This is a genomic window from Gracilibacillus oryzae, assembly GCF_009498735.1.
GTDB lineage: Bacteria > Bacillota > Bacilli > Bacillales > Amphibacillaceae > Gracilibacillus > Gracilibacillus oryzae.
In genome coordinates this window covers 25,599-83,251 of record NZ_ML762438.1, presented here as the reverse complement: position 1 = coordinate 83,251, position 57,653 = coordinate 25,599, and the positions used below count along the sequence as shown (strand labels likewise).

Here is a 57,653-nt window from a genome sequence, read left to right as displayed (position 1 = left end):
TTTGGACACTCCTAAGAAATTATTAGTTTCAGTATAAAAATCTCCATTCTCTGTGTCCAATTATTAGACTAGCATCAGGCTTCGGCTACCCATCTCAATAACATCATCCTCTTTTAGTTTTTTACTCATTTGTTTATATTCTTTAATGGCTACACTTAACTCAGGAGTTTGCCAATACACTTTAAATTTCCCATTAGTTTTGGGGTGCAAGCCTTCAATTAATGGCTCGATTCCGATTGATTCGATATGACACCTTAGATACGGACTGTAACAGATAAATAGATTACCTTTTGCTTCTAGCGTGTTCATTTTTGATACTCTCCTTTTTGAATTATTTCCATTCTTTCATTTCAATTGCTACTTTAATTTTGGGAGTTTCTAAAACCATGCCTTTAACATGCTGAGTGAATAAATAAAAATTCCCATTAATAATATTCTCTAGTAAATCATCTAATGTTATTTCTGCCATTTGAGAAAAATATCCTCCCATAATACCTTGAGAACATGCTTCCATGGATTGCATAAATTCATCCAAATCATTAGTCTTATTAATAATCGTTAAGAGATTACTCTGATTTAGTTTGATTAGTGCTTCAATATGTTTTTCAAATTGCTTTATATCCTCATTCTGCCATTTGCTAAAATCAATTACATTATCCACTTTTCATTTCTCCTTTATTTTTATTGGCTCTGAGCCTTCTTGTGAGACGTTTACAGGCATTCATGATAATTCCTGTAAACAATATCAAAGAAACCCTAGATTCTTTTAATTTTCACTCACATAATGTGTTTATCAGCTTCATTTCTAAGTTTGAGATATTCTCACACTTAACTGAGTTTTTCTTGCAACCCCGTTTATTCCTTGACACCTCCTTAATTGTTTTTGATCGTGACATTTTGTCACTACTAACGATAACTCTAAATTGAGACATTGATGCCCTTTTTAATCGAAATCTTTGATAAATTCGTCTAAATCACCATAGATGTTTTCTGAACTATCCTCCACTTCTGCTTTCTTTTTATTGATTAAACCTAGATTCACTACTTTCTGCAAGCTGTGATTGAATTTATTTTTTATCCTTGATTATATTTAAATGATTTTGGAATAAAATATAAAGAGTAAATTTAAAAAGCACCAGAATCCATTAGTTATAAAGGAAAATGGTGCTCGTGGCAATCTATGGTTTATTACTAATCATGCTGCTTAAATAAATTCTGGATGAAATTATTCTACAAAACGAACACAATCATGCGGAATGAAACTTACCACTCCATTTTCTGATTCTGCTTTATACATGACAATTCCAAATTCACAAGAAAAGTCAATGATGCGTCCCTTTTCTCCAACTTGGAATTTAGTAACTGATTCATCTATATTAATAATTTCAATTTCTTTACCTACATTACTCAGATCCGTTATCATGTTGAATAAGTCATCGAATGTTCTACCTTCTAATAGTTGTTTTGTAAACATGTTCATAATCCGATTTCTCCTTTGAAATTTAGTTTTTAGTTTATAAATCATTGACATTGTTCAAAATGTCAGTATAATAATAAATAACACGACATTGTACTAATTATAGTATCATTAAAAATATCACCTAATTCCTTGTGGATTTTTGATATTCAGTTGTCAATGTTCAATAAAGATGCGAACACCGTGTATTGCAGTACACTTGTTCGAGTGTATTACTATTGATCTATTAACTTAATACTTAGTGAAAGGCTTGTCTTAAAGATTGGTGTCTGACAAGTCTATTTGTCATGAATGGAAATATTCGCCTCCTTACACTTCTTATTATAATGACAAATTCTTTATTATGCAAGATGAAATTTAAATTAATTGTTGATTTATGAAATTCTTCATGATATGATAGTAGATTGTACTAATTATAGTACAGGAGACTATTCCCATATATGTTCCTATTTCCCATAATTTATGGTTTCCATGATGTGCTCTACCTCATCTTCACCCACATTAAGGCTTCTCAATACGTTGTTATAGGCATCTACTAAACCTTCTCTATAACCGATATATTCACAGTCATCATCCATCAATTGTCTAGCTTCATCAATTTCCTTTTCAGCTACAGCTATCTCAAGTACAAATTTCTCTATCAATATTGGATGTACTTCTTTCTTCAGTGATCTCACACCTTTCAAATATTAATTGCAGATATATACAGGAACACAATTCCGATAATGAAGCAAATTAGGTAGAAGTATTCTATAAACGATCTAGGCATTTCATTTCCGACACCTTTAATGCTGCAAATAATCGCTTGCTCTTCATCTCTTGTCATAGGGATTAATCCTTTGCCTACTTTGTAGTGAGTGGCAACATTATCCAGATAATATATTGTGCGATACTTCTGATTCTCTTGCCGCAAATAATCTTCGTGTTTAGATACTTGATGAATGTCAAAGATGAAGTATTCTTGCTGTCGAGTGAAAATAACCCATTTCTCTTGTTTCATTATTTATATCCCTCCCGCATGAAAGTTCGACTTCTTGTATATAATAGTATAACTTATAGAATATTAAGTCAATACTTTTTATACAACTTCTCGAACTTTTTTGATATAATTGGATAGGAGGTGTTACATATGTCTAAAAATTCAAGACGTAAAGCAACAACAATTAAACCTAGCTACAAGCCATTTGAAAAAACTCTGATTGATAAAGGTGTAAAGAAGAAAGATCTAAAAGAAAACTTAGGTATATCGCCATCTACACTTCACAAAATGAAACATGATGAGTATATTGCTTTGGATGTCATTGCTTTATTGTGTGAATATTTAGAGTGTGAAATAACTGATATCGTTGAATTCGTACCAACGGATAATCAAGCATAGTACATAGACTTTCGGGTAATTGCCTGAAGGTCTATTTTAATCCACCATCTCCCCCATCATGATAGATTGATAGTCTTTAAACGATTGGGAATGTTTGTAATCATGGTGATTCGATATGTTTTTTAAGGATTGATAAATATACCCTCTAATTTTATGCGGGTCAAAATCATTCCTCTTTAACACTTCAGACACAAACTGATTAATTAACGTGTTCCACTGCTTCTTATTCCATCTTCCAACGGCAAATTCGCCGAAATATTCATTACAAATATTTGTCAGTGATTCTTTGTTAACAATTGATAAAGAATGTTTATTTCTTGATGTTTCTTTTGTATTTATTTCTTTTATAGTTGCACATTCTGAATTGTCCTCATTTTATTGTTCGTTTTGTACAATAGAAAGTAATTCAGGTATATCAAGGGGAGAGTCTTTGATTTTTTCAATATTATATACCGTATTCTCTTCTGATTCTAATTCATCTTTTACATCTAAAATAAATTGTTCATAATCATCTTGCGTAAATGGAATGTCTGAAACATTATAATAATACCTTTTCTTACCATTTACATGGCAATAGAATCCGATAATGTATCTTTTCTCAACAAGCACTTTCCAAGAAGAATCAACTTTTCTTCTGGTGAAGTGATTATGTAATTGGCTCTTATGAAGTTCCCACGACTCAGGAAGGCTCATAATATATACAAGCAATCCAATTGCTCCTAAATCCATAATATCCTCTTGGATTGGCATGTTATTGATTTGTGTATAATTTGCTGTTTTTCTGCGTTTTATAATGCTGCTCATCGTTATTTTCCCCTCATATATCCAAATTATTAAGCGGTGAGTGTTGTTGATACTTTTTACTTATTTCTTGGTCAGCGAAATCTAGATATATTTGTTGTGTCACCTCGACTGAAGAGTGATCTAATAAGCGACTTAGAGTAGCAAAATCGCCTCCATTCAACAAGTAATATTTAGCAAAATTATTACGTAATTGATGTGGTCTTACTTCTACTCCACATAATTTAGAATGCTTTCTAAATGCAGTTTCAATTGTCCGTATGTCCATCTTATTTCCTCTTATAGACGGAAAAACATGTGGGCTGTTAGTATACCTGTCTCTATATTCCAACCATGACTTAAGGTATCTTCCTGTTTTACCAGAGAAGTATACGAATCGCTCTTTTTTATTTTTGGTGATCCTTAGTAGTAGCGCATTATTACGAAAATCAATATCACTAGGTACTGTTTCATTTAGTTCGCTAATTCGTGCCCCTGTATCTAGAATTAAACGAGCAAACATCCATGTCCTAAACTCATGGAATTTTGACAAATCGAATGAACGGAAAAATAGTTGTAATTCTTGCTCCGACAATAAACTTTTTACTTTTCGTTGCGGTTTGATTTTTTCAATACCTTCACATGGGTTTTTCCTTATTACTTTTTCTTTGTATAAATAAGCAAAGAAAGCATTTATATTTCGTTGGTAATTGGCTAAAGTTGTCTCGCTTACCTTTTCACCCGTGTCAGATCTATTCTGTAAATTATTTATATGCCTAGTCTTTTCATCTGCAATTGCTCCATATTTACCTCGCTCTCTTATATAAGTAAAATAAGCTTTAATATGCTCGGTTTTAACCTTTCTGACATCCTTAACATTGTGAACATCTTCCAAATAGCGCATAAATAACCTTAAAGTTTGATCATATGATCTCATTGTTTTTTGTGACAATCCTCTGCTATTGCAGTCTGTCATGTAGTTATCGATTTCAATTAAAAAATTAAACAAAAAAATCCTCCTTTACCATCATTAAGACGATAAAAGAGGACTGAGAAAATAATTGTCCTATGAATAATTACTTGTTATCACATTTTACAAAGTTTATTGGCATATCCGTATAACTGTAATATAATTCCACCTATCGAAACCCTATAATACCAACGGTTATTATGAAATTATGATGCCCGATGTTCAAGTCTTAATCTGTCTGCAACCATTGCGATAAACTCGGAATTCGTCGGTTTTGCCTTCGAAACACTGACAGTGTAGCCGAATAAAGAGGAAATTGAATCAATATTACCTCTGCTCCAGGCAACTTCAATCGCATGACGGATAGCTCGTTCTACCCGAGATGCAGTAGTATTAAATTTGGACGCAATGTCAGGATATAACACTTTTGTAATGGAGCCTAATAATTCGATATCATTATAAACCATAGTTATAGCTTCACGTAAATACATATAACCTTTAATATGAGCGGGGACACCTATCTCATGGATAATATTAGTAATACTTGCTTCCAGATCAAACTTTCTGTTATTACTGATTGTTTTTCGATCACTGCTCTGAATCGCTGTTTGCTGACCTTTCACTTGTCTAATCTGGTCAGCCAAATGTTCTAAATCAAATGGCTTTAATATAAAGTAAGAAGCTCCTAAATTTACTGCCTTCTTAGTTACATCTTCCTGGCCAAAAGCTGTCAGCATGATAACATGTATCCCTTTTGTTCGATCAGATTGCTTGATTTTACTTAAAACTGCCAACCCATCTATATGCGGCATGATAATATCCAAAATAATAACGTCAGGTTGCGCTTCCTCTACCATGTCCAAACATTCTTTTCCATTGTAAGCCTTCCCTACAACTTTCATGTCATTTTGGTCTTCTAAGTACTCTTCCATAAGCTGCACAAGTTCCCTATTGTCGTCCACTAACAATACTCTCGACTTTTCCAAAACTGTTCCTCCTCCAAATGGTCATAGACATATTTTCGTATAGTTAATATTTTCGACAAAAGCATAACAAATCCTTCTTTTCCTAGGAAAAACTTTTATTTTTTTCGATTTGCTTGATTTTTCTCTGTTTTTCGACCAATTTCTATAATATATTATATATAATTTTATGTTTGTCGAAAAATCTTTAATCTATAGTTAAAGATACCAATTTTTCTTGAAATATACAAGAAAAAGGTTACCATTCATGGCAACCTTTCGATTAACTGGCTTTATTTGATTGTTGATAAATATCTATTCCCGCTTCATTTAACATCCACTCAATATGAACACCGTAACCACTTGTCGGGTCATTTACAAATACATGAGTGACTGCTCCAATTAAACGTCCATTTTGAATAATAGGACTTCCACTCATCCCTTGAACAATTCCCCCAGTAGCGTCCAAAAGTCTTTCATCAGTAATTTTTACAATCATTCCTTTGGTCGCAGGAGCTTCCTGAACTACATTATTAACTATTTCTACATCAAATGCTTCAATTTTTTCGCCTTCAATGACGGTTAGAATTTGTGCTTTACCTTCTTTTACTTGGTTAGGAAGAGCGATAGGCATTGGTTTAGACCATTTATTTTTATCAAGCAAATTTTCTAATGATCCAAATATACCGAATGGTGTGTTTTTTGTTATGTTTCCTAATTTTTCATCATTCAAATCAAAATCTGCTCGTTTCTCTCCAGGTATACCATTCTCGCCTCTTTTTATTTCTCTTACGTTTGACTTAACAATCGAACCATTGTTTATTTCAACAGGTTTTTTTGTATCCATATCCGAAATAATATGACCTAATGCACCGTATTTTTTTGTCTTCGGATCATAAAATGTCATTGTTCCGATTCCTGCAGCTGAATCGCGAATATATAAACCGATTCGGTATTGGTTATCATCTTTATCTTTATATGGTTTTAAACTTGTTTCAATGGTTTGGTTACCTCGTTTCAATTCCACCTTCAATGTACTGTTATTTTCACCAGCTTTCTTCACCAAGGGAGCAACTTCTTTCATATTCTTGATCGATTGATCATTTATTTGAATAATACTGTCTCCTACTTTTATATTCGCTTCTTCACCTGGTGATATTTCCCCATTATTTGTTGACACTAAATGATGCCCTACAACAAGTACGCCTTCTGTGTGTAAATTTATTCCGATTGATTGGCCGCCAGGGACGACATAATAATCGTCATATACGGAAATGTCTACTTTCTTTAACGGAATATCTGAAAATGTGTAGATAACTTCTGAGTCGCCACTCTCTTCAGCATATGGCATAATTTCCGCAGCTGAATTTGCTTGCGACTGTTCACTTGTTGTAACAGTAACAGCATCACCTAATGCAGGTAAATTAATCTGGTCGATACTGCTGAATACTTTCAGCTGATTGGGGATTGAAAGATATATTTGAAATGGTGTTGTCCAAGGTAGTGTCAATAAAGAGACAAGGAGTATTAACCCTATACTTTTTCTAATCCAATCATTTTTCATTACATCACCCTCCTTGTTTTACAGATCATTTTATCTGTATAACTAATTTGGCCTTTGAACAGGTTTTTTAAACCCGTAAAACATAGCAATTTCTTGTGATGTTTTCCACTTTTCTTAGAAAAAATTGACTTATTTTCAGCCTGAAGGGTGTGCACTTGTTTATACATATTAAGATAACGAAAAATAAAAAAATAAACACAGACGCAAAGCTTTACTAATGATCAATAACGAAAAAATCCCTGCTGACTCAAGCCTCCATTTATTATTTTTTCAATTGTTTATTCGCTTCAATTAATTCCTTTGCGTGTAATTTAGAAGCTTCTGTTAACTCCGTTCCTGTCATCATTTTTCCAATTTCCGCAATTCGTTCATCAAAATCCAATTCGTTCACAATGGTATGAGTTCGCTCGTTTTTCACCTGTTTTTCAATTCTTAAATGATTATCAGCAATGGCAGCAACTTGTGGTAAATGACTAATACACAACACTTGAGATCCAATCGATATATTGTACATTTTCTCTGCCATCGCTTGAGCAACTCTTCCACTAACCCCAGTATCGACTTCATCAAAAATAACACTTGTTATACCTTGGTGTTTGGCAAAGATGTTTTTCAATGCTAACATAATCCGGGACATTTCCCCGCCTGAAGCAATACGGTTCAGCGGTTTCGGCGGCTCTCCAGGATTTGTTGAAATGAAAAACTGTACTTGATCAATTCCTTTTTCTGTTGCTTTAACCTTTTCCCCACCTATCACCAATTCATTTGATGAACTCTGTAATATTGCTACATCTACTATAAATTGGGATTTTTCTAAATATAATTCCTTTAATTCGCTCAAAACCGCTGTCTCTAAAGTGTTAGCCGCTTTTTTGCGCAGATCATGCAAGTTTTTAGCTTCTAAAAGTAAATCTTCCGATAATTCTGCTAATTGCTTTTCTAACTTCTTAATATGTTGATCATTATTTTCTATTTCATCTAATTCTTCTTCTACTTTAGCACTATATTCAATAATTTCTTCTACCGTTGATCCATACTTTCTTTTTAATTGGCTGATTTCATTAAGCCTTGATTCAATTATTTGCAACCGCTCTGGGTCAAACTCCATTTCATCAATCTGCTGTCTCATTTTGTAGGATAATTCTTCTATAATATAATAATTATCGATAAATTGCTCATAAATTTCCTTTAACTCATAATTGTTTTCCCCGGCAATTTCTAAGTGATTAGAAGCAAACGAAAGCCAATCTAAAGCACGCTGGTCTCCGTATAATCCATTATAGGCATCTGTTAAATTTTGATATATTTTTTCGAAATTCTGTAATTTGTTTCTTTCCTCTAAAAGTTCATCATCTTCATTTGGAATCAGATTTGCTGATTGAATTTCTTTCAGTTGAAATTGCAGCAAATCAAGACGCTGTGCCAGTTCTTTTTCATTTTTATTTTGTCTCTCATAACGTAGTTGTAATGATTTCCAGTTTTTATAGATGGCTTTGTACTCATCTATAAAATTCGGCTGGACTGTTTGATAAAAATAATCTAATAATTCAATGTGTTTTTCCGGGTCTAACAATGCTTGTGTTTCATGCTGACTATGTATGTCGAGCATCAATTGACCAATTTCTTTTAAAATCCCTAACGTTGTTAACTTCCCGTTAACCCTGCAAATACTTTTGCCTGATTGTGAGATCGTGCGATGAAGTACTACCATATTATCTTCATTTATATCCATTCCTAATTGCTCAGCTTTTTCAAATATCGGATGATGTTCTTCATCAATAATAAATAAACCTTCTAACTCCGCTTTCTTTTCCCCATGGCGAATATACTCCACTGACCCTCTGCCACCAGTTAATAAACTAAGAGCATCAATAATTATCGATTTCCCTGCACCTGTTTCCCCAGTTAGGACAGTCAGCCCTTTTTGAAATGTAATCGATAACTGGTCAATAATGGCAAAGTTTTTAATCGAAAGTTCTGTTAACATTTTAACACTCCTCTGATTAAAGCATTTCTAAGAATTTTTCTTTTAACGCTTCCGCGTCTTCGTTTGTTTTGCATATAATAAGGATGGTATCATCACCACATATAGTGCCAATAATTTCTTCCCAGCCAAGGTTATCGATTAATGCTCCCATAGCCTGGGCATTACCTGGGAGTGTTTTCATTACAATAAAATGGGTAGCTGTATCAATACTGATAAATGCATCCATTATAAACCTTCTTAACTTATTCAATGGGTTAAATTTTTGATCAGCAGGTAAACTGTATTTATACTTCCCTTCCGTCGTCGGCACTTTTACTAAATGCAATTCTTTGATATCGCGAGAGATTGTCGCTTGTGTGATGGCATAACCTAAATCTCTAAAGCAGTTCACCAGATCATCTTGTGTTTCTATTTCATTTTCGGAGATGATTTCCCTAATTTTAATATGCCTTTGTGCTTTATTCATCTATATTCCTCCAATAAATTTTTTCATACGAAAATGGACTACAATATTCGTAGTCCAATTATCTCTTCGTCAACTCTAGGTGTGCTTCACTGATCACATTGTCAACAAGTTCAGTTAATCTGCTTTGGTCAGTCATTTCCGTTCCTTTTTTCAGCCAGGCAAGAAATTCGATATTACCGTCTCCTCCCGTTATAGGAGAGAATGTTAATCCCTCCATCGAAAAACCGATACCATCAGCAAAGGATAAAATCTCTTCGATTACTTGCTTGTGAATTGCCGGGTCTCTGACTATTCCTTTTTTTCCAACTTGCTCTCTGCCTGCTTCAAACTGCGGCTTAATTAATATGACACAGTCTGATACATTTGCAAGTATATTATACAGTGGCTGGAGGATTAATTTCAAAGAAATAAAGGAAACGTCCACTGTGGCGAAGTCTGGTATATCATGCCTGATCATATCTGGTGTTACATGTCTAAAGTTCGTTCGTTCCATAACAACAACACGCGGATCATTCCTTAGTTTCCAATCTAATTGATTATAACCCACATCTATCGCATAACTTAGCTTTACACCATTCTGCAAACCACAATCGGTAAAACCGCCTGTAGATGAACCAACATCAACCATAATGCGATCCTCCAGAGAAATATGAAAGAAATGAAGAGCTTTTTCCAATTTTAATCCGCCTCTGCCGACATATGGTATTACCTTTCCTTTTACCTCAAGCGGAATATCATCATTCACCTTTGTCCCAGGCTTCTCTAATCTTTGGCCATTCGAAAATACCAAGCCAGCCATAATGGTACTTTTTGCTTTCTCTCTTGAATCAATCAGACCACGATCAACAATTAATTGATCTAGACGAATTTTTTTACTCATGTACTTATCATGCCCTTTTTATATTATTCTTTTGTGGATGCAATAAATGGTTTATTTCCGTTATAACTTGATCTTCTGTTAAGCCAATCTCTTCTAATAATTTGTTGACACTTCCATGCTCGATATATTGATCAGGTATTCCCATTCGTTTTAATCTTGGATAATAACTGTTTTCCTCCGCGAATTCCAGAATTGAACTTCCAAATCCACCTTGGAGAACTGCTTCTTCCAGTGTTAAAATCGGCACATTTCTTTTCATTATGTCATGAAGCATCTCATTATCTAAAGGTTTAAGAAAACGCGCATTTACTACTTCAACATTAACGCCGCTTTTTTTCAATTTCTTACTGGCAGATAACGCCATTTCGATGGTTGTACCAAAAGTAAGAATGACTGCATCATTCCCCTTCTCAAGAACTTCCCATTTTCCAATTGGAAGCTGTTGAAATTCTTTGTCCATATGCACCCCTAATCCATTACCTCTTGGAAAACGTAAGGCGATCGGACCGTCATTATAAGACAAAGCAGTATGCACCATATGCTGACATTCGTTTTCATCCTTAGGCATCATCAGAACAATGTTTGGCAAGTGTCTCAGAAAGGCAATATCAAAAACGCCTTGATGAGTCTCTCCATCAGCTCCAACTAATCCTGCACGGTCAATACCAAACGCTACATTTAACTTCTGGCGGCAAACATCATGAACCATCTGATCATAAGCACGCTGCAGAAAAGTGGAATAAATGGCGACAAATGGTTTCATGCCTTGTGTTGCCATCCCTGCAGCCATTGTCACAGCATGCTGCTCCGCTATCCCTACATCAAACAGGCGATCAGGAAAGTGCTTTTGAAATTTCTCCAATTTCGATCCAAGAATCATGGCAGGAGTGATGACTGCAACCCGATCATCTTTTTCTGCAATTTTTTCCACTGCATCACTGACAACTTGACTCCATGCTGGTTTATTATCAACTGGTTTAATTTTTTCCCCAGAATCAATTTTATAAGGACCTACACCATGCCATCTGTCTTTTTTATCACTTTCAGCAGGCTGATAACCTTTCCCTTTCTTAGTGATAACATGAATGAGCACTGGTCCATCCGTTTTGGAAGCATATTGCAGGTTTTCTTCCAGATCTTTAAAATCATGACCGTCAACTGGACCGAAATACGTAAATCCAAATTCCTCAAACAGCATACCAGGAACCATAAAATACTTCATGCTGTCTTTCACACGCTCTGCAGTCTGGGCGATTTTTCCGCCAACAGCCGGAATTCTTTTCATCAAGTATTCAATTTCGTCTTTTACCCTGTTATACTTACCCGCACTGCGCATTCTGCCTAGAGCTTTATGAAGTGCTCCAACATTTCCGGCAATGGACATTTCATTGTCATTAAGTATGACTGTTAACTTCTTCTTTTCGTGGCCAATATGGTTTAATGCCTCTAAAGCCATTCCACCGGTTAATGCACCATCACCAATAATTGGTACAACTGCATGATCCTCATTTTTCATATCTCTAGCTACAGCCATACCCATTGCAGCAGATAATGATGTAGAACTGTGACCTGTTTCCCAGACATCATGCTCACTTTCTGACATTTTTGGAAATCCGCAAAGACCTTTAAATTGACGTAAAGTATCAAACTGGTCTGTTCTTCCTGTCAGCATCTTATGAATATAGGATTGATGGCCCACATCAAAGATCAGCTTGTCCTTTGGGCTGTTAAAATGTTTGTGTAACGCCAATGTTAATTCTACAACACCTAAATTTGCACCTAGATGTCCACCTGTTACTGATAATTTCTCAATTAAAAACTGGCGAATATGTTTCGCTAGTTCATCTAATTCTTCCACCGACAATTGTTTTAAAAATTTTGGATCTTTCATTTTGGTAAGGTCCACAATCGGTGCCCTCCCTGCTTCATTCATTTATAGTCTTCTCTATGTTTAACATTTACCCATCCATAAACGCAAATAACATATTTATTTAGATAGTATTTTTATTTTAAGCTTATCTTCTAAAAATGCAATTATTTTACCGACAGAAAATATAATTTTAGTTGATGCATGTATTGCCAGATACTTTCCTAAGGCCTTACCTCCAACAGTCAATGCAGCAACTAAACTAGTCAGGAAAACGGATAAAGTTAAATGTAAAGTTGTACCTTCACTATACCCGAAGTTATTTGCAATTTGCAAGATTACAATGGCTGATGCTGTTCCACTGATAATACCGGAAATATCACCTATCACATCATTACAAAAGCTTGCGAACCTGTCTGCATTTCTTACAATAATAATTGCTTGTTTGGCCCCGTTTACTCTCTCAGCTGCCATTGCATGGAAAGGAACTTCATCTGCAGCAGTAGCAGCAATACCAAGCATATCAAAAAATACACCAATCAGCACAATAATAAATACGATCAATAACCCGATGATGGACAAAACTCCACCTAGCACGGATGAAGAGACGATTGAAAAAATAGCCGCTAGCACGAATGTGATAACGGCAATACTTAAACTAAATTTTATTGACTTTTTCAATTGAGTCTTATTCATGAATTTACCTCATTTATGTATTCATCTTTTACCCTTTATATTAATACAGCTATAATATGATAAATAGTGTGGACTGGTCATTGAAGAAGTAAAGACTACGGCTTAGGTCCAGTAGGTTTTCCCAGACAAGTACCGAATGTTGCCATTCTGGCGGTTCCCCTTTAAACCTGTCTTAGCGCCGTCACCGACAGCTAGACTGGATTACCACTTAGTCCGCACTATAATCCCTCATCAATGTCTTAGAACAGAACAGCCTAGGAGATTTCCTCAACAATCCTTAACCATTTCCTAGCCTCTTTTGCAGTACGAATTTCATACAGAAAAACATGTCCTCATTAGTGGCCACCTAATAAAGACACTTTATTGCCTGTAATCCCCTTCGCACCACTCAAGGCAGGCTACGCTACTAATAAGAATCCCGTCCTTATTTAAGTAGGTTCATACCCCATTCCATTCTCGTCCCTCGGCTAAGCGACAAAAACAGAGATGGGCCTCCGCGGAAAAAGGGTCTACGCCCACATGCCTTTGTGGATCGCCCTTTAACCTTAACTCCCAGCATTGACCCAAGGCTGGGCGCCTCAAGCCAACACAAGGAACTTCATCGATGTGCCCTTTGGCAGATTTTTAGGCCTGCCTTCAGAAATGGAGGATTGACTAGGATACTGCACCATTCCACTTTAGTATATACATTATACCATCAATTATATCTTTTCTCAATATTATTGGTCACGATTGCTTAAATAGTCGACAAGCTGTTCCAATAACGATTGGTCTAATTTCATCTCATGTAATAAATGTTTTGCCTGCATTACATATCGATTTTTATGCTCTATAGCCCCTTCCAGACCTAATAAGGAAGGATAAGTTGATTTTTGATTGCCTTCATCACTTCCAGAGGCTTTTCCCATAATTTCCTGATCCCCAATGACATCAAGTATATCATCTTGAATTTGAAATATTAACCCGATTGTTGTGCCGAATTGCTCCATCATTTCTAGTATTTCTTGTTTTGCGTTCGCTAAAAATGCCCCTGTTACTACGGAAAATGTTAAAAGCTTGCCTGTTTTCAAACGATGAATATTTTCTAACTGTTCAACGGTTGTCAGTTCTTTTTCTGCTTGCATATCCATTACTTGTCCAGCAACCATTCCTTCAAGCCCACTTGCTTCTGCTAATTTCTTTATAATAAAAACTTTTTCACTGTCGGTATAATAATCTGTCTCCGTAATTAATTGAAAACTGTTTGTTAGTAACCCGTCACCTGCCAGAATTGCGGTAGCTTCATCAAATTTTTTATGGTTTGTTAACATGCCTCGCCGATATGTATCATTATCCATTGCAGGAAGGTCATCATGAATAAGTGAGTATGTATGAATCATCTCGAGAGCCATTGCTGCAGGATATACCCTTTCAGGATCTCCATTTAATCCTTCACAAGTCAGTTTCATCAATATTGGCCGTAATCTTTTGCCACCTGCTTCGATGGAGTACTTTGTTGATTGGCCCAGTATTTCAGGTGTGGAAAGATGATTTAAATACCTGGATAATAACTGATTAAGTTTACTGCGTTCTTCCTGAATATAGCTTGCTAAGTTTGCTTCCACCTAATTTTCCTCCTGTATCGTAAATAACGATAACTCACCATTATCATCCATTATCTCTCTTAATTGTTTATCAGCTTGCACCAGTTTTTCATGACAAATTTTTGACAGTTTCGATCCTTCTGCATAATATTCCATTGCTTTCTCCAATGGAATATCGCCTGCCTCCATTTTATTCACTATTTCTTCTAACTGCTTTAGTGCTTCTTCAAATGATATTGGTTGATCAGTCGCCATCATTTTTCCCCTCCAAATCTGTTACTTCCGCAAATATTTTCCCATCCGCTACTTGGACATGAAAGTTATCGCCAACGTTCAATTGCTTTGTTTCTGTAATCAATTGATTTTGCTCATTATATGAGATGGAATATCCTCTCAACATAATATTCATTGGATTGAGCAACTCCAGTTGAGACAATTGGTGGCTGAATTTCGCTTTATTTCTCTCTAATGTTTGTTTTCCATTTACCTTTAATTGATTGCTTAGACTTCTTAATTTCTCTTCTTTAATCTGAATGATTCGCTCAGGATTATTGTAAGCTAACCGTTTGTCGAGGTAGCTCCATTTATCGTGCTTGTCTTTTGCAAAACGGCTTATAGACAACTGCTTTCTTTCAATTAACCGGTCTAATAATTGTTCTTTCTCTGCAATGAAACGCTTCGGGTATTTAAACGCATAAGATTCCTGCAGATGCTGCAGGCTTTGTTTCTTGTGATGAATATGTTTGTTCACGGTAGTTGTTAACATCCGGTTTAACTGCCTGGTATACTCCAAAAGATCTTTTTTTGATGGCACAGCAATTTCAGCAGCTGCTGTTGGAGTTGCTGCACGGATATCTGCAACAAAATCACTGATAGTGAAATCTGTTTCATGGCCAACTGCGGATATTATCGGTATAGTTGAATCAAATATCGAGCGAGCAACAATTTCCTCATTAAATGCCCATAATTCTTCAATTGATCCACCACCACGACCAAGAATAATAACATCAATATCTGATAAGGCGTTCGTTTTCTTGATTGCTTCAGAAATCGATTCTTTTGCATATTTACCTTGAACAAGAATAGGGACAACCAGGACATTAACTAGCGGATATCTTCTTTCCAGAGTAGTTAAAATATCTCGGACAGCTGCTCCAGTAGGTGATGTTAAGACAGCAATTCTGTTTGGATATGCAGGCACATCTTTTTTGTACTCTTGTTCAAATAAGCCCTCTTTTGTCAGTTTCTCTTTCAACTGTTCAAATGCTAAATGTAAGGCCCCTATTCCGTCTGGCTGCATTTCCTGAATGTATAGTTGATATTGGCCAGTTGATTCAAAAACACTTACATTCCCTTGTACTAATACTTTCATACCATTTTCGGGCTGGAAATCCATCTTTATGTTCTGGCGAGAGAACATTACTGCTCGAATACTTGCATTGTCATCTTTTATTGTCAGATACATATGGCCTCTGCTGTGGTGCTTAAAGTTAGAGATTTCCCCTCTTAACCAGACATTACTTAAATGGTTGTCCACATCAAATTTTTTCTTAATATATTTTGTTAAAGCAGTAACTGAAAGGTATTTATCTTCCATCCCTGACACTCATTTCTAGTACTTAGTCATTTTTATTAGAAAAGGCCATTAGCAATATCTGCAATGACCTTATGTGTGAAACCACATTCAAATAATATTAACGGTTATAAACCCCATGGTGAATTTTGGCTGACTTAATTGTATTATGTAATAACATTGTAATGGTCATTGGTCCAACACCTTTAGGAACCGGCGTAATGAAACTTGCCTTTTCTTTTGCACTGTCAAATTCGACATCTCCGGTTAGCGTACCTTCTTTCGTGCGATTCACACCAACATCAATTACAATTGCGCCATCTTTAATATTGTCACCTTTTATAAAATGTTCTATTCCAACCGCTACAATCAGAATATCTGCTTGTGATATAAATTGGTCCATGTCTTTGGTTCTGGAATGGCAGTATGTCACCGTTGCATTTTCATTTAACAGTAATTGCCCCACAGGTTTACCAACAATATTACTTCTGCCGATAATTACAGCATGTTTCCCTTCAATTTTAATATCTTTTGATTTCAGCATTTGAATGATCCCGAAAGGTGTACACGGGAAAAACGTATCTTTCCCTGTCATCATTCTTCCGATATTAACCGGATGAAAACCATCCACATCTTTTTCTGGTGAGATTGTTTCAATCACTTTTTGTTCATTAATATGTTTAGGAAGTGGCAATTGCACTAAAATACCATGAACAGACTCTTTATTATTCAGTTCATGAATTAATGTCAACAATTCTGTTTCCGTTGTTGACTCCGGCAATGTAATTAAGTCAGAGTCAACCCCTACATATTCAGATGCACGCTGTTTTCCAAGTACATATGATTTTGAAGCAGGATCCTCTCCAATTAAAATAACCGTTAGCCCAGGCACAATTCCTTCTGTCTTTAATTGTTGGACTTCTTCCTTCATGTTATCTCTCATTGACTGCGCTAATTCACTTCCATAAATAACTTCTGCTGTCATTGTATATTCCCCCTGTATTATAACATTTTTGATAACACACCATTAATAAATTTACCTGATTTATCATCACCAAATATATGAGCAATTTCGATTGCTTCATTAATGACAACACTCGATGGTGCATCTTGAGCATAAAAAAGCTCATATGTTGCAATTCTCAGTAAAGTACGTTCGACTGTTGCCAATCGATTCAGTGACCATTTCTGAAGATTTGCGGAGATTTTTTCATCAATTTCTTCTTTGTTTTGAACAACTCCATTAACTAAGTTAATTAAAAATGAGTCTTGTTCTTCGTCACTAATTAAATAATTCATCGCTTCATTCACATTATACTCTTCACGATCCAGCGGGAAAAGGATTTGTAATGCTTTTTCTCGTGCAGTTCGTCGTTTCATTGTTCTACTCCTTATCACGATCAAATTCATGATTTATTTCATTAACAAATGATATCATGTTATGAATTTGATTACAAATGAGTATAAGAGGATATTCAAAAAGTCACCAAATGATAAGCGGAGATTCTCTTTGATGGTTTGCTAGTCCGCTTCTCACTTATTCAAAACCTACGTTCCAATGCTCCTCACTTGCATTGCCTCGACCTTCTTGCCGACTTTTTGAACTCGCACTATAACCTATAAGATAAATCGTTTATCAAATAATCATTTTTTAATCATTTTTAAGACAGGACGTTCTGCTGTCCATTGAGTTATAACACGTTTTTCAAAAGGCGAAATAAAGCCCACAATTATATATATTGTGGGCTCCTTTCCTATTCTTCACTTTCTGGGAATTCCTGATTTTCCATTTGAACGCCAACAACATGAATGTTAATTTCCTTAATGTTAATTGCCGTCATATTTTCAATCGTCTGTCTTATGTTGATCTGGATATTTTCTGCCACTTTTGGAATAGAATACCCATAGTCAACTACTGTATGAACATCTATTGCCACACCACTATCTGTTAAATCCACTTTAATTCCTTTACCATGTGCTTTCTTGCCTAATTTCTCTGCGACCCCTGATGCAAAATTGCCACGCATACTTGATACACCTTTTACTTCTGTTGTAGCAATTCCTGCAATTACTTCAAGGACATCTGGTGCAATTTCTACTTTACCAAGTTGGGAAGGTTCTCCTACATGCAGCAAATTAGCATTCGTCATAATTTCCCTCCTATTCAAAATATACGGAAGTCCTTACTCCTCATCCTTCATTATACTATACTTTTCTAAAAACCTTGTATTAAAATCACCTTCAACAAAAACAGGATGGACCATCATTTTTCGATGGAAAGGTATCGTTGTGTAAACACCTTCGATAACAAACTCATCTAATGCCCGTTTCATTTTGTCTACGGCTTCTTTTCGTGTTTTGCCATATGATATAAGTTTTGCAATCATAGAGTCATAATAAGGCGGAATTTGATATCCAGGGTAGGCAGCAGAATCTACACGTACACCATAACCGCCTGGGGCTAAATACATCGTGATTTCTCCAGGGGATGGCATAAAATCTCTTTCCGGATTCTCTGCATTGATACGACATTCAATCGCCCAGCCTTCAAAAGTAATATCCTCTTGTTTATAAGATAAAGGTTCATTGTTTGCAATATTAATCTGTTCACGAATCAAATCAACGCCAGTGACCATCTCTGTAACAGGATGCTCTACTTGAATTCTTGTATTCATTTCCATAAAGTAAAATTTATTTTCTTTATTATCAAAAATAAATTCAATCGTTCCAGCTCCAGAATAATTTACAGCTTTGGCCGCTTTTACTGCAGCATCTCCCATTTTCTTACGCATCTTCTCATCGATAGCTGGCGAAGGAGTTTCTTCTATTAATTTCTGAAGACGCCTTTGTACAGTACAATCACGCTCTCCTAAATGAATAGCATTCCCATGGTTATCTGCTAAGACCTGAATCTCAACATGACGAAAATCTTCAATATATTTCTCTAAATAAACACCTGGGTTACCAAAAGCTTTTTCCGCTTCGTTTTGGGTAACACGAATTCCTTTTGTTAATTCTTCTTCATTGCGGGCCACACGGATTCCTTTCCCGCCGCCGCCAGCAGTTGCCTTAATAATTACAGGAAAACCAATTTGGTTCGCAACTTCTAATCCTTGTTCTTCAGATTCTATAATTCCGTTTGAACCTGGAACAACTGGAACGCCTGCTGCTTTCATTGTTTCTCTGGCAACATCTTTCGTACCCATCTTCTGGATAGCAAAAGAACTTGGACCGACAAACGTAACATTACAAGCTTGGCATATATCTGCAAAGTCTGCATTTTCAGACAAAAACCCATATCCTGGATGTATAGCATCTGAGTCAGTTAATGTAGCTACACTCATAATGTTAGTAAAATTCAAATAGCTTTCACTGCTTAATTTTGGACCGATACAGTATGCCTCATCTGCCATTTTAACGTGTAAAGCTTCACGATCAGCTTCCGAATAAACAGCAACCGTTTCGATCCCCATTTCTTTACATGTGCGAATGATTCTTACAGCAATCTCTCCTCGATTCGCAATTAAGAGTTTCTTAATCACAGTTTCATCCCCTTATACTGTCTTAATACGAAATAGTGGTTGACCGTATTCTACGAGTTCACCATTTTCAACTAGAATTTCTGTTATTGTACCATTTACATCTGCTTCAATTTCATTAAATAATTTCATTGCTTCCACAATACATACAATTGTATCTCCGCTTACAGTATCACCAGTCTGAACAAATACCGGCTGATCCGGAGACGGTGAACTATAAAAAGTTCCAACCATCGGAGATTTAATTTCATGATCATAGTCTTTCACAGCAGTTTGAGGAACAGAAACTTCCTGCTGAACTTGCTCCACCGTTTCTTCTTTCTGAACCACTTGCTGTGGTTGAACTTCTATTGGTTTATGTACAACCTCTTTACTAACTGGTTCTGCAATTGTATTATTCTTTTTTAATTTTAGTTTTGCTCCATTTGCTTCATAAGTAAATTCATCAATTGATGATTTATCTAATTTTTCAATTAGTGTTTCCAATTCTTTGATTGATAACATCTCAGTGCACCCTTTCATCCTTAGTAACATTTAATAACAGGTACTAATAACTCCTTCTAACATTTTACGCAAACAATTTTAAAACTGCAACCATTTTAGAAAAGAAAAACGACAGTAACCATATCATTACTGTCAACATTAGCCTTATTTACTTTGTTTGATATACGACTTCAATGTCTTCTGCCTGGCGAAACTCTTCTTTTGTCTGCTGGATAATCTGATTGGCTTCAGCACTTGATAATGAGTCTGTTTGAACGGTTACAACAATATTATTGTCTGACACATTGCGAACTAATACTTGCTCATAACCGTTTAATGATTTAATCGAATCTTCCACAATAGCTTCTTTTGATTCCAGCATTTCAATTTCTTTCATTTCGTCATATGCCTGGTTCTTTTCTTCTGAAGATGCTTCTGCTGATGCCACAATTGCTTCCAATCGTTCTTTCTCCATGCTTCTCTGGTTTGTAATCTCCATTCTAACTGCTGCAAAATACTCCTCAGAAGAGATGGAAGAAGTATCTAATTCTGTTCCAAGTTCACTCTCTAATTCTGATGCTCCTTCTTCATTTGGATTGTTTAAAGATTGAGAAGCAACTTGATCAGGATTCTCTAAATCTGTGTCAAAATATGCTAAATCCCCTTCATTTGGTGCATTTAAATAATAGACACTTAAGACAATCATTAAACTTAACATTGTAAGTAACCATACTGTTTGCTTTTTTAACATTATTATTCCTCCTTGAAAATTATTTATTTTTAGGCATGACAGATACACGGTGTTCAGGTACATCTAATACTTTTGAGACAGCATCTATCACCCATTTTTTCACTTCCAGGTTTTCTACGCCTGTTGCAACGATTAGAACCCCTCTTACTGCTGGTTTCTTTGTCTGGACAAGTAATGGCACTTCTTGATCTCCTTGTCTCAATATCACAACAGATTGTTCCCTTGTTTCATCATCAATTTTTCTTTCGCCGCCATTTTGATCAGTTTCATTTGTTACCTGTGAACCGATAATCAGATTTTTCTGATACACCTTTTGGTTGGTTGCATCAAGATTAACCATTACTTCCACATTGGATACCCCATTCATCTCTTCAAGTAAATGATTTAAATCATTTTCATAAGCCTCCTCCAAACTGTCTATTTTTGAAGTTGCATCTGCGGATTCTTTTTGCTTCCATGCTTCTTCCTCTGTTGAATTTCCTAACTCTTCTTTTATCGGTGTGACGGTTGATTCTCCATTAGAACCTGGTTGAAACATATTGCTGACTAAAAGGAGAAAAATACCAACAAGGCCAATAAATGCTATATAATGCAGTTTCGTTGGTTTTTTTTCATTTGATTTTAATGAAGAAAATAACTCTTTAAGTTTATCAATCACTTTCTTCCTCCTCCCTTTCTATGATGATATTTTCTTCACTTACTTGCCATTCTTCTGCCAGAAACTTCATTAATTTACTGTTGTCAGGAGGTTCCGTGTCCTGAATGGCTTCGGGTTCTCCGATTTGGATTTCCACTGATTCTACAACTTGCATTGCTTCTTCGTAAGGGATAACTTGTACAAAAACTTTATCTATTATTGCTTTGTCATCATTTGATTCTTTGTCCAGCGTCACATCTAAATGATGGATAGATAATTGAAAGGCAGATTTTAATTCCTCCTCCACTAAATTTTCCATTTGGACAACCACTTCTTCTAATACATATGCTTGATTAACTGATTCTATTTCACTTTTATTAATATTTGTTTCATTTTTAACCAATTGATCGAGTGATTCCATTTGACCTGACTCAATCATGGGTGAAATGAACTGATCAAGATCCACTTTAAACAGGGACAGAATAGGCTGGAGTATAATAAGGATTAACAGTATGCCAATAACAAGCTTAGCGTATTGTTTCATTTTGGAACTTGGCAAGATCAAGTCTACAATTAATGCCAGTATCATATAGATAACAATTTGCAAAATCCAGTTAGTGAAATATTCCAAAACGTTGCCACCTACCTAACCATCATAGTTATATTGCTTGAAATGATTAAAATGACAATGGTGAAAAAGAACATGAAAGAGACTAGAAGCAACGCGGCAAATAAATACAGGATATGTTTGCCGATTATATCCAGACACTCAATCACTGGTCCATCCCCAATCGGCTGCAATATAGCTGTTGTTACTTTGTACATCAAGGATATGATAAAGATTTTTATCGCAGGAAACATCACGATTATAATTAATATGATGATGCCAATAATTCCGATTCCATTTTTGACCAGAACAGACGCACTTAACACCGTATCGGTAGCATCTGTGAATATTCTTCCAATAACGGGAATGAAGTTGCCAGTTACGAATTTTGCTGTTTTCATTTCAATTCCGTCTTGAATAGCACTAGCCGCCCCTTGGACAGAGATCACTCCCAGAAAAACTGTTAATAAAATCCCCATTATGCTTATTGCGATGTTTTTAATCAGGTTTGCTAGCTTTGTCGCTTTATATTCAGAATTTAAAGTACTCACAATCTGTAAAATGGCAGATAACAGGATTAAAGGCATGACTACTTTTGAGACTACAAATACGCTTGTGTGAATAAGAAAAATAATAATCGGGTGAAAGAATGCGATTGATAAAAGGTGTCCCAGTGAAGCTAACAAGCCCAGAAGCAGCGGGATTAGTGCAATCAAAAAACTTTGCGCCATATTAATTGTGTCAGTAACATATGTGGAAGCAAGCTTGAAGCTTTTCATTGCAATAATGATGAGCATAATATAGACCACAGCGTAGGCAACTTTGCTGACAACTTGTCTCTCAAAGGCATTCTGGATTGTTTGTAATAAAAGACAGAATAAAGTTAACAGCATTAATGTAGCCAGCAATTTTCCATTCTCAATAATTTCATAAAGAAAAAATCGCATAAATCCTTTAAACCAGGAATCAAGACTGATCTGATTCTGATCTCGTACCATTGACCAAAAGTCGTTTTTTCTTAACTCCGGGAAAACATTACTGTATTGTTCTGATAAATGCTGCCAATAACTTTCCAGTTCACTTCCAGAAAGAACTTCCTGATAATTATGAAAGACTTGATCTGATTCCTCGACTGCCATATAGGAAACAAGAGGTTGTCCAAATAAATAGATAACAATGAATAAGCAGAATGATTTATAGCGTAATTTCATAATAAATCCTTCCCATATTTACGACATTGGAAAAAGGTTAATAATCGTTTCAATTAACGACTGAAAAATCGGTATCGCCAAAATCAGGATAAATATTTTGCCAACTAGTTCAATTTTAAAGGCAACTGACTCTAATCCTGCATCTTTTACAATGTTGGAACCTATTTCAGCGATATAAGAGATACCTATAATTTGTAATATCGTTTTAATATAAAAACTTTGGATGTTTGCCTCTTCTCCAAGGTATGTTACTAATTGAAGAATTTCATTGACATATTGAATTAAAAAAATAAAGAAATATAGCACAGTGAGAACAATAATTAAGTAAGCAATGGCTGGCTGCTTATCTTTCAACAGGAGTACGAGAACGGCAGCTACTATCCCTATACTAACGACTTCAAATATTCCCATTATCTTTATCCTCTAAAAAAAAATACAGCTCTTATCTGTTCAAAGAGATCTGAAATACTATTGATAACAAATATTAAAACAATGATAAACCCAACAAGACTGACAAATTGAGCAAATTCTTCTTTCCCCATCTGTTTTAAAACGGTATGAATCATGGCTACAACAATGCCAATTCCTGCGATTTGAAATAATATACTTGTATCACCAACCATCACCAATCACCTTTCTATAGCAAGAGTAACGCGATAAATAGTCCAAAAAGCAGCCCAAGACTTCCAGATACTTTACCGTAGCGTTGATTCATTTCGATTGCTTCCTGGTGTTTATTCTCCAAGTGCGCAATTGTTAACTGTATATATTTTTTCTGTTGGATAATATCGTGTTGTCCTAGCGTCCTGCCAAATTGTTTAATGATTTCTTTATCCTCTTTATTTAGCGCAATTCTTGTCCATAATTTTTCCACTTCTTCATCCCAGATCTCATATAACTCCAGTGGTTCCATTTGTAATCTTCTGCTTATGGTCTGAAAAAAATGGGCAAGGGGACCTTTCATTTGTTGTGCAATGTTATCACATGCTTCATGGACAGCAGCATGACTGTAGACCATTTCTGCTTCCAGTATGAGCAGGGAATTTTTCCACAATCTGATAATTTTCGGACGTTGTTCTAATTTTCTGGCATATTCCAAACCAGCAAATAAGCAAGTGATCACAACGAAAAGAGCGCCTATCCATTTCATACTGTATACTCACTTTGCTTTGTTATATTATTTCCTTCACTATCTAAAATTTGAATAACTTCCCCCACTTGATTGGAATTTGACAAAACAAGGATTCTGTTAAAAAGGTTTAGAGTGAATAAAGGTGCTAAAGCAGGTCTTCTCAGTACTTCTTCATAGCTCCTGCCATGAACGGAACACATAATAGATACACCTGCATTGATTACTTCAAGGATTGCTTGTACATCTTTTTCGTTTCCAATTTCATCGACAATAATGACCTCAGGTGACATAGAGCGTACAAGCATCATCATCCCTTCTGATTTTGGACACTGATCAAGCACATCAATTCGAAGGCCGCTTTCTGATTGGGGGATACCATTTAATGACGCACAAATTTCTGATCTTTCATCAACCACTGCTGTTTTCTGAGCAGGTATCTTGTGAAGGCCACTTGAAACATATCTCGCTATATCCCTTAATAGTGTGGTCTTGCCAGATTGGGGAGGACCTATAATTAATGTGCTTAGATAATGATGGTCATATAATAATGGAAGGAATGGTTTGGATATGCCTGAGACATCATTTGATATTCTAATATTGAAAGAGCTAATGTGCTTAATTGCTTTTACCGCACTGTTTTCTACTATTACAGAACCCGATATTCCTATCCTGTGCCCGCCTTTAATGGTTATATATCCTTGCCGTAATTCTTCCTCTAGCCTGTAAATTGAGTGATCACTAATTCTATTTAAAATATATTTCGCATCTTTTTGTGATATTCTAAGATGAGATAACCATTGAACTTGCCTGCCTTTATTTAATTCAATCGGCCTGTCAATTCTTAGTCGAATCTCTTGAGGATGAAAGTGTTCTGTTTTAATGAATTGTCGAATCTCCCAAGCAATATGTTCAGGTAATAAGGAATAGATTACTTCCATACAAAAGCCTCACTTCCATCTAACCTTTTTCTCTACTCATTCTATGCAGCAAGATTTTAGTTATTACATAATAGAAAAACAAATTCTATCACATCCCGTTGTTCTACTTTTTTCTAATATATATGCAACAAAAAAAGAGGCTACCAAGCATTACACTTGATAACCTCTATTATTCAATAGTTTATGCACGTGATACGTATTTTCCATCACTTGTACTGATCACTAGCACATCATCAACATTGACGAAAAATGGTACTTGGACTACTAAACCTGTTTCTAAAGTTGCCGGTTTCGTCCCGCCGCTTGCTGTATCACCTTTTATACCAGGCTCTGTTTCCGTAACTGTTAATTCCACATTATTAGGTAGATCAACGCCAATTGTTTCGCCTTGATAAGAAAGAATATGCACTTCCATATTTTCTTTGATAAATTGAAGTTCACGTTCAATTGAGTTTGCTGGAAGTTCTGTTTGTTCATAAGAACTAGTGTCCATGAATGTATGTGTATCTCCCGATGCATACAAATATTGCATTTTACGATTTTCAATATGGGCACGGTTCACTTTCTCACCACCGCGGAAAGTTTTTTCCTGAATGTTTCCGTTTCTTAAATTACGTAATTTGGAACGCACAAAAGCCGCACCTTTACCTGGCTTTACATGTTGGAACTCCAATACTTGCCAAATTCCGCCATCAACTTCAATTGTTAAACCTGTTTTAAATTCGTTTACTGAAATCATATTTTTCCTCCTCTTTTGATCGAAAACTAAGAAACAGGAATTGTAATTAATTCCTTCGGTGCATGTGTTAATCTTTCGTTTCCATTTTCTGTTATAATTATATCGTCCTCAATTCGACAACCGCCTGTTTCAGGAACATAGATACCTGGTTCAACAGTTACAACCATTCCAGATTTTAATATTTCATCGGAACGGAAGGAAAGTCCTGGGACTTCATGTACCTCAAGACCTAAACCGTGGCCAGTAGAGTGACCAAAGTATTCACCATATCCTTTGCTTTTGATATAGTCTCTTGTTAAAGCATCTGCTTCTTTGGCTGTTAACCCAGGTTTAATTCCAGCGACACCTCTTTTTTGAGCTTCCAGAACAATATCATAAATATTATGTAATTCATCAGAAATCTCACCAACTGCTACCGTTCTCGTAATATCTGAGCAATAACCTTGATAAAGTGCACCAAAGTCCATTGTGACAAGTTCTCCGGCTTTTATTTCTTTTTCAGAAGCGACACCGTGAGGCAATGCTGAACGATACCCTGATGCAACGATTATGTCAAAACTTGAAGATTGTGCACCTAGCTTTCGCATATAGAATTCTAATTCATTAGCAACGTCAATCTCTTTTACACCTGGTTTAATATAATTTAATATATGTTCAAATGTTTGATCAACGATATTACATGCTTTCTTTAATATATTAATCTCATCTTCTGTTTTAATCAAGCGTATTTTCTCGATAATGGCACCAACTGGCACGAAGTTTGCATCGATTTTTGATCGGTATTGTTCATACCCTTCATACGTTAGAGTTGATTTCTCAAATCCTATAGAATGAATGTCATTTTCCTTTAGTAAATTATTTATAACTTCCGGAATTGGCTCTTTATGTTCAATGATATGGAAATCCTTCACTTGTTCTTTTGCCTGCTCTGTATAACGGAAATCTGTAATAAAATATGCCTTGTCAGGAGTGATTAATGCTGCACCTGCTGTACCAGTAAATCCAGTAATATAGCGTCTGTTAACAGCACTAGTGATCAGCATTGCTTCCACTTTCTCTTCCTTTAACAAGTCCCGCAATTGGTTAATTCTATCCAATTTTATCTCTCCTCTCTGAAACTTAGGGAACTGAAATAAACTGCCGCCAATTGATAACCTTGAATTCCTAATCCAACAATCTGCCCGGTACATACAGGGGCCAATAATGAGGTATGACGGAATTCTTCTCTTTTATGAACATTCGAAATATGTACTTCAATGACAGGAACGCTTATCGAACTTATTGCATCTCGCAGTGCAATACTTGTGTGGGTATACGCACCTGGATTAAATATGATGCCATCAACAGTACCTTCCGCTTCGTGAATCCAGTCTATAAGTTCTCCTTCATGATTGGACTGTTTAGCGATAAGAGAATGATTAGCTGGCCTTAGTGTTTCATTCACAATTCTGGCAACATCTTCTAATGTTTCATGCCCGTAAATGTCAGGTTCTCGTTTGCCTAATCTATTTAGATTGGGTCCGTTCAATAACATAATATTCCCCATATTTTACACCATCCTACTGAACACATAATCAACAATATACATCATAACATAAATTACCCAGAATTATCATCACTCAACTGTTGAGAATAGGCAAAAGAGATGGAGTAACTAACAAAAACACCGTATATAATGAATAAACAAATGGTAGTGACAATTGTATCACTGTCTAAAAGATAAAATGCCGGGATATTCGTGAAAACTGGGTCCATTAACCAAAATGTGATAAACCATAAAACAAAACCAATTACGATGCCAATCCAGATTCCCTGGACGTTCTTAAATACAAAATAATAAAGCAATGCCAATAAAATTGACAGGACACTTAAAACGAGAATAGAGATAAGCTGTCCCAACCACTGATCTGTCCAATTCGTTTGTAACCAGGATCTTAATACAAACGTTTTAGGAGAAACGGTCGTAAAATTAAAAAAAGCCGTAATGCTTGCAACAAGGCTCCAAATAAAGCCTCCAAAAAAACCTATGCTTATCACTTTTGGTATCATTACTTGACCAATTGGTCCATTCGCTTTTTCTTGATATCTCATCTTTATCACCTCTTACAGTATAGTAACCAAAATAAATAAAATTCATCCTAAATTGGAAACAAAACTGGTCAAGGACAATAAAATTTATTAAAATAGTGTTAAGAATTAGTAAAAGTTTCAACAAATGAAGCGGTTTCTATTTTCATCAATTTACTAAAATTTCGACAAATTTACTTTTTCCTGTATAATTACCTTTCATTTTCGGGTATAACTAAGTAACAAAGGTCAATGTTCGTTGCACACATGGAAGGAGGAAAACGAATGTCAAGAAATCTTATTACTTGGCTGGTTTACGGTTTAATCGGTTTAGCTGTTATCGGAATTATTAGTTCTATGTTCACAAACCCAATCAGCTTACTCATGAATTTGTTGATTGCAGTGGTGACAGGTGCCATTATCTTTGGTCTGGTGTACTTTTTCTTTCTTAGAAAACGTACGACAAACGAATTGAAGAAATATCGTAAAGCAGTGAAACAGTCAAAGCAAAAGTACAAAACTAATACAAGTCGCTATAATAATGTTACCTCTAAATCAGACAAAACAAACACCCCTATTCATAAAAGAAAAATAAATAATAAACCAAGAAAAGAAGTCCCTCATTTAAGAGTAATTGAAGGCAACAATAATAAAAAAAGAAAAAACAGAGCTTCCCTTTAAGCTCTGTTTTTCCATGTAGAAAGATACTTTTTCATTCTTTCATAGCCATAATCGATTAATTGTAATTTTGTGTCTTTTGAAATATCAAAGTCAGTTGACTCCACCCCTTCTACAGGGAAGAAAATAATATGATCGGCTATATTCTTATTAATATATCTTTGATCTGTTGCTATTCTCATTGTCCCAATCATCGCCTTAAGTAAATCCACTGAGTTATTTATTGTCCCTGGATCGGAAAACTGCTTAGGACTGGATAATTGCATCCCTAATATTGGCCTTTCCTCTCTGCCATCCCGGGCGAATACCCATAAAGGAAAATTGCTCAAAATCATTCCATCTACTATTATACTTTTGGTTTTTGTTAATGGATTGGAAATATTGGAAGGTCGAAAGAAAAACGGTATCGATATACTGCTTCTTAATGCTTTACTAATCGAAAAAGAAGTGGGGTTAATATGGTAAGTAACCGCTAAGTCATCTGGAAAAACTATGATACGGTTTAGTGTAATATCTGCAGCGACGATCTTCAGCCGGTCTAACGGGAGATCAGCAAATGATTTTATCCCTTTCGACTCTAATAATGCTTCGATCCATCGTTCAAATTGTTTACCTTTATAGAAACCCATCGTTTTATATAAAGATAACCATTTGATGAATGGAAAGACAGTACTAATTTTTGATTCATCCTGAAATTGTTTTATATCGAGATTTAAAAACAAATCAGTTAATTCTTCTGCTTTATATCCAGCAATAACCAATGTAGCGAAAAGTGCACCTGCTGATGTACCAGCAACCCGTTCAAAATAGATATTTTCTTCCTCCAGTGCGCGTAAAGCACCAATATAGACAAATGCTTTTACACCCCCACCTGAAAATACACCATCAATTTTCATTTGAATCATCCTTATACAAGGCTTTTCATATATAAGATATATATACTCACAAAGCCTGATATAGAACGATATAATTTAATCTTTTTGTTCAGTACTCCGCTTCATTTGTCTTAAATGATTTAATCTATCCTCATCTTCTTCCAGAAATTGGACTAAATCACCAATTCGATCAATGGAATTCCAGCTCAAGTGGTGTTCAATCCCTTCCACATCCTTATAGATATTCTCCTCATCTACCCCAATCAGTCGTAAAAACTGTTCTAATAAATCATGACGGTAAACAAGTCGTTTTCCAATTTTTTGTCCTTTGGGAGTCAGGACAAGCCCCTGGTACTTTTCATAATTTAAGTATTCATCTTTGTCTAGCTTTTGGACCATTTTTGTCACAGAGGAAGGCTGTACCTGCAAAGCATCTGCTATAGCAGAAACTCTGGCATATCCCTTCGTTTCAATTAATAAATAAATTTGTTCAATATAATCTTCCATTGTTGGTGTTGGCATCATTATCCTCCATCCTACCATTGTCAAGTCAATATGTCGATCTACATAAATAGTAGCATACAATAGAAAACAGATACAGACAAGTAAACTTGATTATTTTCGATATTAGCAAAATAATCAAATAGAAATCCATAGTTATCACTTTATTTAGACCAAAGAAATGGTATAATCCTTTTTAGAGGACGTTTAAAAAGTCACCAAATGATAAGAGCGGCGAATCTCTTCGTTGGTTTGCGAGTCTGCTTCTCACGTATTTAAACCATACGTTCCGATGCTCTCACTGGACCGCCTCGATCTTCTTGTTTCTTATTTGCCGACTTTTTTAACACGCACTTTTAGTAGAACTTTTTAATACAAAATGGGGGAAATAGCATGACAGAATTATACATTTTAATTGGGGTACTTATTGCCTTTATCCTTTTTACACTTTACCGGTTTTTCAAACAAAAGAAAATTTTAAAACCGTTAAGTGAAGAAGATTTCAGAAATGGATACAGAAAAGCACAATTAATCGATGTCAGGGAACCAAAAGAATATGATGGCGGTCATATATTAGGTGCTCGAAATATACCATTAACACAATTAAATCAACGATTGACTGAACTGAGAAAAGATCAGCCTGTCTATTTATATTGTCAAAGCGGCTCACGATCCGCACGAGCTGCTTTAACATTAAATAAAAAAGGATATCACCAATTATACCAGCTGCAAGGCGGTTTCAAAAAATGGTCAGGTAAAATTAAGAAATCAAAAAAATTAGATTATTGATTTACAAGTATAAATAATCAGGGTAATCCTGATTATTTTTTTTATTTTCGTATAAACTAGCTATAAAAATGCAAATTATACTCAAGGTGGTTGATAGATAATGTTACCAATCGTAAAAGATATAGACTTCCTAACAGATTTTACGGAAACAATAGATAATCCCAGCCAATTAGCCACTTGGGAAATGTTCCAGCAATCCTATCAAATTGCTGAAACATTTAAAGTTGATTCTTTTCACACACTAGTTTCCATGAATTTTCTGCCTCATATGAAATTCCTGCCACACCAGGTACAATGTGCAGAAAAAGTAATACAAGATATGAGTGGTCGCGCATTGCTTGCAGATGAAGTAGGCCTTGGGAAAACAATCGAAGCTGGATTGATTTTAAAAGAGTATCTTATTCGCGGGGTTGTTAAGAAAGTCCTGATTTTAGCCCCTGCATCCCTCGTAAATCAATGGGCACTGGAACTAAATCAAAAATTCTATATACCCGCAGTTACTGCTGGTAAAAGAGTAAACTGGGAACATTCCAATATCATCATTGCCACAATGGATTTGGCAAAAAGAGAGCCTCACAGGTCAGCTATTTTAAATCAAGTATATGATATGGTTATTATAGATGAGGCACACAAATTGAAAAATCATAAAACAAAAAATTATCAATTCGTTCAGGCTCTGCAAAAAAAATATTTTCTGCTACTTACTGCTACTCCTGTTCAAAATAAATTAACGGATATTTTTAACCTTATTAGTTTATTAAAACCAGGGTATCTGGGAACATACGAGAATTTTAATAAAAAGCATCAGAGCACAGATCCTTATTTAAAGCAATTAATACAGCAAGTGATGATAAGGAACAGAAGAGAGGAAACTGGCGTACAATGGACAGACCGCCATGTCTCCACCATTTGGGTAGATTTTACGGAAGAAGAGCTGAACACCTACCAGAAAATTGATGACGGGTGCCGAGATCTGCAAGTCGTTTCCTCCATAACCTATAAACGTGAATTTTGCAGTTCCCGGGAGGCATGTTATCTGTCATTAAAAAAATGGATGGAAATGAAAGAATTAAATAACCATGAGACAACACTCCATCACGTGCTAAAGAATATTGAGCAATTGCCACATCATGCGAAAGCATTAAAGCTAGTAGAATTAATTAAAAACCAAAACAATGAGAAGTTTATTGTTTTTACCGAATATCGAGCAACACAAATTTATCTGCAATGGCTCCTGCAGCAAGAAGGGATTAAATCAGTCATTTTTCGTGGTGGTTTTAAAAAAGGAAAAAGAGACTGGATGAGACAGTTATTCCATGATCATGCTCAAGCGATGATCGCAACGGAAGCAGCAGGTGAAGGTATTAACCTCCAATTCTGCCATAACTTAGTGAATTATGATCTACCCTGGAATCCGATGCGGTTAGAACAACGAATTGGAAGAATTCACAGATTCGGGCAGGAACATGATGTAAAGATCTTTAATTTTGCTATTCGGAATACGATGGAAGAACATGTGATGAACCTTCTGTATAATAAAATTAACTTATTTGAAAACGTAATCGGTCAACTTGATCAAATATTATCAAAACTTGACATGAAGAACTTAGAATCTGAGATTAGTCAAATTTTCAGTGAATCAAAGACAATAGGTGAAACAAAAATAAAACTGGATAATCTGACATCTGTTATTAACTCTTTAGCTGAAGAACAGGTTGGTGAATCAGTATGAGAATAGACAACCTCTACTTCTTTCTGGATCAATTTTTTACTGATAATGGCTGCCATGTAACAAAGCCTGAAGAAAATGAATTAGTCGTTCAATTAACGAGAGAATTAGACATTGCCTTAATGAATCGTCCTTTTTATTGGCACTATATGGATAAAATTGGACAGCAGGGAATGCCGATGTCCTTACACCTCCACACAGGAGAAAGTCACAATGATCCCAAGAAAGAGTGGATTCATTACGGCAGCCCAAGACTCCAGCAAATATTCCATTACATCCAGACTCACGCAAAAACAACAGTCTTATATGAAGAAATACAGACAGAACAAAAAACTGCTTTATATCCGTGGTTGATTGTTAATTTAAAAATTGATTATATTGGGAAACAAAAAAAAGAAGAAGTAAACTCTCTTGGTCTTCATTTAATTAATGGAACGATATTGAACCAAATGATGGAAATTTTACAGAAAATAGACTTTAAGGAAAAGGTCTCTGATTACAGTTATACCATTACCCCAATAATCACACCTTCAAGTGGTTTTCATCGTATCTTCCGGTATTCTGAACAGGAACTGCTAAAAAAAGACCATACATGGGCGATTCAGTCAAAAGAAGCTTTAGAAGAAGAATTAAATTTACTTAGACACTTTTTTCAAGATCAGGATGCAGATGAGGACCTTTTCCATAATGAAGCAGTACGTCTAAAAGAAAGATTTGAACCAAGAATAAATATCAATATAATTAATGCCGGGATCTTCTATATTAGTGAAAAATCCATCAATCAATTATTATCCTGAAACGAGGAAGTCAAGCACGGATATAGGAGAAAACTTGTAATAAAAGAAAAATAAATGTCATATTTAACGCATCGCACACTTAGAATGGCATGATTAAAATAGGGATGCCTGTTTTCACACTCATATGAGGAATTCCGGCTCCCTTCTTCCATAAAAAGTTAATTACCACAAAGAAAACTGTGCCGCTGCAAAGCAGACTGCACAGTTCCAACCAGGTATCAGGTTCAGCCTTTTCTTTTTTGTAAAAACAGCCTGAAAGCAAAAGGCAAAACTCCGAACCAGCGATTTGAATAAAATTGTTCTTCCTTCTTTATTTCTTTATGATCTTTCCTGCGTTCATTTTTTGGGGTATCCATATATTTCACAATTCTTTGTGTTACATATTTTACATAATCATCATTAGCCAAAATATTCACATCCTTTTCAACCAAGCTCTTTTATGAATATATTTGACACTCTATCAGTTTTTATGCAACATTTATAAATTATTTTCATCTGCTAATATTTCTTTTACAATGTCTTCAACTTTTTTTCCATTTGTCGAAACAATTGTATCGGCAACTTCAAGATAGAATGGCGTTCGATCTTCCAATAACTTTTGTTTATCACGTGCTTGGTTGTTCCAAATCGGCCTTGATTGATCATCAACTAAGCGGAGACTAATTTCTTCCCATGATGTCTGAAGAAAAATCACTCTGCCATTCTCCTTTAACCATGTTCGGTTTTCATCTTTCTCAATTATTCCCCCGCCTGTTGCGATAATTGCATCCTCGATTGGTGTAGACTTTAATATATTTGTTTCATACTCCCTGAATACTGGCTCACCTTTTTGGGCAAATATTTCCGGAATTGTTAAATTATATTTCTCCACAATCAATTGGTCTGTATCCAAAATCGGTTTTTTTGTTTTTTCATAAAGAGCCTCTGCTACACTGGACTTCCCACTTCCCATAAAACCTACTAAATATATACTTCGCATATCATTTTGCCTCCATATTTTTTTATTTTTATTGCAGGAATTTACCATAAGTTGTCGAATATTAGTAATTGTAGCATGTTTAAAAAAGGAGGTGAACATTAAATTGAAAGAGCCTGCCTATCATATCGTGATGGATGCCATTGATCAATCTGCCTCTGATATCCATTTCCAGCCTCAGCAGGAATTTGTTGAAGTACATTTGAGAATTCAAGGGCAACGGATTCACTATAAAGAAATTCCCACAGCTAAGTATAAACTTATTCTTGCTTATTTTAAATATACTGGCAAGTTAGACATTGGTGAATCACGTCTGCCTCAACAAGGAGTCATATCTTACAAGCAAGCTGACCTCCTGTACACACTAAGAATTTCAACATTACCGACCAACAATACAGAGAGCCTTTCCATCCGCATTCTTCCTCAAGAGAGTACTCAATCACTTCATGAACTGTTTTTATTCCCTAATCAATTTTCGCAAGTGAAGAAATGGCTAAACAACAAAACAGGTGTAATTTTACTTACAGGTCCTACTGGTTCAGGTAAAACAACCACCCTTTATGCCATGCTTAAAAGTTTTATTAACGAGTATAATTACCATACCATTACTTTAGAAGATCCTATTGAAAAAAACCTTGAAAACGCCTTACAAGTACAAATCAACCAATCTTCCGGTCTAACTTATCAAGCTGGCCTGAAAGCAGTATTAAGACATGACCCAGATATCATTATGGTTGGGGAAATACGTGATAAAGCAACAGCAGAGTTTGTATTTCATGCAGCATATACAGGACACTTAGTCTTAACAACACTTCATGCCAAAGATACGCATGGAACGATTCTGAGACTATTGGACATGGGAATCAAGAAACTGGATCTTCAACAGAACCTTATTGCAATTGCTTCCCTTGAATTATTGCCATTGAAATTACAAAAATTCAACAAACAACGTGCTGCCATTATTGAACGTTTGGAAGGTCAAACCCTCTCCTGTGCACTAACTCAACCAAAACTGACACACACTACAGATGACTTTCAGAAATTAAGGAGGAAAGCTTTTGCCTATGGCTATATTAGCGAAGAAAGCTGCTACTAAATTAGAATTAAACAATAAGCTTTCCATTCGCAAACAATATAAATTTATGTACCGCTTGAAACAATTATTAGAAAGAAATTATAACCTTCATGATGCAATAGAAGTGATCAGTTGGGACAAAGAGTTAAACGCAGTAGTAAACAGTGTCAGGATGTCATTTTTTGAAGGACAATCATTGGCTAAAGCATTAGCAAAAGCCCGGTTTCAAACAAATATCGTTCATTATTTAGAAATCTCTTCACAATACGGCAATATAACATATGGAGTGAAACATTGCTGTTATATTTTGAAACAGCAAATTGACTTGATCAAACGTTTTAAACAGCTTTCCACCTATCCCCTGCTTCTGTTTGTATTTTTCATTCTGATTCTGTATGTATTACGCACCTTTATATTTCCTTCATTTCAATCATTATTAACTGCCGAAACTTCAACTGCATCTATTTTTCAAACAACCTCTCTTATTGTTGACACCTTCTATTACGGCATATTGGTGACCATATGTTTTCTCATACTGTTGGCGATCTTTTACCCAAAAATTAAACATCGATTTTCGATCAAACAAAAAATAAAGCTTCACAGTAAAATCCCTCTCTGGAGAAATTACAAAAAAATGCAGCTGACTTTTCTTTTCACTACACACCTTTCTTCCCTTCTCCACTCAGGTCTGAACATGAAAGAGTGTTTTCATATCCTGCACCAAAGCAATATTGAACCAATTATTACTCATTATGTTGAAATAATTGACAGTCATTTAATCAAAGGATATGAAGCAACTTCTATATTGCCAATATTTCAATTGTTTGAAAAAGATTTACAAAACATTATGCAGAAAGATCGTAATGCAAAGCAACTTACCGAAGAATTGCAGCTCTATTCGGAGCACTTATTAACGATGATGGAAGAGTTGCTTCAGAAATGGCTAAAAATCCTTCAGCCAATTTTATTAACAATATTGGCATTGTTAATTGTCTTCGTCTATATAACCATGATGTTGCCAATGTTTGATTATATCCAAACAATATAAGAAAAGAGGAATCAACATGTTAAAAAAGGAATCAGGCTTTACTTTAATCGAAATGCTTATCGTACTGGCGGTAATAAGTTTGTTGTTAATACTCTTTATCCCCAATCTGTCTGAAAAAAATCAATCAATTCAGTCGAAAGGTTGTGATGCCCTGATTGCATTAGCAGAAAACCAGTTACTAGCATATCAACTGGAAGGAAACAGTACCATAACATCAGCAGACGATTTAAAATCTGCAGGCTACCTAAAATCAACTGAATGTGCAAATGGCACAATGCAACTTGTTTATACTCCTGATGGGGAAGCACTTTTTTCAACGGAGCCAAAAACGTAATGTTTTCTGCGAAAGGCTTTACATTAATTGAAGTTTTACTTGTATTATCACTTGCTGGTATCCTGTTTATTGTTGGACAAGGCTTTACACTGCAATCTCTTGATCGGAAACAATTTCAGCAGTTTTATGAAGAATTTAATCTTGATCTGCTGTATCTCCAGCAGTTAAACATTTCTTCAAAAAGTGCTTACACACTGAATTTTGACCCCATTGTCAGCAAGTATCATATTCGTTCATCAGGAAGAGGAAATGTTGTTTTTACAAGAGACTATCCAGATGAATGGGTAATTGAGCCAAACACATTGAAACTTCCCATCAAGTATTCCAAAAATGGAACACTTAAAAATCCTGGAACATTAAGAATAGAGACTAAATACAGGACTTATTTTATTACATGTTCTTTTGGAAAAGGAAGGTGTTATTCTGAAGAAAAATGATAAAGAAGCTGGTTATTTCTTATTGGAAGTAATGTTTGCAGCCTTTCTATTGTTCAGCATTTGTCTTACTATCTTCCCATTGCTTTACCAGCTTAAAATAGAAAATCAAAAACTTCTGGAAAGAATGATTGTTACCCAAAAGCTTTATGATTCTGTCGTGCTGTTTGACAAGTCAATCTCCTACAGCACGACTTATTCCAACTGGATTTCAGCTGACGTTGTTCTGAATTATGAGAAAGCAGCACCTTATTGGAAAGGATGTGCAAGATGGCAAAATGTTAAATCGGAGACTGAAACAATCTGCCTTTATACTGACTAAAAATAAAGAAGCTGGTTTTACATTAATATCTCTACTAGTCAGTATTATTATCACGATGACTATCCTGGCTTTCTCAATGCAAATTCTTCATGTTATTCTAACGCAAAATTCCTCACATTCCTTCCAGACCCTTCAGTTTTTTCACTTTGTCGAAGATGAATTGCTTGGTTCGCAACAATTTTTCAGGGATGATAATAAATTAGCAATTATCAATGAAAATAATGAAAAGGTCACTTATTCCAGATATGGAAATCTTGTTAGAAGACAAGTGAATGGAAGGGGGCATGAGATAATGCTGAGGAATATTGCAGAATATACATTAGAGGATACTGCAAATAATCAAATACTCCTTAGAGTAGAAACAGAAGGTGGGCAATTATTTGAAAAAAAATTCTCAACTGAATAGAAAAAATGAATGTGGTTATGTCTTCCCTTATGTATTATTTATTATTGCATTAATATTTATGTTATTATTGCATGAAATAGAGAATTATGAAATAAACCAGAAAATTGCAATGACAGACATGGAACAATACCGGTTAAAAACTCTCTATCGTATGGCTGATGACAAGCTTGATCTGTTAGAATCCATCCCTGATCAGACTGATTTTACTTTCCCTGATGGTGAAGTAAAGATAACGCATCACAGTATGATTGACAATACAAACTACTATAAGACTGAAATTACGACAAATGATGGATCCTATCAAATAAAATTTATCCAAAAAGAATTACCAGTGAAAAATGAGCAAATAATCTACAAGGAATTGGATAAGATAAAGTGAGACTTTTCAGAGTGCATAGTGTCTGTTTATCTCCAATTACTTTCTTTGTGCTGTTTGGAACTTTATATTACAGACGGTTTGCGCTGTGACAAATAATGCAGCGATTTCAAAAGATGTTCAACATTAATTTACTTTTTGTATATTGTCGTTTATAATAGTTTTGATACATAGTCAGAGATGAGGAGGGGAACAATGGATCGTGTATTTCGTATGCTTTCCTTTTGGACAGGGATATTCGCAGTTATGTTTTATGTAGGCCATATGGAAGCAATGGCATATTTATTTTTGGCTCAAACGATCTTTTTCTTAGGTGTTGGATTTTTAAAATTGTCTGAAAGAATGTATATTTATTTGTTCGCTGCATATTGTACAGTATTTTTTGTAGGGTTTACATTCTACTCAAACTTTATTCTTGTTCCTGGATTTGGACATTAATAATAAAAACGCTTTGGGGATACCAGAGCGTTTTTATTATTAAGTAAATTTCTTTCAACTGATGAATGGATTATTACTTTTTTCATGTCTTATTGTCGTCTTGGGTCCATGTCCCGGATAAACTGTAAAAGAATCAGGCAGTAAAAATAATTTCTCCTGAATGCTTTTTTGAATCTCTTCAAAATTACCTCCAACTAAATCTGTCCTTCCAATTCCTTCCCTAAACAAGCAATCACCGCCAATAGCAAAGGAAGATTGATGGAAAACAAAGGCTAAGCTCCCTGGTGAATGTCCGGGAACATGCAATATGTCGATGCTAAAGTTACCGATATTCATTTTTCCTTCCGTTAATTCGTGTTCTGCTTCCTTGCACACAACTGGTTTCATCCCGAATCGCGACGATCCATTTAGACTGGGATCCCTTAGCCAGCCTTTCTCTATCGCATGAATATAAACAGGGATATTATAATGACTCCTTACTTCCTCCAATGCACCAATATGATCAAAGTGAGCATGAGTCAGCAAGATAGCTTTAGCCGACAATTTTAATTTATCAATTGTATTAATGATATATTCTCCATCAAACGACGGATCAATGATTAACGCTTCCGTCTGATTATGTACAATATAACAATTTGTCTGGAGTGGTCCTAATGTCAGTTTTTTTATCTCCATATGAATTCCCTCTCTTTCCTTGCTATTACACGCAAGAGCTAATGAAATATCGAATATTAATAGACAAAACTTCACTTTTGTTTTAGAATGATAAAGTGAATAATAATACATATTATAACGTGAATCTAATGTAATGAAAAGTAAAGTTAGGAGGATGAACTTATGGTACTTGGAATAATTTTATTAGCTGTAGCTATTATTTGTTTGATAGCCATTTTTCGTGAGTTTAAAAAGCAAAATATGTTTGGAGCCGCTTTCTCCGCAATATCTGCCTTAGTGTTTGGTTTTTTCTCTATTGCTACACTATACTGGGAACTTATTCGACCAATCTTTACAGGTGAATAATTCATAATAAATAAAAAACATTGGATGATGATCATCCAATGTTTTTTTATCCTTTAGTATGTTGTATTTGATAAATACTAGTTGCATGAAGCTTTCCTTACTGTTGCAGATAGCACACAAACCTGCTCTTTTTCGAGTTTTTAAAAACTGCCCCGGGTCAAATTTGATTTGATCTGGAGCAGTTTTTTTGTATTTATTCCTCTTCGTTCACTTCTTCTGTGTTTGATTTTGAAGTATTATCTTTAAAATCATAGAATCGGAACAAGTCCCCGAATATTATCTGGTCAGAATATGACAATTCTTTCTCCACTTGTTCAATATATGGCTGACAAGCAGATAAACCTTCATCTAATCCGGTAGTAGTGTCTAATAACTCACCTGTTGCTCTGTTAAAGCACTGGTCTTTCGTATATACATAATTATCAGTAATAAAACTTCCATCCCGTAAGGCAACGAAATCTTTTCTATCCTCAGCAAATAAATTTGTTCCGAAAGAAAGATCAGTGGAATCGTCAATACCTAACAAATGTAATAATGTTGGTTTTACATCAATTTGTCCGGCAACTTTTGAGATTACTTTCCCTTCTTGACCAGGAATATGGATGTAGAAAGGTACTCGTTGTAATTGGACATGTAAATAATCGTTGTATTCTTTATCTAAATATGTGCTCATTGCTTTTTTGTGGAAATCACTAATACCATAGTGGTCACCCATCAGCACAATAATAGAATCTTCATATATACCAGTTTCTTTCAAATAATTGAAAAATTCCTCGATTGATTCATCCATATATTTTACTGTCTGGAAATAGCTGTTTAACGTATTTGAATTAGAATCATACTTCTCAATCGTTGCATCTTCCGGATCCAGTTCAAATGGATAATGATTTGTCAGTGTAATAAACTTCGTATAAAAAGGCTGCTTCATTGATTCAAGATACTTCATTGATTGACGGAAGAAATCTTTATCTTTCAAGCCCCAGCCAACCGAGTTTTCTTCTGTAACTTCATATGCATCTATATCAAAGAACTTATCATAACCAAGATTCTCATACATTACATCACGATTCCAGAAACTTTTGTTATTAGCATGCAAAACAGCACTGTAGTATCCTTCGTTTCCTATGATCTCAGGTAATGAATGAAAATCATTTTGTGCATGTGTAAAGTATACTGCTCCTCTTGGAGACGGATAAAGAGAATTTTCTATAATAAATTCAGAATCAGAAGTTTTCCCCTGTTCTGTTTGATGATAGAAATTGTCAAAATAATAACTATCATTAATTAAGTCATTAAGGAAAGGAGTAACCTCTTCCCCATTTACTGTATTGTTAATGACAAAGGTCTGTAATGACTCTAGTGAGATAAAAATTACATTCTTATCTTTTGCAATACCATACAAGTCAGTTTTATCTTCAACAGATGTCTCATCTTTCATATATTCTTCTATTTCAGTTAATTCATTTCCATCAGCAAACACTCTTTGAGCTTTTGACTTGGAATGCATTACCGCATCATAAACATGATAACTGAATAATCCTAAGTTCTTTACTAGATATTCACGGTCAAACGTTCTTTGTAATAACTGCGGACGTTCGATTTCAGCTAAAACATAGTTTCCAACAAGTAAAGCAATGGAAGCTGTTAATACAACAGTCTTGTATCTATGTTTGAAAATAGCTAATAGCTGATCACCTTTTTTAATTGCCAAATACCATACAACGACTACATCTGCAAACAATAAGAAATCCCATGGTTCAAGTAATGTCAATACACTAGAACCTAAATCAGCAGCATTACTCCCCTGGAATAGTAATGGTATTGTAATAAAATCTGAAAAGTTCCGATAGAAAACAATGTTAAAGTAAATAATCAGTGATCCTATCAATATCAGATATTTAATAAACTTCTTTTGTCTTCTTTCTTTAAACCAAACACTAAGGGAAAATAAAAAGAATGACACGACAAAAGCATTAATTAACAAGATAAGCTCTTGCATTGGATTCTCTAGTGATATATTGAATACGAATCGATAGACAATATATGTTTTTAAACCAAATAGAATTGCAGCGATAATAAAGAGCGGCATCTGCAGCTTTTTATTAAACATATAATTTCCTCCTCAAAAAAAATGCCCCATTTTATCATTTGTTTAGTTTTCTCTCTATTATAGACGAACATTATCACAGGAAAGTTTCATAAATCTTAAAAAAAGTTACAAAGTATTTACAAAATTAATAGTTAATTACTATTTTTATGTTGTAAAACTAAATATGCGCCACCATATACACCTGCATCATTCCCTAACTTAGCAATTACAATATCACATGCCTCTTTAATTCGAGGAAGAGCATACTTATCAAATGCTTCTTTTAATGGCAGCAGTAACTGCTCACCTGCCTTTGATACTCCTCCACCAACGACAATTTTCGAAGGATTTACTGTAACAGCAACATTTGCTAACGCTAAACCGAGTTGATCCATTATCTGGTGAATAATGGCATTTGTCTCCATCATTGGCTAATTCAAAAATATCTTTTGTTGTTATCATACCAAGCTGTTCTTGCTTTAGTTGAAGGTTAGGAGCATTACCTGCTTTCATCCATTCATTTGCTGTCCGAACAAAGGCAGTAGCAGATGCGACTGTTTCCAGACAACCAGTTCTCCCGCAATTACATGGTGCACCATGTTCCGGGACAACCGTCATATGTCCAATTTCGCCACCAGTACCATTTGCACCGCTGACTATTTGACCATTAGAGATTATTCCACCTCCAACTCCTGTTCCTAATGTTACTGCAAGCATATTTTCTGCCTGGTCACCAGACCCTTTCCAGTTTTCCCCCAGTGCGGCGATATTTGCATCATTATCGACAAACACTGGTACTCCTGCCAAATCTTCTAAAATATCTTTCAGCTGAAAATCTCTCCAGCCAATATTTACGGCTATAGCAACTGATCCAGTATCCGGCTCAATAAAGCCTGGTGCGCCAACGCCCATTCCTATGATTCTATCATACCCCAATTCCAGCTCTTCTAACCTGTTTCTTACTGACTCCCAAATATCCTTTGGCACACTTGCCCCTTGATTATCAGTGTTTGTTACAATTTCCCATTTGGAGATCAATGTTCCATTTACATCAATTATGGCATTTTTAACTGTTGTACCACCAATATCAATTCCGATTAACAAATCTTTATTTGTCATTTTCCCCATCTAACTCCCTTTTCGTTTTTTCGATTTCTCTTTTTATTATTAATCTTGATTGAAGAAATTGCTCTTTTGTGATCATCTTCACTTGATAAAGCTCCATAATTTCTTCTTCCATTAATTCTAAATCTGCAAGACGATCACCTATGTAGATGACCGTCCCGAATTTCAATAATAATTTTCTAATATCGTAAATACTGTTCAATGTTAATCACCTAACATATTATAACAAAACAATATTTAAAAGGGAATCAAAAACTTTACTTATTCTTAACGATCTGGATCTTGCGGATTAAGAAATGAAGGTCGTGAGTTAGCAGATGGTATCGGTTGTCTTATAATGATATTTAGCATCGCTTTAAAATCAAATGGGATAAATGGCCAAAAATAACCAATATAGAATGTTTTTAACTGAATTAAATACAGTAAGTAAACCGTAATAGAAATCATAAACCCTTCTACCCCAAAAATGGCTGTAAGTATTAATAACAGCAACCGAATGATCCGATTGGCCAGACTTAATTCATAACTTGGTGTTGCAAATGTCCCCATTACGACAGCCGCTAAATAAAGAATGACTTCATTTGAAAATAACCCTACTTCAACCGCAATTTGCCCAATCAATATGGCAGAAACGAGTCCTAAAGCTGTTGTCAATGCGGAAGGTGTATGAATCGCAGCCATCCTTAAAACATCTACGCCAACCTCTGCTATTAAAAACTGAAAAATCAAAGGAATCAGCCCTACCTCTTTTGGACCAATAAAATGCAAAGATTCCGGAAGTAAACCCATTTCTGTTGATAACAAATAATAAAGAGGCAACAGGAAAATGGATGCAAAAATAGCGATAAATCGAACTAATCGTAAATAAACTCCAACAAAAGGTTTTTGGCGGTATTCTTCAGCATGCTGTAAATGGTGCCAGAAGGTAGCCGGTGTTATCATCACACTTGGGGATCCATCTATTATGATTAAGATATGTCCCTCATATAAATGAGAAGCTGCCGTGTCTGGTCTTTCTGTATAACGTATGGTCGGATAAGGATTCCAGGTTTTCCCGCTCAAAAACTCTTCAATTGTTTTTTCTGCCATTGGCAATCCATCTGTATCAATGGTATCAAGATGATCCATTAATTGTTTGACTTTCTTTTGATCTGCAATATCTTCTAAATAGCACACACAAACATCTGTCTTGGATCTCCTGCCAATGGATTTATACTCCATTCTTAAGGACCTGTCCCGAACTTTTCTTCTTGTGAGGGCTGTATTAAAGATAATTGTTTCAACATATCCATCTCTTGAGCCCCTGACTACTTTCTCTAAATCCGGTTCAGCAGGACTTCTAACAGGATAGGTTCTTGCGTCAATCATAATAATGCGGTCAATTCCATCAACAACTAATGCTGTTGGTCCTGCCAAGACTAAATCTGCAGCTTTTTCTATATCTTGTTCTACATCAATTTCGACATATGGCAGATATCTTTTTAACAGCATTTGGAGAGTGTCCTCAGCTAAATCTTCCTCCTCCAGTTTTGCCAGGAATTTCATCAAAAGATGGAGAATGTCGTCTTTCACAAATCCATCAACTAGAAATAAGGACATTTTCCTTTTGGCATACTCTAAATCTAAATGAATCAAGTCAAAACTTTTATCAACCTCTAAATAATCACGTATATATTGGACATTCTTTTCATAATTATTGGATAAATGCTTTTGTCCAACCATTGTTTTAACACCTGCTTTTTTATGTTTAAGATTAGTTTACACATAAATCGCGCAATTATAATTCGAAGTTGGACGAGTTATTAAATGAATTAAGGAGAATGCTGATGCGAATCTTACATATATCTACTGCCTTCATTACAATGATTGTGTTGCTTTTTATCTTTGCAGAAAATAAAACAAGTGAAACAATGAAGTTTTTCCCAATAGATGAAACCATTCAGTTTACCGAAGCTGAAACGAATCTGTCTCTGCTGCAGCAATTAAGTAATGACCAGTATCAAATCAGATGGGTTTCCTCAAGCAAAATGAATGAGCCTGTTTATTTAAGACAGGATATTAGCATTTTATACATGGACGGAATCTTAATTGGTATGAAAGGATTATGGAAAGAGGAAGAAAAAGATATTACATTAAAATTAGATTTTGAGGAAAGTGACAGCAGCCATTTCCAGGCGATCAGCTACCATCACGGTGAAGTACATTATCCTAATGATATCATCAAGAGCGCCCAAACAATGTCTTATGATGATCTATATGTGATTGATTCACCATATTCTCCACTCGAAGCTTTTCAGAAGGCAGAGACGGACCTGCAAAAAAATTGGCAGGAAACACTCGACCATGCAACTAATCAGCAATTGCATTTTCGCTGGAAACAATGGATGGATGCCGAGAAAATCAATCCAGACAACTATGACCTGATTCCCTTAACTTCTCTTTATCTGTACAACGAACAACCAATCACAGGACTTACTCAAGATCAAACAGACCGTGTGATTGGTCAATTATGGGAAGGATTATACAGAGAGTATATTTTGCCATTTTCTCAAAAGAAAATAATATCTCAGCATGTTATTCCAATCATTTTAATTGATAAAAATAGAGAATATCTGCTTGTACTGTTTAAAGATGAAAACAACCAACGCAAACTGTTAAAACAAAACATTACAAAAAGCTAGTTTAGTTTTGTTTCAATTGCTCATATAATGTTTGATAATCAGTATTATCCGGATCGATTCGCATCGCTTTCTCCAATAAAGGAACAGCCTCATTAATCTGGTTATTGTTTGCATATAATAGAGCTAAATTATATAACGCTTGTTCAAAGTTCGGTTTCAATTCTAAGCATCTTTTCAGATCACTAATAGCTTCATTTGAATTACCCAATAATATATGGGCATAGGAACGTTGAAAATACAATTCTGCTTTTTGCTGGTCAGCATATGGCAGTATTTCTGTAGTTAAACTGACTACTTCCTGATAATTTTCTTCTTCTAATTGTTGCTGTATCTCACCTAATTGTACCGCTTCGTTATAATGATTGGCATCATTGGTATAACCATAAACAAAGATGCCACCTGTCAGAAGAACAAATCCCAAAGCGGCCATTATTTGCAGCCATAATCGTTTGTATTGACGAAACATAACAACAGCAGATGCAATAAACCCGCCAATAAGGCCACCAATATGCGCCCCATTGTCTATTTGTGCAACCGTGAATCCGAACACAACGTTCAGCCCGATAACAAAAATAACATTCCAGCCAATGGTACGAAAGAATTCTTTTGGAAACTGTGTACCAAAAAAGACTAATGCACCAAATAATCCAAATATAGCACCAGAAGCACCTGCAGCAATGCTGCTATTAAAGGCAAAGCTTGCAATACCGCCTGCTATCCCTGCCAGAAAGTAGATGATAAGAAATCGCATATTGCCATAGATTCGCTCCACTAATGTTCCGATAAAATATAATGCCATCATATTTAGAATAATGTGCGGCAAACCAATATGAAGAAACATTGAGGAGATAATTCTCCACCACTCTCCATCTACGATTGCCAGATTATATTTCGCACCAAATGCCAGTAATGTTTCAATGGAAGTAGAGCCGCCATTTAATTCCAATAACCCATACATGATGACATTAATCACCAGTAAAACATATGTCCAAAAGGGCTTTCCTTGTTCAAACAGCTTTTTTCTTTTCTCTTGTTCCGTATTGAATTTCATTAAAATGCGATTCTTCAAAAAATACACAGCTTGTTCCATTTCCAAAGGGTTGACTGGTTCTGTGAATTGGCCAAGATCATTGAGCTCCAGCTGTTTTTGAACCTTTTGCCATTCATCCGGCTCATCAACCATTGTGATCGAAACATTATCAGGAGAAGATATCAGCTCTGTCCAATCATCAACAGGCGGATAATCAACTATAAAGATATGATAAAAATGGTATTTATTTTTTGAGAATATATTTGTTTTTATTTCTTTATATTTTCTCTGCACCCGAATGATATGCTGCTCCAGATCTCTCTTCCAATCATGCTGTTTCAATGAGACATGAACAATTTCAATCGATGATTTATTTTTGCGCTCAAGTAAATACTCATCCTGGGACCGAGTTGTTGAGATAATTTCAAACTGTTGTTCCATCAGATACAGGACAAATTGATTTTGCTGAAATTGTCTTTTTATATACAAATAAAACACCAACCTTTTCACTTCCCATCATACCATGATCCCTTTTAATAGCGTATCAATATGATTTAGGCTGGTTTGCTTTCCTATCCTATTGTTTTAAAAACATGGACTGCATAAATTTTTTTCTGATAAATGGGATTTGCATAGCAAACCTAACAGAGATTTTTCGTAAAAAAGGGACGGAAGCGATAAAGTTAATAACTTTCATTCTAAATCGGTAAATCACACCGGCTAAAGCAAAAATTGTTAACAGCGTTCTAAATAGACGCATCTATAACACTCCTATTCAATATTGGAATAGGCTTATCATTCCCTGAATGTTTTCTTCTTATGTATACTACAATCAATAACCGACGATTCTGTTATAATATAATCCAAACCTATATCATGAGATTCCTTTTTTATTTTTTCGATAATTTGGAAATCTGCTGCTATTGCGAATTTTATACCGTCATAATTCTCTAAATACCTGTCATAATAACCTCCTCCATAACCAATCCTGTTCCCTTCAAGGTCAAAAGCCAGCCCAGGAACAATCATCAAATCAATTTTTTCCTTTTTCAGTTTGGAGCATTTTACAGGATCAGGCTCATATAAATCTAAATATACATTCTCCAGTTGAGCAAAACTGTTGCAGTGATGAAAGGACATCTGGAAAGTTAGTGGATCGCACTTTGGTAATACTATAGTTTTTCCTTGTTCCCAAGCTGCCTGGATGATCGTAGTTGTATTCCATTCTGTTTCTCTTGATAAAGTAAGGGCAATCGTTTCTGCATAAAGCCATTGTTCAGTGTTAAGTAAATTCTGCTTGATTTTCTGTTCGATTTCCGTTTTGTTTTTTCTATCTACTATCAAGTTTTTCATCTTTTCTCTGATCAATTTCTTATCGTTCATCGTTTACCCCTTTCTAGTATTTATTTAAGTAAGCCGAACTTAATCCTGACTATGTTAATTTACTATTCGTACTATGAAAAAACTCTTACTTCTAATAAAGTAAGAGTTTTTTCACTAAATTATTTAGTTTCACGGTGTAACGTATGTTTTTTCAAACGTGGGCAATATTTTTTCAGCTCCAAACGTTCAGGGTGTTTACGTTTATTTTTAGTCGTAATATAATTACGGTCACCAGTTTCAGTACAAGCTAATGTAATGTTAACGCGCATGTTTTTCCCTCCAAACTATCACAATCATCATAATTTCTTATCGAATCTTTACCTACAATATAATAGCAAAAACTTTTCAAAATTTCAAGTACATCTTTTCACCGATTGTACAGTTGTGGTATAACTATATTTATGGGATTTTTTTAATTACAGATATTTAGGAGGAATTTCTATGATATATGTTGCTGTTGCAACTGTTATTTCAATAGCTGTTATCCTTTGGATTGTTTCCTTTTTTATGCAGGATAAGTTTAAACAATTAGAAAACCAGATTGAGCAGTTTTCTATCAGTACACTCCAGGAAACCTATCAGTTAAAGAAAAAGGTAAACATACTAGAAGAAGAGTTATTAATAGATGATAACTTTATGGATGACAATTCATTCAACCAGTCGAATAAAGCGAGACCTTGATCAGTGGGGGCATTACAGACGGTTGGCACTGTGATAAAAACTAATCGTCATAGTTGGATAGTAAATGAGGGATAAAAATGAAACAAATTGTGCGAGCATTCTCTTTAGGATTATTAACAGCATCCTTAATTATCGGGATTGTCTATTATCTAGCAGAGGATCGCCAGAAAGATAATGAAACGGTTGAGGATGGAAAAGATATATTAACGGAAGCGCAAGAGCAAGGATATTTTATCTATGATACAGATATGGAAGAAAAAATAGCGGCATTGGAAACAGAGATAGCTAACTTATCAGAAGACCAAACAGCCGATCAAAACAGTGATACTGCGGATAAGGAAGTAGTCAACTTTATGTTCCGCATTGACCAGGGGATGAAATTACCGCAAATTGTAGATCAATTGGAGCAATATAATTTAATAGATAACCGCAATGATTTTATTACCTATTTGGAAGAAAACCAATTGACCAGATTGATCCAGCCAGGTGAATTCCTTATCAACAATCAAATGTCTGTCGAAGAAATTGCGGCACACATTACAAAAACCACGGAAGCTGAATAATAGCTCCCGTGGTTTTTTCTATGATTATAAAACTCTATTATTCTGTCTGACTTGCATCTGATTCACTTTCTGTTCCTTGGTCCTCTTCCTTATTCTCTTTCAGTTCATAATATTTATCAAGGATTCGTCTGCCAATTTTATGGTTAATCGGATACTGCCCGATTCCTGTACCATTCTTCGGTACCACTACCGCAAAGGCTACTTCAGGATCCTCTATCGGACTATAACCCACTAATGTTAAATTTTCCGTGTTGGCAACAAGTTCACCATTTTTAAATTGCGGATTTTCCGCAGTACCTGTTTTTCCTGCAATGGGATAAGGAAAACCGCTCCACGTACTGTTGGATGCTGTACCTCCAGGAGAAAATACTAAACTGAAACCTTGCTGCACTCTGTCAATATAATCCTGGCCCATTTCAACCCGGTTCATTACTTCTGTATTCTCCACCTTTAGGACAGGGCCAAGTTCCTGCTCATCCGAGCCAGGCTGGCGAATTTCCTTTAATAAATGCGGCTGCACACGATAACCTTCGTTCGCGACAGTAGAAACATATTGTGCTAATTGCATTGTTGTATATGTGTCAAACTGTCCAATCGAAAAGTCCAGTAAATTACCTGCATTCGTTGGGTTACCTATCACTCCAATTGATTCAAAAGGCATATCAATTCCAGTCTCCACGCCAAGACCAAATTGATTATAGTAATAGCGCATTTCATCAAATGTATCAAAATCAAAATTGTATAACGGTTCATTTTATCGATAAGTCGCACCACTCATCATAATCGCAATTCGCATCATATAAACGTTGGAGGATTTTTGTAATGCTTGTAAATCGTTTAGTGCAGCGCCCAAATTTTTATAGGAACTTTTTTCTTCAGATCCTTTAATTTTAATAGTAGATTCATCAAGATGTTGGCCAATATCCAGCACACCTGACTGGTATCCAGCTAATACGGTTGCTCCTTTTATCGAAGATCCTGGAGCATGTGCATCATAAATAACCCTGTAAGAATTATTTAGATATTCATTATTCTCTCTATCATATCTGATAGCAGACATCCCCAGAATCTCACCTGTTTGCGGGTTCATCATCACAGCCATTGCATCTTCGAGATAACCATTATTATTGATTGGAGAAGCCATCGCATTTCTCAGCTCTTCTTCCACGATTTGATCCATCGCTTGCTGAAGGTCCATATCCACTGTTAAAACCAAGTCTTTCCCACGTTGTCCTTCCACTACTACTTCTGAACTTATCACATTGCCATTAGAATCAGTCGTATATTGAACTTTTTCTTTTCTGCCGCGCAGGATATGCTCATATTCCTGTTCAAGTCCACTTGTTCCCACACGGTCATTCCATGTATAGCCATTAGCAAGGTAGAAATCACTATTCTCGCGTGGAATTCCTTCATCTGCACTTGTAATATTACCGATAAAGGATGACAGGGTTTCGCCGAATACTTTATTTCTTTCCCAATCGATCGCTGCATCAATACCGGGTAAGTCATTAAGATGTTCGGCTACCTGGGCGTATTCTTTGTCAGTTATACCTTCATTAACAATCACATGTGGCGAGAGCTCGTAAGCTGAGTCTAATTCTTTCTTTATTGCTATAATATTTAATAACTCGTCCGTCCACTCGATTGTATTCAAGTCTGCTTCCGTAATCTTTTTAAGCTCTGCAGCATATCTTTCCCCTGCTTCTAACTCTTTCTCCTTTGCAGATAGTCTTTTGGCCACTTCTTCTGCATGGAGAAGATAAAAATATTCCTTTTTATCTCTTTCAGTAATTTCATCCCTTAATTCTTCAGGGTCTTTGATTATTGTGACATAACTTGCCAATTTTCTCGCTAAATCCAGTTTAACATCTGCTGTTTCCCCGTTTTTCGGCGGAGTATAAGTGATGGACTTTACGGCAGCGTTATCTAATATCAATTGATGATCCCGATCATACATTTTCCCTCTTGGCACAGGTTTTTCTGATGGTGTATTTTCCGTCTGGTCAATTTCCCTTTGTGCTTCTTCCCCATTAAGAATTTGTACAATTCCCAATTGAACAATTAACAAGGAAAAAATAAAAAATACAGCAACAAATAAAATATTTAATCGGAACGGCAATTGCGGCTTTTTCTTTTTATTCTTCTTTCTTTTAAATAATTTATTTTGTGTTACCATTGTTTCTCCTCCCCGATCATTCAATCCCATTGTATTATATCACGAAGAGACCTTTAAGTTACAGTTTTTCTTATTAAGAATGCTGCGATAAAATTCCCGCCGCCTAAACTGAGAATCAAGATAAGGATAATTAATGTTGGTTTAAACATTATTACACCTGCAATGAAAATAAGAATAGCTGCAATCCTCCCTATATTGATATATAACTCACGAACGATAATATATTCGATTCTTAATTCTTTTGCTTTATATGACTTACCGATAATGTCATATGTCAGCGAAACAAATGGCACATTAAATAATGGGTAGCTTAAACCTACAATCACCCCATAAATAAGGAGCATCATATAATTTGTCTGAACAACTAAGATAAGCACTGCCATATATAAAAAACTTCCACTAATTAATATCATTCTTTTCCGATGCTGGTTTTTAATCAGTCTTGAAGCAAGGAAATAACAGATCAGTGAACAAAATGAAAAAAGCAGATTATAAACACCAAGGGCAAATTCGCTGCCAGTCGCTAAGTACACCCAAATTGCCACAATAAAGATAAACAATCCTTCCCGTAAACCTTGCGCAATATGAGCTAAGAGAATCTGATTCCAGTTTTTATTCCTTTTCCGCTCCAGCAATACTTCTCGAAACATAAATTTCCCTTCAGCTCTGCGCTTTTGTAAATAAAAGGAGAAAAAAACAGCAACAGCAAACAGTAAAAAGGAAATTAAAAAAATTACGGTATAGCCAGTGAAATTATTTAACTTAGAGATAATATAACCTGCAAACAATGGTCCAGTCATTCCGCCAAAAGATTGAAATGTACCAAGCATTCCATTAAAAATGTCTCTTGTTTCCGGCTCCGTAATCTCGAATGTTAACACATTAAAGGAAAGCCAGTAAAAACCATACCCAAAACCCAATAGACCGCCTAACAGATAAGGATAGGTAGTTGCTTTATCGCCAAAAAGCAAAACTAAGATATAAAAAAAAGAGAGAACTATGACACCAGCCCTTAGAATTAATGCCCTGTCCACTTTCTTCGCCAATTTTCCAGCGAGAGAGAAAGCAATGGGCTGCACAATATAAATAGAAAGATTATATGTAGCGATGTCCAGATACTCTCCTGATTTTTTCCATAGAAATATATTAACAAACGTATTGGATAATAATGTTGCCAGTGCATACAGTCCCCCAATAACTAGAAGGATTTTCAAATCACGACTCACTGGTATCTCACTTTTATACTTCTTAAAAAACAACATCTCCATACACCTCATTTTCCATCTAGCTATTAGTGTTCTCTAGATGAAATGAGATATGCAAATGAAAAAGGATACCCCTTTTAAAGAGATATCCTTTTAAAATCTTTATTTTGCTTCATTATATAAGCTTGCTACTTTATCCCAATCCACTACATTCCAGAATGCTGCAATGTAATCAGGGCGTTTATTTTGATATTTTAGGTAGTAAGCATGTTCCCATACATCAAGACCTAAAATTGGAGTTTTTCCTTCAGAAATAGGAGTATCTTGATTTGGTGTGCTTGTAATAGCTAAGTTACCATTTTCAACAACTAGCCAAGCCCAGCCAGATCCAAAGCGGCCCGCTGCAGCATTTGCAAATTCTTCTTTGAATGAATCCAAACTGCCAAACTTGCTGTTAATTGCTTCTGCTAATTCTCCAGTTGGTTCTCCACCACCATTTGATGATAAAAGTGTCCAGAATAAACTGTGGTTAGCATGTCCGCCACCATTGTTACGAACAGCAGTACGGATATTTTCCGGTACAGCATCAAGGTTTGCTAAGATGTCTTCAATTGATTTGTTTGCTAGATCATCATGACCTTCTAATGCAGCATTTAGCTTTGTAACATAAGTATTGTGATGTTTAGTGTGATGAATGTTCATTGTTTCCTTATCGATATGCGGCTCAAGTGCATCATATGCATAAGGTAAATCTGGTAATGTAAAGTTTGCCATGTTTATTCCTCCTATTAATAAGTATTGATGTTTTCTCTACACATCAAATATTATCAAATAGTCTGAATAAAATGCAAATAATTCGAATTAAGGAATATTCCACTAAATTTCCGGATTGGATATATTCCCCACTCGCTCTTCTTTAGCGCGTGCTAATTTTCTTATACTTGGCACTTACAATTTTAATTACGAGAAAGTCCCTTGCAACTAATATTTTTTATACTCCTAAACACAAAAAAACAAGCTCTTCTCATAGCTTGTTAAAGATGGTGGCTCGGGACGGAATCGAACCGCCGACACACGGATTTTCAGTCCGTTGCTCTACCGACTGAGCTACCGAGCCATCTGGTATTATGTAATGAATGGAGGAGGAAGAGGGATTCGAACCCCCGCGGGCTTTGACACCCCTGTCGGTTTTCAAGACCGATCCCTTCAGCCAGACTTGGGTATTCCTCCGTATATTTAATTGGTGGACCCTGCAGGACTCGAACCTGCGACCGATCGGTTATGAGCCGATAGCTCTAACCAACTGAGCTAAGGGTCCTTCTTGCTTAATAATGGGGCGACCGGTGGGGATCGAACCCACGCATGTCGGAACCACAATCCGATGTGTTAACCACTTCACCACGACCGCCATTATTTTATGTTTTTTTGGTAGCGGCGGAGGGGATCGAACCCCCGACCTCACGGGTATGAACCGTACGCTCTAGCCAGCTGAGCTACACCGCCAAATGGCTCCACAGGTAGGATTCGAACCTACGACCGATCGGTTAACAGCCGATAGCTCTACCACTGAGCTACTGTGGAATGTTTTATGTAATCACCGAAGCGACATTTAATAATTTATCATATATTATAAATAGCGTCAATACTTTTTTAATATTTTTTTTGTTTTTTTATGAAAAATTGATAAAAACCATCTCTAAAGTACCATTTCTCCTTGTAAATGGCAAGGAATGACCAGCTTTTTCGACTGGCCATTCCTGCTATCTAATTAATGTTTTTCACCAAGAACTTCATCTGCAATGTTAACTGCATGGTCTCCGATACGTTCTAAATTACTGATAATATCTGCAAAAACAATACCGGCTGCACCTGTACAAACACCCTCATTTAGACGGATGATATGCTTTTTACGGTATTTTCTTTCCATATTGTCAATTTCATTTTCCTTTTGTACAACAGACATAGCTGCTTCTCTGTCCAGTTTATCCAGTGCTTTCACAGCTTCTTTTACTGTCAGAATGGTTAAATCAAACATCTCATTCAAATCAATCATACCTTGTTCAGTAATGTCCACTTTATTCGATATTTTATAATTAATCAATTCCGCAATATTTTCAAAATGATCCCCGATTCTTTCTATATCTCTAACCGAGTTAATTAATGTTGAATGATTCAGTCTTTCCATTTCTGTAAAATCTGTACCTGACAGTTCAACTAAATAAGCAGTGATTTCTCTATCTAAATTATTGATCGCACCTTCTAACTGTATTGCCATATCTTCATGCTTCGAGTTATTGGTATTAAGGAATGAACTTGTTTCTTCTAAACCATTTATTGCATATTCCCCCATGCGGACGATCTCTGCTTTTGCCTGATCTAGAGCAACAGCTGGCGATTGTTTGATAAATATCGGATCAAGATGTTTTGGCTTATATTCGACAATTGTATCTTGTCCTGGAATTATTTTCGTTACAAGCAATGCCAATAGGCCGATAAACGGAAATTGAATAATTGTATTCAGTACATTGAAAATTCCATGTGCAAATGCAATTGTCATTGATGAATTCAGCTCTAATGCTGTTTGAATTCTTTCAATTAAAATTGTGTAAAAATTGATAAAGATTATGATGACAGTTGCTCCAATTACATTAAAAATAACGTGGGTTAAAGCAGCCCTTTTTGCAGCAACACTTGCTCCAATGGAGGCTAGTACCGCTGTAATGGTAGTCCCGATATTATCCCCAAATAAAACAGGCAATGCTGCTTTTAATTCAATGGCACCTTCCATCATTAAACTCTGCAGTATCCCAATTGTTGCACTTGAACTTTGTACGAGAATTGTAAAAACTGTTCCAATAACAACACCTAAAATAGGATTATCAGACATACTGACAGTTAAATCATGGAACATCTCTACATCTCTTAATGGCTTAAGACCGGAGCTCATCAGCTCTAATCCATAAAACAAAGAACCAAATCCAAAAATAGTAAGTCCAATATTCGTCAATCTGCTATTTTTAAAGAAGAACAATAAGAATGCACCTACAGCAATAATCGGCAAAGAATATGCACCTAGATCAAATCCGATAATAAATGCTGTGACAGTTGTACCGATGTTTGCTCCCATTATAACACCAATGGATTGTCTTAACGTCATAAAACCAGCATTTACGAGACCTACTGTTAAAACAGTTGTCCCAGAACTTGACTGGATGAGAATTGTTACGAGGATACCAGCTAAAACACCCATAAAAGGGTTACTCGTTGTTTTATCAAGAATATCTCTTAATCTGTCTCCTGCCGATTTTTGCAGTCCTTCCCCCATGTACTTGATCCCTAGAAGAAAGATACCGAGTCCACCTATAAATTCAAATATCATTGCTTGTACATTTACATCCAAAAGTTTTCATCCCTTCATTTGTATCATATATGTATTGTACAGGTTGAATGGATTTACGAATGACAATGTTAGACATAATTCGTAAACACATACGATTTTATATTAATTATTTATTAACGTTTTGTAAAGGTATTAAAGAAAAATTTACAATTTCTTAACATAAACCTCTGTAATATAGTAGTTTTGCCAAATAACAACAAAAAAAACATAGAGAATAATTCTTCTCTATGCTCCCTGATCTAATTCCTTTACTAATATTCTCGTCCCATCAACTGATTCAATAATAATTTCCGTATCTCTTTCCAGCCATTTCCCTTGTGTAATGGCACTGTATTCCTTGTCCTCTACCTTTATTGTACCGATTGGTCTCATATCTGTTACGGTTACACCTTTTTTCCCTTTTAACGATTTATAAGAAGAATTAATACTGGAATAACCAGCTTCTTCGGTTAATTGATCAAACAAGGTAATTTTCGTCCACATCTTCCGCTTTTTAAAAACTTTAAGAAATAGCAAGGATGAAAGCCCACCGACAAAAACACCTAATACTGCATACGCTCCAGCTAACCAATTAGGGGAAGCAAACCCTACAGAAATAATCATTAGTGCTGCTCCAATGACAGCCAATGTTCCGTCATTCATTATTTTTCCATCAATAACAATAAGTAAAATTCCGACGAAATAAATAATAATCATAATAAAGAACATGCCTGTATCCAGTAGACTCGAGAAATATACAGTAATAAAACCTAAACCGAGCAAACTGAAAATACCTTTTGCGTTAACGAGTATTTCGCCAATTAAAAATAATGTGGCAAAACCTACAACCAATAAACTTATCCATTCTGTTTCCATCGAAAACATTTGATCACCCCTCAAGGTAGTCTCTATATTTTAACATACGTTCAAAAGACATAAATAGTTTCATTATTTTAAAAAAGGATGTTCAAAAAGTCACCAAATGATAAGCGGCGAATCTCTTCGTTGGTTTGCGAGTCCGCTTCTCACGTATTCAAACCATACGTTCCGAGGCTCCTCACTGCACCGCCTCGACCTTCTTGCTTCTCATTTGCCGGTTCTTTGAACTCTTACTAGTGGAGGATGTTCAAAAAGTCACCAATTGATAACCGGCGAATCTCTTTGTTGGTTTTTGAATCCGCTTCTCACGTATTCAAACCATACGTTCCGAGGCTCCTCACTGCACCGCCTCGACCTTCTTGCTTCTCATTTGC

The 57,653-nt window shown here is 35.5% G+C and carries 67 protein-coding genes, 6 tRNA genes and 2 pseudogenes; 17 read left to right on the top strand and 58 right to left on the bottom strand.

Translation table 11 applies throughout. The features are described 5' to 3' along the window. Positions 1-63 precede the first annotated feature (63 nt). From F9U64_RS16210 to F9U64_RS16190, 5 genes are all read right to left on the bottom strand, one after another. Positions 64-309 carry a hypothetical protein gene (locus F9U64_RS16210; protein WP_153405955.1) on the bottom strand — a complete coding sequence of 82 codons (246 nt, stop codon included), beginning with the start codon at positions 307-309 and terminating at the stop codon, positions 64-66. Positions 310-331: 22 nt separating this feature from the next. Beyond that, positions 332-661: a hypothetical protein gene (locus F9U64_RS16205; RefSeq protein ID WP_153405954.1), complete on the bottom strand. Its 330-nt coding sequence runs from the start codon at positions 659-661 to the stop codon at positions 332-334. A gap of 564 nt (positions 662-1,225) precedes the next feature. Then, on the bottom strand, positions 1,226-1,480 hold the full coding sequence (locus F9U64_RS16200) for a hypothetical protein (protein ID WP_153405953.1): 255 nt from the start codon (positions 1,478-1,480) through the stop codon (positions 1,226-1,228). A gap of 443 nt (positions 1,481-1,923) precedes the next feature. After that, a complete protein-coding gene (locus tag F9U64_RS16195; protein ID WP_153405952.1) occupies positions 1,924-2,163 on the bottom strand; it encodes a hypothetical protein in 240 nt (79 codons plus the stop codon). After that, on the bottom strand, positions 2,160-2,477 hold the full coding sequence (locus F9U64_RS16190; protein ID WP_153405951.1) for a hypothetical protein: 318 nt from the start codon (positions 2,475-2,477) through the stop codon (positions 2,160-2,162). Before F9U64_RS16190 ends, F9U64_RS16195 begins: the two co-directional genes overlap by 4 nt. Positions 2,478-2,606: 129 nt before the next feature. On the opposite strand from F9U64_RS16190, the gene F9U64_RS16185 reads away from it, so the two are divergent. Next, positions 2,607-2,855: a helix-turn-helix domain-containing protein gene (locus tag F9U64_RS16185; RefSeq protein ID WP_153405950.1), complete on the top strand. Its 249-nt coding sequence runs from the start codon at positions 2,607-2,609 to the stop codon at positions 2,853-2,855. A 375-nt stretch (positions 2,856-3,230) separates the two neighbouring features. Here the strand turns inward: F9U64_RS16185 and F9U64_RS16180 are convergent, their stop codons facing one another. From F9U64_RS16180 to F9U64_RS16040, 29 genes are all read right to left on the bottom strand, one after another. After that, a complete protein-coding gene (locus F9U64_RS16180; protein ID WP_153405949.1) occupies positions 3,231-3,659 on the bottom strand; it encodes a hypothetical protein in 429 nt (142 codons plus the stop codon). A gap of 13 nt (positions 3,660-3,672) precedes the next feature. Beyond that, on the bottom strand, positions 3,673-4,644 hold the full coding sequence (locus tag F9U64_RS16175; protein WP_153405948.1) for a tyrosine-type recombinase/integrase: 972 nt from the start codon (positions 4,642-4,644) through the stop codon (positions 3,673-3,675). A 167-nt stretch (positions 4,645-4,811) separates the two neighbouring features. After that, on the bottom strand, positions 4,812-5,591 hold the full coding sequence (gene spo0A, locus F9U64_RS16170; protein WP_153405947.1) for a sporulation transcription factor Spo0A: 780 nt from the start codon (positions 5,589-5,591) through the stop codon (positions 4,812-4,814). Between the two features lie 259 nt (positions 5,592-5,850). Next, the gene (gene spoIVB / locus F9U64_RS16165) at positions 5,851-7,131 is read right to left on the bottom strand and encodes a SpoIVB peptidase (RefSeq protein WP_153405946.1); all 1,281 of its coding nucleotides are present in this window, start codon (positions 7,129-7,131) and stop codon (positions 5,851-5,853) included. A 262-nt stretch (positions 7,132-7,393) separates the two neighbouring features. Continuing rightward, positions 7,394-9,118, bottom strand: a complete 1,725-nt coding sequence (gene recN, locus F9U64_RS16160; protein WP_153405945.1) for a DNA repair protein RecN — start codon at positions 9,116-9,118, stop codon at positions 7,394-7,396. A 16-nt stretch (positions 9,119-9,134) separates the two neighbouring features. After that, positions 9,135-9,584, bottom strand: a complete 450-nt coding sequence (gene ahrC, locus F9U64_RS16155; protein ID WP_153405944.1) for a transcriptional regulator AhrC/ArgR — start codon at positions 9,582-9,584, stop codon at positions 9,135-9,137. Positions 9,585-9,642: 58 nt separating this feature from the next. Next, positions 9,643-10,464, bottom strand: coding sequence for a TlyA family RNA methyltransferase (locus tag F9U64_RS16150; protein ID WP_153405943.1), 822 nt, complete (start codon positions 10,462-10,464; stop codon positions 9,643-9,645). A 7-nt stretch (positions 10,465-10,471) separates the two neighbouring features. Then, complete coding sequence (gene dxs, locus F9U64_RS16145; protein ID WP_153405942.1) at positions 10,472-12,370, bottom strand: 1-deoxy-D-xylulose-5-phosphate synthase; 1,899 nt, start codon at positions 12,368-12,370, stop codon at positions 10,472-10,474. An 81-nt stretch (positions 12,371-12,451) separates the two neighbouring features. Next, the gene (locus tag F9U64_RS16140; RefSeq protein WP_153405941.1) at positions 12,452-13,027 is read right to left on the bottom strand and encodes a hypothetical protein; all 576 of its coding nucleotides are present in this window, start codon (positions 13,025-13,027) and stop codon (positions 12,452-12,454) included. A 719-nt stretch (positions 13,028-13,746) separates the two neighbouring features. After that, positions 13,747-14,631 carry a polyprenyl synthetase family protein gene (locus tag F9U64_RS16135; protein ID WP_153405940.1) on the bottom strand — a complete coding sequence of 295 codons (885 nt, stop codon included), beginning with the start codon at positions 14,629-14,631 and terminating at the stop codon, positions 13,747-13,749. Beyond that, positions 14,632-14,865: an exodeoxyribonuclease VII small subunit gene (xseB, locus tag F9U64_RS16130; RefSeq protein WP_153405939.1), complete on the bottom strand. Its 234-nt coding sequence runs from the start codon at positions 14,863-14,865 to the stop codon at positions 14,632-14,634. It abuts the gene before it with no gap. Next, positions 14,855-16,207, bottom strand: a complete 1,353-nt coding sequence (gene xseA, locus F9U64_RS16125; protein ID WP_153405938.1) for an exodeoxyribonuclease VII large subunit — start codon at positions 16,205-16,207, stop codon at positions 14,855-14,857. The genes xseB and xseA overlap by 11 nt, the downstream gene beginning before the upstream one ends. A gap of 97 nt (positions 16,208-16,304) precedes the next feature. Then, on the bottom strand, positions 16,305-17,168 hold the full coding sequence (gene folD, locus F9U64_RS16120; RefSeq protein WP_153405936.1) for a bifunctional methylenetetrahydrofolate dehydrogenase/methenyltetrahydrofolate cyclohydrolase FolD: 864 nt from the start codon (positions 17,166-17,168) through the stop codon (positions 16,305-16,307). 17 nt (positions 17,169-17,185) lie between these two features. After that, a complete protein-coding gene (gene nusB / locus F9U64_RS16115) occupies positions 17,186-17,563 on the bottom strand; it encodes a transcription antitermination factor NusB (RefSeq protein WP_153405934.1) in 378 nt (125 codons plus the stop codon). Positions 17,564-17,937: 374 nt separating this feature from the next. Then, positions 17,938-18,333 (bottom strand): Asp23/Gls24 family envelope stress response protein, encoded by a 396-nt coding sequence (locus F9U64_RS16110; RefSeq protein WP_153405932.1) that lies wholly within the window; start codon positions 18,331-18,333, stop codon positions 17,938-17,940. A gap of 33 nt (positions 18,334-18,366) precedes the next feature. Next, positions 18,367-19,725 (bottom strand): acetyl-CoA carboxylase biotin carboxylase subunit, encoded by a 1,359-nt coding sequence (accC, locus tag F9U64_RS16105; RefSeq protein WP_153405931.1) that lies wholly within the window; start codon positions 19,723-19,725, stop codon positions 18,367-18,369. A 12-nt stretch (positions 19,726-19,737) separates the two neighbouring features. Beyond that, positions 19,738-20,226 carry an acetyl-CoA carboxylase biotin carboxyl carrier protein gene (gene accB, locus F9U64_RS16100; RefSeq protein ID WP_153405929.1) on the bottom strand — a complete coding sequence of 163 codons (489 nt, stop codon included), beginning with the start codon at positions 20,224-20,226 and terminating at the stop codon, positions 19,738-19,740. Positions 20,227-20,374: 148 nt separating this feature from the next. Continuing rightward, positions 20,375-20,956, bottom strand: coding sequence for a SpoIIIAH-like family protein (locus F9U64_RS16095; RefSeq protein WP_153405927.1), 582 nt, complete (start codon positions 20,954-20,956; stop codon positions 20,375-20,377). Between the two features lie 19 nt (positions 20,957-20,975). Further along, entirely contained in the window at positions 20,976-21,614 is a 639-nt protein-coding gene (gene spoIIIAG, locus F9U64_RS16090; protein ID WP_323125857.1) for a stage III sporulation protein AG, read from the bottom strand. Next, complete coding sequence (gene spoIIIAF / locus F9U64_RS16085; protein ID WP_153405926.1) at positions 21,607-22,224, bottom strand: stage III sporulation protein AF; 618 nt, start codon at positions 22,222-22,224, stop codon at positions 21,607-21,609. Before spoIIIAF ends, spoIIIAG begins: the two co-directional genes overlap by 8 nt. A gap of 11 nt (positions 22,225-22,235) precedes the next feature. Beyond that, entirely contained in the window at positions 22,236-23,411 is a 1,176-nt protein-coding gene (gene spoIIIAE, locus F9U64_RS16080; RefSeq protein WP_153405924.1) for a stage III sporulation protein AE, read from the bottom strand. 18 nt (positions 23,412-23,429) lie between these two features. After that, positions 23,430-23,822, bottom strand: coding sequence for a stage III sporulation protein AD (gene spoIIIAD / locus F9U64_RS16075; RefSeq protein WP_153405922.1), 393 nt, complete (start codon positions 23,820-23,822; stop codon positions 23,430-23,432). 5 nt (positions 23,823-23,827) lie between these two features. Next, the gene (gene spoIIIAC, locus F9U64_RS16070; RefSeq protein ID WP_153405921.1) at positions 23,828-24,034 is read right to left on the bottom strand and encodes a stage III sporulation protein AC; all 207 of its coding nucleotides are present in this window, start codon (positions 24,032-24,034) and stop codon (positions 23,828-23,830) included. A gap of 14 nt (positions 24,035-24,048) precedes the next feature. Continuing rightward, positions 24,049-24,561, bottom strand: coding sequence for a stage III sporulation protein SpoIIIAB (spoIIIAB, locus tag F9U64_RS16065; protein ID WP_153405919.1), 513 nt, complete (start codon positions 24,559-24,561; stop codon positions 24,049-24,051). Then, positions 24,558-25,481 carry a stage III sporulation protein AA gene (gene spoIIIAA, locus F9U64_RS16060; protein ID WP_153405916.1) on the bottom strand — a complete coding sequence of 308 codons (924 nt, stop codon included), beginning with the start codon at positions 25,479-25,481 and terminating at the stop codon, positions 24,558-24,560. Before spoIIIAA ends, spoIIIAB begins: the two co-directional genes overlap by 4 nt. Before the next feature lie 181 nt (positions 25,482-25,662). After that, entirely contained in the window at positions 25,663-26,220 is a 558-nt protein-coding gene (gene efp / locus F9U64_RS16055) for an elongation factor P (protein ID WP_153405915.1), read from the bottom strand. 26 nt (positions 26,221-26,246) lie between these two features. Next, positions 26,247-27,317 (bottom strand): M24 family metallopeptidase, encoded by a 1,071-nt coding sequence (locus tag F9U64_RS16050; protein WP_153405913.1) that lies wholly within the window; start codon positions 27,315-27,317, stop codon positions 26,247-26,249. Positions 27,318-27,319: 2 nt separating this feature from the next. Then, positions 27,320-27,766, bottom strand: a complete 447-nt coding sequence (aroQ, locus tag F9U64_RS16045; RefSeq protein WP_153405911.1) for a type II 3-dehydroquinate dehydratase — start codon at positions 27,764-27,766, stop codon at positions 27,320-27,322. 53 nt (positions 27,767-27,819) lie between these two features. Continuing rightward, on the bottom strand, positions 27,820-28,311 hold the full coding sequence (locus F9U64_RS16040) for a YqhR family membrane protein (RefSeq protein WP_153405909.1): 492 nt from the start codon (positions 28,309-28,311) through the stop codon (positions 27,820-27,822). 261 nt (positions 28,312-28,572) lie between these two features. On the opposite strand from F9U64_RS16040, the gene F9U64_RS16035 reads away from it, so the two are divergent. Further along, positions 28,573-28,968, top strand: a complete 396-nt coding sequence (locus F9U64_RS16035; protein WP_153405906.1) for an SA1362 family protein — start codon at positions 28,573-28,575, stop codon at positions 28,966-28,968. Here F9U64_RS16035 and F9U64_RS16030 read toward each other — a convergent pair. Both F9U64_RS16030 and mntR read right to left on the bottom strand, forming a co-directional pair. Next, complete coding sequence (locus F9U64_RS16030) at positions 28,965-29,861, bottom strand: patatin-like phospholipase family protein (protein WP_153405904.1); 897 nt, start codon at positions 29,859-29,861, stop codon at positions 28,965-28,967. The two genes, F9U64_RS16035 and F9U64_RS16030, sit on opposite strands and share 4 nt — an antisense overlap. Positions 29,862-29,936: 75 nt before the next feature. Next, entirely contained in the window at positions 29,937-30,362 is a 426-nt protein-coding gene (gene mntR / locus F9U64_RS16025) for a transcriptional regulator MntR (RefSeq protein ID WP_153405902.1), read from the bottom strand. A gap of 372 nt (positions 30,363-30,734) precedes the next feature. On the opposite strand from mntR, the gene F9U64_RS16020 reads away from it, so the two are divergent. The 3 genes from F9U64_RS16020 (at position 30,735) to F9U64_RS16010 (ending at position 33,656) form a co-directional block, all read left to right on the top strand. Next, complete coding sequence (locus tag F9U64_RS16020) at positions 30,735-31,130, top strand: rhodanese-like domain-containing protein (RefSeq protein ID WP_153405900.1); 396 nt, start codon at positions 30,735-30,737, stop codon at positions 31,128-31,130. Between the two features lie 100 nt (positions 31,131-31,230). After that, positions 31,231-32,862 carry a DEAD/DEAH box helicase gene (locus F9U64_RS16015; RefSeq protein ID WP_153405898.1) on the top strand — a complete coding sequence of 544 codons (1,632 nt, stop codon included), beginning with the start codon at positions 31,231-31,233 and terminating at the stop codon, positions 32,860-32,862. Continuing rightward, positions 32,859-33,656: a YqhG family protein gene (locus F9U64_RS16010; protein ID WP_153405896.1), complete on the top strand. Its 798-nt coding sequence runs from the start codon at positions 32,859-32,861 to the stop codon at positions 33,654-33,656. Before F9U64_RS16015 ends, F9U64_RS16010 begins: the two co-directional genes overlap by 4 nt. A 224-nt stretch (positions 33,657-33,880) precedes the next feature. On the opposite strand, the gene F9U64_RS16005 is transcribed toward F9U64_RS16010, so the two are convergent. Further along, a complete protein-coding gene (locus F9U64_RS16005) occupies positions 33,881-34,072 on the bottom strand; it encodes a YqzE family protein (RefSeq protein WP_407647336.1) in 192 nt (63 codons plus the stop codon). A 62-nt stretch (positions 34,073-34,134) separates the two neighbouring features. After that, complete coding sequence (locus F9U64_RS16000; RefSeq protein WP_153405891.1) at positions 34,135-34,635, bottom strand: shikimate kinase; 501 nt, start codon at positions 34,633-34,635, stop codon at positions 34,135-34,137. A gap of 103 nt (positions 34,636-34,738) precedes the next feature. On the opposite strand from F9U64_RS16000, the gene comGA reads away from it, so the two are divergent. From comGA to F9U64_RS15965, 8 genes are all read left to right on the top strand, one after another. After that, positions 34,739-35,728 (top strand): competence type IV pilus ATPase ComGA, encoded by a 990-nt coding sequence (gene comGA, locus F9U64_RS15995; protein WP_228275761.1) that lies wholly within the window; start codon positions 34,739-34,741, stop codon positions 35,726-35,728. Continuing rightward, entirely contained in the window at positions 35,697-36,755 is a 1,059-nt protein-coding gene (locus F9U64_RS15990) for a type II secretion system F family protein (RefSeq protein WP_228275763.1), read from the top strand. The genes comGA and F9U64_RS15990 overlap by 32 nt, the downstream gene beginning before the upstream one ends. A gap of 16 nt (positions 36,756-36,771) precedes the next feature. After that, positions 36,772-37,089: a competence type IV pilus major pilin ComGC gene (comGC, locus tag F9U64_RS15985; protein ID WP_194287409.1), complete on the top strand. Its 318-nt coding sequence runs from the start codon at positions 36,772-36,774 to the stop codon at positions 37,087-37,089. Next, positions 37,089-37,526 (top strand): competence type IV pilus minor pilin ComGD, encoded by a 438-nt coding sequence (gene comGD, locus F9U64_RS15980; RefSeq protein WP_153405885.1) that lies wholly within the window; start codon positions 37,089-37,091, stop codon positions 37,524-37,526. Before comGC ends, comGD begins: the two co-directional genes overlap by 1 nt. Continuing rightward, positions 37,492-37,845 carry a hypothetical protein gene (locus tag F9U64_RS22655; RefSeq protein ID WP_228275760.1) on the top strand — a complete coding sequence of 118 codons (354 nt, stop codon included), beginning with the start codon at positions 37,492-37,494 and terminating at the stop codon, positions 37,843-37,845. The genes comGD and F9U64_RS22655 overlap by 35 nt, the downstream gene beginning before the upstream one ends. After that, complete coding sequence (locus F9U64_RS15975; protein ID WP_194287412.1) at positions 37,802-38,251, top strand: competence type IV pilus minor pilin ComGF; 450 nt, start codon at positions 37,802-37,804, stop codon at positions 38,249-38,251. The genes F9U64_RS22655 and F9U64_RS15975 overlap by 44 nt, the downstream gene beginning before the upstream one ends. After that, entirely contained in the window at positions 38,226-38,630 is a 405-nt protein-coding gene (locus F9U64_RS15970) for a hypothetical protein (protein ID WP_153405879.1), read from the top strand. The genes F9U64_RS15975 and F9U64_RS15970 overlap by 26 nt, the downstream gene beginning before the upstream one ends. Positions 38,631-38,822: 192 nt before the next feature. Further along, entirely contained in the window at positions 38,823-39,065 is a 243-nt protein-coding gene (locus F9U64_RS15965; protein WP_153405876.1) for a DUF2626 domain-containing protein, read from the top strand. A 54-nt stretch (positions 39,066-39,119) separates the two neighbouring features. Here the strand turns inward: F9U64_RS15965 and F9U64_RS15960 are convergent, their stop codons facing one another. Continuing rightward, positions 39,120-39,740: an MBL fold metallo-hydrolase gene (locus tag F9U64_RS15960; protein WP_153405873.1), complete on the bottom strand. Its 621-nt coding sequence runs from the start codon at positions 39,738-39,740 to the stop codon at positions 39,120-39,122. A 162-nt stretch (positions 39,741-39,902) separates the two neighbouring features. Between F9U64_RS15960 and F9U64_RS15955 the strand changes: the two genes are divergently transcribed. After that, on the top strand, positions 39,903-40,085 hold the full coding sequence (locus tag F9U64_RS15955) for a DUF2759 family protein (protein WP_153405870.1): 183 nt from the start codon (positions 39,903-39,905) through the stop codon (positions 40,083-40,085). A gap of 193 nt (positions 40,086-40,278) precedes the next feature. On the opposite strand, the gene F9U64_RS15950 is transcribed toward F9U64_RS15955, so the two are convergent. From F9U64_RS15950 to F9U64_RS15935, 4 genes and pseudogenes are all read right to left on the bottom strand, one after another. Then, a complete protein-coding gene (locus F9U64_RS15950) occupies positions 40,279-42,195 on the bottom strand; it encodes an LTA synthase family protein (RefSeq protein WP_153405867.1) in 1,917 nt (638 codons plus the stop codon). 131 nt (positions 42,196-42,326) lie between these two features. Continuing rightward, positions 42,327-43,293 (bottom strand): annotated as a pseudogene (locus tag F9U64_RS15945) (ROK family glucokinase). Further along, complete coding sequence (locus F9U64_RS15940; RefSeq protein ID WP_153405864.1) at positions 43,283-43,501, bottom strand: YqgQ family protein; 219 nt, start codon at positions 43,499-43,501, stop codon at positions 43,283-43,285. The pseudogene F9U64_RS15945 and the gene F9U64_RS15940 overlap by 11 nt, the downstream one beginning before the upstream one ends. 65 nt (positions 43,502-43,566) lie before the next feature. Next, the gene (locus tag F9U64_RS15935; protein WP_153405862.1) at positions 43,567-45,021 is read right to left on the bottom strand and encodes a spore germination protein; all 1,455 of its coding nucleotides are present in this window, start codon (positions 45,019-45,021) and stop codon (positions 43,567-43,569) included. Positions 45,022-45,125: 104 nt separating this feature from the next. Between F9U64_RS15935 and F9U64_RS15930 the strand changes: the two genes are divergently transcribed. After that, a complete protein-coding gene (locus tag F9U64_RS15930) occupies positions 45,126-45,980 on the top strand; it encodes a hypothetical protein (RefSeq protein ID WP_228275759.1) in 855 nt (284 codons plus the stop codon). Position 45,981: 1 nt separating this feature from the next. Here the strand turns inward: F9U64_RS15930 and F9U64_RS15925 are convergent, their stop codons facing one another. The 4 genes from F9U64_RS15925 to rpmG all read right to left on the bottom strand — a co-directional run bounded on the left by F9U64_RS15925 (position 45,982) and on the right by rpmG (position 48,662). Next, a complete protein-coding gene (locus F9U64_RS15925) occupies positions 45,982-47,499 on the bottom strand; it encodes a rhomboid family intramembrane serine protease (protein WP_153405856.1) in 1,518 nt (505 codons plus the stop codon). 88 nt (positions 47,500-47,587) lie between these two features. Further along, positions 47,588-47,770 carry a sodium:proton antiporter gene (locus tag F9U64_RS15920; RefSeq protein WP_153405853.1) on the bottom strand — a complete coding sequence of 61 codons (183 nt, stop codon included), beginning with the start codon at positions 47,768-47,770 and terminating at the stop codon, positions 47,588-47,590. 35 nt (positions 47,771-47,805) lie between these two features. Then, entirely contained in the window at positions 47,806-48,393 is a 588-nt protein-coding gene (locus F9U64_RS15915; protein WP_153405850.1) for a 5-formyltetrahydrofolate cyclo-ligase, read from the bottom strand. A gap of 119 nt (positions 48,394-48,512) precedes the next feature. Next, complete coding sequence (gene rpmG, locus F9U64_RS15910) at positions 48,513-48,662, bottom strand: 50S ribosomal protein L33 (protein WP_090853958.1); 150 nt, start codon at positions 48,660-48,662, stop codon at positions 48,513-48,515. Between the two features lie 172 nt (positions 48,663-48,834). On the opposite strand from rpmG, the gene F9U64_RS15905 reads away from it, so the two are divergent. Together F9U64_RS15905 and F9U64_RS15900 are read left to right on the top strand one after the other, a co-directional pair. Next, complete coding sequence (locus F9U64_RS15905; protein WP_153405848.1) at positions 48,835-49,074, top strand: hypothetical protein; 240 nt, start codon at positions 48,835-48,837, stop codon at positions 49,072-49,074. Positions 49,075-49,151: 77 nt separating this feature from the next. Next, positions 49,152-49,637, top strand: coding sequence for an MltG/YceG/YrrL family protein (locus F9U64_RS15900; RefSeq protein WP_153405845.1), 486 nt, complete (start codon positions 49,152-49,154; stop codon positions 49,635-49,637). Positions 49,638-49,674: 37 nt separating this feature from the next. On the opposite strand, the pseudogene F9U64_RS15895 reads toward F9U64_RS15900, so the two are convergent. The 11 genes and pseudogenes from F9U64_RS15895 to F9U64_RS15845 all read right to left on the bottom strand — a co-directional run bounded on the left by F9U64_RS15895 (position 49,675) and on the right by F9U64_RS15845 (position 57,285). Next, positions 49,675-51,816 (bottom strand): annotated as a pseudogene (locus F9U64_RS15895) (peptidoglycan D,D-transpeptidase FtsI family protein). 53 nt (positions 51,817-51,869) lie between these two features. Beyond that, positions 51,870-53,078: an MFS transporter gene (locus F9U64_RS15890; protein WP_153405842.1), complete on the bottom strand. Its 1,209-nt coding sequence runs from the start codon at positions 53,076-53,078 to the stop codon at positions 51,870-51,872. Between the two features lie 105 nt (positions 53,079-53,183). Further along, the gene (gene sodA / locus F9U64_RS15885) at positions 53,184-53,795 is read right to left on the bottom strand and encodes a superoxide dismutase SodA (RefSeq protein ID WP_153405840.1); all 612 of its coding nucleotides are present in this window, start codon (positions 53,793-53,795) and stop codon (positions 53,184-53,186) included. A 267-nt stretch (positions 53,796-54,062) separates the two neighbouring features. Next, positions 54,063-54,138 (bottom strand) — tRNA-Phe (locus tag F9U64_RS15880). A gap of 20 nt (positions 54,139-54,158) precedes the next feature. Beyond that, positions 54,159-54,251: transfer RNA gene (locus F9U64_RS15875), tRNA-Ser, on the bottom strand. Between the two features lie 11 nt (positions 54,252-54,262). Further along, positions 54,263-54,339, bottom strand: a tRNA-Ile gene (locus F9U64_RS15870). Between the two features lie 14 nt (positions 54,340-54,353). After that, positions 54,354-54,429, bottom strand: a tRNA-His gene (locus tag F9U64_RS15865). A gap of 18 nt (positions 54,430-54,447) precedes the next feature. After that, positions 54,448-54,524: transfer RNA gene (locus tag F9U64_RS15860), tRNA-Met, on the bottom strand. Between the two features lie 3 nt (positions 54,525-54,527). Beyond that, a tRNA-Asn gene (locus F9U64_RS15855) sits at positions 54,528-54,602 on the bottom strand. A 187-nt stretch (positions 54,603-54,789) separates the two neighbouring features. Further along, positions 54,790-56,421 (bottom strand): Na/Pi cotransporter family protein, encoded by a 1,632-nt coding sequence (locus F9U64_RS15850; RefSeq protein ID WP_153405837.1) that lies wholly within the window; start codon positions 56,419-56,421, stop codon positions 54,790-54,792. Between the two features lie 225 nt (positions 56,422-56,646). Then, entirely contained in the window at positions 56,647-57,285 is a 639-nt protein-coding gene (locus tag F9U64_RS15845) for an NfeD family protein (protein WP_153405835.1), read from the bottom strand. Between the last annotated feature and the right edge of the window lie 368 nt (positions 57,286-57,653).

Bases quoted from the DNA above. Each gene is read 5' to 3' on its own strand.
- ahrC (WP_153405944.1), bottom strand. From the start codon at position 9,584: ATGAATAAAGCACAAAGGCATATTAAAATTAGGGAAATCATCTCCGAA.
- F9U64_RS15935 (WP_153405862.1), bottom strand. From the start codon at position 45,021: ATGGTTGGACAAAAGCATTTATCCAATAATTATGAAAAGAATGTCCAA.
- F9U64_RS15915 (WP_153405850.1), bottom strand. From the start codon at position 48,393: ATGAACGATAAGAAATTGATCAGAGAAAAGATGAAAAACTTGATAGTA.
- F9U64_RS16000 (WP_153405891.1), bottom strand. From the start codon at position 34,635: ATGCGAAGTATATATTTAGTAGGTTTTATGGGAAGTGGGAAGTCCAGT.
- spoIIIAD (WP_153405922.1), bottom strand. From the start codon at position 23,822: ATGGGAATATTTGAAGTCGTTAGTATAGGGATAGTAGCTGCCGTTCTC.
- xseA (WP_153405938.1), bottom strand. From the start codon at position 16,207: ATGGAAGATAAATACCTTTCAGTTACTGCTTTAACAAAATATATTAAG.
- rpmG (WP_090853958.1), bottom strand. From the start codon at position 48,662: ATGCGCGTTAACATTACATTAGCTTGTACTGAAACTGGTGACCGTAAT.
- nusB (WP_153405934.1), bottom strand. From the start codon at position 17,563: ATGAAACGACGAACTGCACGAGAAAAAGCATTACAAATCCTTTTCCCG.
- F9U64_RS16140 (WP_153405941.1), bottom strand. From the start codon at position 13,027: ATGAATAAGACTCAATTGAAAAAGTCAATAAAATTTAGTTTAAGTATT.
- F9U64_RS15930 (WP_228275759.1), top strand. From the start codon at position 45,126: ATGCGAATCTTACATATATCTACTGCCTTCATTACAATGATTGTGTTG.
- F9U64_RS16040 (WP_153405909.1), bottom strand. From the start codon at position 28,311: ATGAGATATCAAGAAAAAGCGAATGGACCAATTGGTCAAGTAATGATA.
- F9U64_RS16200 (WP_153405953.1), bottom strand. From the start codon at position 1,480: ATGAACATGTTTACAAAACAACTATTAGAAGGTAGAACATTCGATGAC.
- F9U64_RS15955 (WP_153405870.1), top strand. From the start codon at position 39,903: ATGGTACTTGGAATAATTTTATTAGCTGTAGCTATTATTTGTTTGATA.
- F9U64_RS16110 (WP_153405932.1), bottom strand. From the start codon at position 18,333: ATGACGAATGCTAATTTGCTGCATGTAGGAGAACCTTCCCAACTTGGT.
- F9U64_RS16210 (WP_153405955.1), bottom strand. From the start codon at position 309: ATGAACACGCTAGAAGCAAAAGGTAATCTATTTATCTGTTACAGTCCG.
- sodA (WP_153405840.1), bottom strand. From the start codon at position 53,795: ATGGCAAACTTTACATTACCAGATTTACCTTATGCATATGATGCACTT.
- F9U64_RS16185 (WP_153405950.1), top strand. From the start codon at position 2,607: ATGTCTAAAAATTCAAGACGTAAAGCAACAACAATTAAACCTAGCTAC.
- spoIIIAA (WP_153405916.1), bottom strand. From the start codon at position 25,481: ATGGAAGTAATCTATTCCTTATTACCTGAACATATTGCTTGGGAGATT.
- F9U64_RS16020 (WP_153405900.1), top strand. From the start codon at position 30,735: ATGACAGAATTATACATTTTAATTGGGGTACTTATTGCCTTTATCCTT.
- spoIIIAB (WP_153405919.1), bottom strand. From the start codon at position 24,561: ATGAAATGGATAGGCGCTCTTTTCGTTGTGATCACTTGCTTATTTGCT.
- F9U64_RS15960 (WP_153405873.1), bottom strand. From the start codon at position 39,740: ATGGAGATAAAAAAACTGACATTAGGACCACTCCAGACAAATTGTTAT.
- F9U64_RS16190 (WP_153405951.1), bottom strand. From the start codon at position 2,477: ATGAAACAAGAGAAATGGGTTATTTTCACTCGACAGCAAGAATACTTC.
- xseB (WP_153405939.1), bottom strand. From the start codon at position 14,865: ATGGCGACTGATCAACCAATATCATTTGAAGAAGCACTAAAGCAGTTA.
- F9U64_RS16010 (WP_153405896.1), top strand. From the start codon at position 32,859: ATGAGAATAGACAACCTCTACTTCTTTCTGGATCAATTTTTTACTGAT.
- aroQ (WP_153405911.1), bottom strand. From the start codon at position 27,766: ATGGGGAATATTATGTTATTGAACGGACCCAATCTAAATAGATTAGGC.
- efp (WP_153405915.1), bottom strand. From the start codon at position 26,220: ATGATTTCAGTAAACGAATTTAAAACAGGTTTAACAATTGAAGTTGAT.
- F9U64_RS15990 (WP_228275763.1), top strand. From the start codon at position 35,697: ATGGCTATATTAGCGAAGAAAGCTGCTACTAAATTAGAATTAAACAAT.
- F9U64_RS15890 (WP_153405842.1), bottom strand. From the start codon at position 53,078: ATGTTGTTTTTTAAGAAGTATAAAAGTGAGATACCAGTGAGTCGTGAT.
- F9U64_RS15920 (WP_153405853.1), bottom strand. From the start codon at position 47,770: ATGCGTCTATTTAGAACGCTGTTAACAATTTTTGCTTTAGCCGGTGTG.
- recN (WP_153405945.1), bottom strand. From the start codon at position 9,118: ATGTTAACAGAACTTTCGATTAAAAACTTTGCCATTATTGACCAGTTA.
- F9U64_RS15905 (WP_153405848.1), top strand. From the start codon at position 48,835: ATGATATATGTTGCTGTTGCAACTGTTATTTCAATAGCTGTTATCCTT.
- F9U64_RS15950 (WP_153405867.1), bottom strand. From the start codon at position 42,195: ATGTTTAATAAAAAGCTGCAGATGCCGCTCTTTATTATCGCTGCAATT.
- mntR (WP_153405902.1), bottom strand. From the start codon at position 30,362: ATGCCAACACCAACAATGGAAGATTATATTGAACAAATTTATTTATTA.
- comGC (WP_194287409.1), top strand. From the start codon at position 36,772: ATGTTAAAAAAGGAATCAGGCTTTACTTTAATCGAAATGCTTATCGTA.
- F9U64_RS16095 (WP_153405927.1), bottom strand. From the start codon at position 20,956: ATGTTAAAAAAGCAAACAGTATGGTTACTTACAATGTTAAGTTTAATG.
- F9U64_RS16035 (WP_153405906.1), top strand. From the start codon at position 28,573: ATGTCAAGAAATCTTATTACTTGGCTGGTTTACGGTTTAATCGGTTTA.
- spoIVB (WP_153405946.1), bottom strand. From the start codon at position 7,131: ATGAAAAATGATTGGATTAGAAAAAGTATAGGGTTAATACTCCTTGTC.
- F9U64_RS15900 (WP_153405845.1), top strand. From the start codon at position 49,152: ATGAAACAAATTGTGCGAGCATTCTCTTTAGGATTATTAACAGCATCC.
- F9U64_RS16180 (WP_153405949.1), bottom strand. From the start codon at position 3,659: ATGAGCAGCATTATAAAACGCAGAAAAACAGCAAATTATACACAAATC.
- accB (WP_153405929.1), bottom strand. From the start codon at position 20,226: ATGTTATCAATCAAAGAATTGGAAACACTAATTGAAAAATTAGATAAA.
- spoIIIAC (WP_153405921.1), bottom strand. From the start codon at position 24,034: ATGGTTGGTGATACAAGTATATTATTTCAAATCGCAGGAATTGGCATT.
- F9U64_RS16015 (WP_153405898.1), top strand. From the start codon at position 31,231: ATGTTACCAATCGTAAAAGATATAGACTTCCTAACAGATTTTACGGAA.
- F9U64_RS15965 (WP_153405876.1), top strand. From the start codon at position 38,823: ATGGATCGTGTATTTCGTATGCTTTCCTTTTGGACAGGGATATTCGCA.
- comGD (WP_153405885.1), top strand. From the start codon at position 37,089: ATGTTTTCTGCGAAAGGCTTTACATTAATTGAAGTTTTACTTGTATTA.
- F9U64_RS15845 (WP_153405835.1), bottom strand. From the start codon at position 57,285: ATGTTTTCGATGGAAACAGAATGGATAAGTTTATTGGTTGTAGGTTTT.
- F9U64_RS16150 (WP_153405943.1), bottom strand. From the start codon at position 10,464: ATGAGTAAAAAAATTCGTCTAGATCAATTAATTGTTGATCGTGGTCTG.
- spoIIIAE (WP_153405924.1), bottom strand. From the start codon at position 23,411: ATGAAATTACGCTATAAATCATTCTGCTTATTCATTGTTATCTATTTA.
- F9U64_RS15975 (WP_194287412.1), top strand. From the start codon at position 37,802: ATGTTAAATCGGAGACTGAAACAATCTGCCTTTATACTGACTAAAAAT.
- F9U64_RS16030 (WP_153405904.1), bottom strand. From the start codon at position 29,861: ATGAAAATTGATGGTGTATTTTCAGGTGGGGGTGTAAAAGCATTTGTC.
- folD (WP_153405936.1), bottom strand. From the start codon at position 17,168: ATGACAGCAGAAGTTATTTATGGAAGTGAATTAGCGCAGTCAATGAGA.